The sequence below is a fragment of the Sulfitobacter aquimarinus genome, from assembly GCF_040149565.1.
In the GTDB taxonomy this organism is placed as follows: Bacteria; Pseudomonadota; Alphaproteobacteria; order Rhodobacterales; family Rhodobacteraceae; genus Sulfitobacter; species Sulfitobacter aquimarinus.
In genome coordinates this window covers 333104-386938 of record NZ_JBEFLO010000001.1, presented here as the reverse complement: position 1 = coordinate 386938, position 53835 = coordinate 333104, and the positions used below count along the sequence as shown (strand labels likewise).

The following is a 53835-nucleotide window of genomic DNA, read 5'->3' as shown; positions in this document are numbered from 1 at the left end:
GGCTTGGACCGCGCAGCCCGGTTCGTGCTGGTGGGTGCAGTCGCGAAAGCGGCAATCAGGGGCCAGTTCGGCCACTTCGGCAAACAGCACGTCGAGACCGGTCGCGACATCCCCCAGATGCAGCGTACGCATGCCTGGCGTGTCGATCACCCAGCCGCCCGCAGGGGTCTCGTGTAGCGAGCGCGAGGTGGTGGTGTGGCGGCCTTTGGCGTCATCCTCGCGGATGCCGCCCGTTAGCTGTGCGTCCTCACCTGATTTACCTGCAAGCGTGTTGAGCAGGGTCGATTTGCCAACCCCTGATGAGCCAACCAAAGCCACCGTCTGCCCCCGCCCGCACCAAGGGGCCAGTGCCGCGGCGGTGCTGGTGTCTTTTGCGTTTACAAAGACGGCCTCAAGATCGCGTTGAAGGGCCATCGCACGAGACTGGTAGGAGGCGGCGTCGGGGGTCTGGTCGGCTTTGGTCAGCACAATCAGCGGGGTTGTCTCTGCCCCGTTGGCGAGGGCGAGGTATCTCTCAAGCCGTGCGGGGTTAAAGTCGTCATTGCACGAGGTCACGATAAACAGCGTGTCCACATTGGCGGCGATCAGTTGCCGTATGTCTGTGCCAGCGGTTTTGCGCTGCAGCAGGGAGTGACGCTCTAACCTGCGCAGTACCGCGCGGTCTGTTGGATTTACCAGCACCCAATCGCCCACGGCAAAATCCGACGTGGTGGTTTTTGGTGGTATCCGCAGGCGGGTATTTCCCGATTGCGACAGGGCAGTCAGCCGCGCACGGTGCACGCCAGAGATGCGCATCGGGATCGCGTCTTGTTCGTCCTGCGTGCGCTGGGCGTCGAGCGCATCTGTCCAGCCGAGAGCGGACAGGGAGATGGTTTTGGGATCAGCGGTTTTCACGAGGGTATGGAATGGCTTTGTGCGGCTTGGGATGCAAGTGTTTTTGTGCGCGAGCTATGGTGTGTGGTTGCAGTGTAGGACTGGGGCCAGCCCCAGACCCCGGAGGATTTATGGCCAGAGGAAATAGGATTAGCGGTCTGGATGGGCGGCCTGGAAAGCGGGGTTTTGAGTGCAGCTGTGTTCAACTGCTTTGATGCGCGTGCAGGCGGCATAGTCGGCGCCCCAGCGGTTGGCGTTGTAGATTTGTGGCATCAGGACGAGGTCGGGCAGGCCGGGCGTGTCGCCGCAACAATAGGGCGCTTGCGGGTAGGCGGAGAGCATTTCCTCAAAGGCGGCCATGCGGGGGGTGATGAAGTGACGCATCCAGTTGGTGCGGGCGGGCTCTTGACCGTTTGTGGCAAAGCCTGCGACCGAGGGGTTGCAGACCGGATGCAGATCAACTGCAATGGCGTGGGCCAGCGCGGTTTGTTTGGCACGGGCGATCGGGTCTTTTGGCAGCAGGTTCAGGTCGCGGGTCGTATCGAGGTAGTCGAGGATGGCCAGTGATTGCGTCAAGCGGTGGCCGTCGATGTCTAGCACGGGCACAAAGCCTTGGGGGTTTCGCGCCAGATGCGCAGCGCTTGTGTGGTCTTTGGCCAGCAGATCGACGGTTTTGATCTGATAGTCGATGCCTGCGAGGTTGAGGGCGATGCGCACGCGGTAGCTGGCCGAGGATTTGGGATAGTCCCAGAGGATTGTCTGGCTCATTTTGCTGCCGTCAAGGCTGCGCGCAGGATGTCGCGGTCGCCGATGTGGTTGGCGAGTGTCAGGATCAGCTTTGCATTGAAGGCATCGCTTTGCTCTTTGGAGAGGCCCTCGTGGGCGCGTAAAAGCTCGTCGTAGAAACCATCGGGATCGGGGATGTTGGGGGTGAGGGTCAGCATCAGATGTCCTTTCCGATTGCGGTGCGCAGGGCGGATTTGACGGCGTCGGCGTCAAAGGCGGGCCAGCGGGCGACGATATGTTGGTCGGGGCGGATGAGGTAGACGGCGGCGGGCGCTGTGCCGAGGTAGCGGGCAGCGAGCATCTCTGAGGGGGATGCTAGCGTGAGTGCGGTTGCTGTGATGCCGTCCGTTTGCACATCGGTTGCATCGCAGCCCAGCGCCATGAGGGTAAATCCGCCGCCCAGATGATCGAGTACAAAGCCGTCTGCGTGGGGCGCGTCGGGGCAGGGCATGCCGGGGCGGGTGGCTGCGGGGCCGTCAAGGGCGTCCTCGCCAAAGAGCGCGAAGCCTGCGTAGTTGCACGGCACCGACAGGCGGCCCGAATTGACCAGCGGGCGCGCAAAGGCGTGTTTGCCAGCCAGCTCCAGCACTGCGTTGCGGAAGGTTTTCGAGACCTCGGATTTGGGGGTCATAAAGTCCGTGGCCCGCGAGGAGCTAAGGATATTCTCGTCTGCGCCATGTTCGCGCTCGGTCGCGTAGGTGTCGAGCAGGCTGTCGTCCGCGATGCCTTTGAGCACCAGATCAAGCTTCCATGCGAGGTTATCGGCGTCCTGCACCCCCGAATTTGCGCCGCGTGCGCCAAAGGGCGAGACCTGATGCGCGCTGTCGCCTGCAAAGATCACGGGGCCGTGGCGGAACTTCTCCATGCGTCGGCATTGGAAGGTGTAGATGGATGTCCACTCCAGCTCGTACTCCGGCACGTGACCCGCTTGGGAGGCGAGCATGGCATCGACGCGGGCGCGGATGCGGTCGGGGTCCAGCTCGCGCTGGCGGTCGATGTCCCAGCCAAGTTGAAAGTCGATGCGCCAGATGTCGTCGGGCTGCTTGTGCAGCAGGGCGGATTGGCCTGCGCCTTTGAAGGGCGGCTCGAACCAGAACCACCGCTCGGTCGGGAAATCGGCCTTCATATGCACATCGGCGATCAGGAAGTTATCCTCGAACACGCGGCCATCGAAGGTGAGGCCCATCATGTCACGCAGGGGGGATCGCGCCCCGTCGCAGGCGATGAGGTAGTCGGCCTCAAGCTGGTAGGGGCCGTCGGGAGTTTCGACCGTCAGGGTGCTGTGGGTGGCGTGGGTTTCCAAGGCGGTGACACAGTTGCGGCCGCGCAGCTCAATCGGTGCGCCGCTGGCTTGGGCCGCGTGGATGGCATCGACGAGGAATTTTTCGAAATAGGGTTGTTGCAGGTTGATGAAGGCGGGGTTGCGGTGGCCCGCTTCGGGTTGCAAGTTGAAATCAAAGAGCTTTGTGTCGTCATGGAAGACTTTGCCCACGTTCCAGACCACACCTTTGTCGACCATCGGCTGGCTGGCCCCCAGACGGTTGGCAATGTCGAGCGTGCGTTTGGCGAAACAGATCGCCTTGGAGCCCAGCCCCGCGCCGTCATGATCATCCAGCACCAGCGCAGGCGTGCCCTTTTGCCCCAGATCAAGGGCAAGCGCGAGGCCCACGGGGCCGCCGCCGACGATCACGACAGGATGGCGCACGGGGGCCGCGTCTTGCGCGTCTACCTTTGCGTAAGGATAGAGCTGGAAGGCTGTTTTATAGCGTGTGGCGACCATGATCTATTCTCCTCGTCCTCGATTAGCTCGAAAGTGCCCGAAGGCTGCGCGGCTGTTGCCACCCCGATGGGCAGGCGGTTTCATTTCCAAAAAGACCCAGAGACAGGCCCCAGATTTCAACGCTGACCCCAACAGAAAAGCAAACAAACGCGATGGCAAATGCCTTCATCGCTCTTCTGCCGCGCCGCTTGTCTTCGCTTGATTGCGGAACCTGCAAGCTTTGCGCCCAATCAAGCGGACCTGTCCGTTTCCTGCGCATGCGCGCCGCCTGAGCGGTGAGACCGGCCCCAACAAGCAAAGCAAGTCCAAAGCCGATCCCCGATAGCCCATAGAGCGCGCATCCGGTGGTGAGCGGCAGCTCCATCAGCCCTGCAACGCCGCCCACATCTCCAGATCACGTTCGGCGGTCCAGATGCGGGGGTGGGCGATGCCGCGGGCTTCGTCATAGGCGCGGGCGACGTTAAAGGGCAGGCAATGCTCATAAATCGCGTAGTCGGCGAACTTGGGGTCACATTCGGCGCGCACGGCGTCCCATGCTTGCTTGAGCGTGCCGCCTTGGGCTGCGACGCGCGCCGCGGGGGCGTATGTGGAGTTCACAAAGTCGCGCGTGCTCTCGATCGCGCGGTGCACGGCCTCTTTGCCGATCAATGCGCCGCCGCGACCCGGCGCAATGGAGTTCACGTCATAGGCGGCAATCGCGTCCAGCGTGTTGCCCCAATCGGCAAAATGGCCGTCGCCGCAATAGCACGCCGAGTGGTCTTCGACGATGTCGCCAGTGAACATCACATTCTCGTCCGGAACATGGATCACGATATCGCCTGCCGTATGCGCACGGCCAAGGTGCATCAGGTCCACGCGGCGGTTGCCCAGATGCACGGTCATACGGTCGTTAAAGGTGGTTGTGGGGTAAGTCAGGCCGGGGATGCTCTCGTGGCCCTCGAACAGACGGGGGAAGCGTTGGAATTCGCTGTCCCAATCCTCTTGGCCGCGCTCCATCACCATGCCGCGGGCAGCTTCGCCCATGATGATCTGGTCGGCGCCGTAGGCCGATGCACCCAGAACGCGCACGGCGTGGTAATGGGTCAGGACCACATGGGTAATCGGCTTGTCGGTGACTTCGCGCACCTTTTCGATCACCTTGTTGGCAAGGCGCGGGGTTGCCTGCGCTTCAACGATCATCACGCTGTCGTCGCCGATGATCACGCCAGAGTTCGGGTCGCCTTCGGCCGTAAAGGCCCACAGATCGCGGCCGATCTCGTCAAAGGTGATTTTTTTTTCGGTCATGTCGCCTTGGGAGGCAAATGCTTTGGCCATTTTAGGATCCTTAGAAGGGAGTTATGGAAATTTCACGGCGGGTTTGATGGTGCCCGTGCAGGTGCCGAAACCGATGAGATAGCCATCGCCGCGTGCGGCACCGTGCAGGGTGAGCGTGTCACCGTCTTCGATAAAGCTGCGGGTCTGGCCGCCCCCGATGTCCAGCGGCTCCTTGCCGCCCCATGACAGCTCCAACAGGCTGCCGCGCTGGTGCTTTTCCGCGCCCGAAATCGTACCCGAGCCCAGCAAATCACCCGGTGTCATCGCGCAGCCAGAACTGGCGTGATGGGCCAATTGTTGCGGGGCCGAGTAATACATCTCGTTATAGTTCGTTTCGCAGATGGTTGCCGTTTCGCCGCCCTCGGGCTGGATCGTAACCGACAGGTCGATGTCATAGAGCATCGGCTTCGGCTCGGCCAAATAGGGCAGCAGGTCCTTCTCCCGCGCAGGCGTCGAGGTGCGGAAAGGCTCCAACGCGGCGCGGGTGACAATCCACGGGCTGATCGAGGTGGCAAAGGCTTTGGCCTGAAACGGGCCAAGCGGCTGGTACTCCCACGCCTGAATGTCACGCGCTGACCAGTCGTTGAGCAAGACATAGCCAAAGATCATCTCGTCCGCTTGCGCCACGCTGACGGGATGCCCCAGCTCGGATGTTGTGCCGACAATCGCGCCCATCTCCAGCTCGATATCGAGGCGTTTGCATGGACCAAAGGACGGCATATCGGCGTCTGGCGCTTTGGTCTGGCCATTGGGACGGACGATGTCGGTGCCCGACACCACCACGGATGAGGCGCGGCCGTTGTACCCGATAGGGATGTGCAGCCAATTGGGCGGCAGCGCGTTTTCGGCACCGCGGAACATGGTGCCGACATTGGTGGCGTGATGGCGGCCTGCGTAAAAGTCGGTGTATTCGGCCACGACCATCGGCAGCTCCATCCGAGCGTCGGTCATTGGGACAAGAAAGGGGGCAACGGTTGCTTGCTCGGAAGAACCCTCCGCCAGCAGTTGCGTCAGACGGTCCCGCAGGGCGGCCCAAGCCTCCGGCCCCAGTTCCATCACATCGTTCCAGTAGGGCACGTCGAACACCGGCTCTTCGGCCAACTCGATCAGGCCCGCTTCCTCGGCGGCGTACATATCAAGGATCATGTCGCCAATCGCCACACCGCAGCGCGGCTCGAGGCTGTTGGTGGTGAATACGCCATAGGGCAGGTTGTTGAGCGGGAATTGGCTGTCGGCGCTGTTGGCGCTTTCGACCCATGATCTGAGCAGTGTCATTTGGTGTCCTTAAGTCATATCGCGGCAAAACCGCTTTGAAAATTCAATCGCAGCCGCCGCCACCGTCTGCCGACCCGTCGGTGCTTGATGCTCCCGCGCTGCCGCCTTTGGGTTTGGTAATGGTATGATAGCCCGAGCGGAAGCGCGCGGGCTTGTAGTAGTCCCAAAGCATGCCCGCAATGCAGGCGATGATGAAGGCGATGATTGCGAGGATCATCATCAAAAGATCCATCACTTCTTCCCCGGCGTGCCGTCGAATTTCTTCTCCAGATCAACCCAGCAGTCGATGTAGTCATCCTGCAACGGCGCTTCCTTAGCGGCAAAGGCGGTCAGATGCTGGGGAAAGCGGGTCTCGAACATAAAGCTCATGGTGTTCTCCAGCTTTTCCGCCTTCAGGTCCGCATTGGACGCGCCCTCGAATGCGTTTTTGTCGGGGCCGTGGGGCAGCATCATGTTGTGCAGGCTCATGCCGCCGGGGATGAAGCCCTTCGGCTTGGCGTCATAGATGCCGAATATATTGCCCATCAGCTCGGACATGACGTTCTTATGGTACCACGGCGGGCGGAAGGTATCCTCGGCCACCATCCAGCGGTCGCGGAACAGCACAAAGTCGATGTTGGCGGTGCCCTCGACGCCTGAATCAGCGGTCAGCACGGTGAAAATAGACGGGTCGGGGTGGTCGAACAGCACCGCCCCGACGGGGCAATAGGTGCGCAGATCGTATTTGCAGGGCGCATAGTTGCCATGCCACGCCACCACGTCCAGCGGGCTATGGCCGATCTTGGTTTCATGGAATTGCCCCGCCCATTTCACCGTCACGGTCGAGGGCGCATCGCGGTCCTCAAACGCCGCGACGGGGGTTTTGAAATCACGCGGGTTGGCCATGCAGTTGGCCCCGATAGGGCCGCGCCCCGGCAGGTGGAATTTTTGCCCGTAGTTTTCGCAGACAAACCCACGGCAGGGGCCTTCCAGCACCTCGACGCGGTAAACCAGCCCGCGTGGGATGATCGCGATTTCTTGCGGCTCGATGTCGATCACGCCCAGCTCGGTCGCGAAACGCAAGCGGCCCTCTTGGGGCACCACCAGCAGTTCGGAATCGGCCGAGTAGAAATAGGCGTCTCGCATCGAGTCGGTGACCAGATAGATATGGCTCGCCATGCCGACCTGTGTGTTCACATCGCCCGCCGTGGTCATCGTGCGCATCCCCGTCAGCCACGTCAGCCCCGCGTCCGAGTGCGGCACAGGATCCCAACGGTACTGCCCGAGCGAGACAACATCAGGGTCGATATGCGGTGCGGATTTCCAATAGGGCAGGTCGATCTTTTGAAAGCGGTGTGTGTGTTTCACCGAAGGCCGAATGCGGTAGCACCACGTGCGTTCGTTCTGGTGGCTGGGCGCGGTAAAGGCGGTTCCGCTCAACTGTTCGCCGTAAAGGCCATAGTTCACTTTTTGCGGGGAGTTCATGCCCTGCGGTAACGCACCGGGCAAAGCCTCTGTTTCAAAGTCATTGCCAAAGCCGGGCATGTAGCCCGCTGTTGTGCCGACGGCGCTGGCCGCTGTTTGCAGGCCGTGGGGTGGTCGTTCTTTGGTCACGTCGTTCTCCCGTCAACTACGTATGGCTTTTCGGATATTAGTTTGATTTGTAACTAACAAGTGCTAAGTTCTACGGCATGAGTACAAATGATTTCGATTTACGACAGTTCCTGCCTTATGTTTTGAACCGCGCCGCAGAGGTGACGAGCATCGGCTTTCAGAAACACTATCGCGAAAAATACGGCATGCTGCGGACCGAATGGCGGGTGCTGTTTCATTTAGGGCGATATGGCGAAATGACCGCAAAAGAGATTTGCGCCCGCGCAGGTTTACATAAAACAAAGGTCAGCCGTGCGGTCGGCGCGCTTGAGCAAAAGCGTTTTCTGAAACGCAGCACACAAGAGCAGGATCGCAGGCTTGAGACACTATCACTCAGCCCGCAGGGTCAGACGGTTTACGCTGATCTGAGCGCGGCGGCTCGTACATATGACGATGCGCTGGCCGCGCAGTTCACGCAGGAAGAGCGTGACGTGCTGGACCGCTGCCTGGCGCGGCTGGCGGGGGGGTAAGCAGGCCGAAGGATGCTCGCGGCCTGCCTAGTGTTCTTAAGTTAGTCGGACATCTTCATGCCGGAATGATCCATGCCGTTGTGGGTGTCGGATGTGCGCTCCTCAATCGAGAACTGCACATCGACGGTGCCTGCGTTCTCGAACACCAGCGTCGCATCGACTTTCTCGCCCAGTTCAAAGCGGTCCTCTCCGAGGCCCATGAACATCACATGCAGACCGCCGGGTATCAGGGTCACAGTGTCGCCTGCGGGGATTGGCACGCCGTCCTGCTTGGTCATCCGCGCAACGCCGTTTGCGTCTGTCTCCGACAGGTGCAGCTCAACCCGTGGCACGCTGGGGGTGCGGACCTCTAGCAGGGTGTCGTCTGTGTCGCCGGTGTTGGTGATGGCCATATAGCCGCCGCCGACTTTGACGCTGGGCGCGGTTTCAAACGCGCGGGGGTGGTCGATTTGCAGCGCGCCTACGGTGTATTCATGCGCCGACACGGTGGCCGCGGACAAAAGGATTGCGGCTGTAGCGGAAAGGATAAATTTCATCTGTGTATTCCATTTGAATGCGCGCCCTCAGGCTGCGCGAGTTGACAGGTCAGGTAAAGTGGTCGCTGTCAGGCAAATGGGGGTGCGCGGGCAGGCGGGCGGTTGGCATATGTCCCGACCCGAGGCAAACTGACCAGAGCAGGCACAGCCCGCACGTCACGCAGACTTGGCGTCAGTGTCCAATCGGGCATCGGCGCGGGCAGATTGGCGGCTTCGACGATACGGCAGCTTTCGCACCCGCCGCTGGGATGCAGAGGGCTGTCGCCGCACAGATCCGACAACTCACCGCCAAGGCTTAGAAATTGGGCCAACTCCTCGGACACCGGTGCCGCGCCCGTGCGATGTGCAAAAGGCAGGCTCAGCAATGCGATCGCCGACAGCGATAGCAGAAGATTACGCAAGAAGGTGTGCAGCGGTTGGGTCATCTGCCGCGACGGATACACCGACAAACCCGTCTGCGCCAGACCAAAGGATTGCGACAAAATGCCGAAGGCCGGATGCAAAATGCCCCGATGCGGTACGGCATCGGGGCAAAGCAGGCCTTAGGCGTCTTGGGGTGCCAGCGTCCCGATGGTGATGTCGAAGGTGCGTTCCTTGCCGCGCCGCAAGACCGTGATTGTGGCACTGTCTTCGGGGTTTTTGGCAGCAACGGCGCGGGTCAGATCGCGCAGCGTGGTGATCTCGGCCTCGTCAAAGCGCAACACGATGTCGCCTTTGCGCAGGCCACCCTCAGCGGCGGGGCTGCCTTTGCTGACGGACTCGATCACGGCGCCTGTAGCAGTGTCATAGCCCAGCACTTGGGCGACCTCGTCGCTCATCGGTTTGATGCTGACGCCCAGCCAGCCGCGTGTCACGGTGCCGTCGTCGGACAGGTCCGCGACCACTTCACGCACCAGATCGGATGGCACGGCAAAGCCGATCCCCACAGATCCGCCGCCCGGGGAAATAATCGCCGTGTTCACGCCAATCACCTCGCCCTCGTTGTTAAACAGCGGTCCACCCGAATTGCCGCGATTGATCGCGGCATCGGTCTGGATGAACTCGTCATAGGGGCCCGAGTTGATGTCACGTGCCTTGGCCGAGATGATCCCGCTGGTCACGGTTGAGCTGAGGCCAAAGGGGTTGCCCACGGCCACAACCTCGTCACCGACGCGCATCGTCTCGGACGTGCCGAAGCTGACATAGGGCAGATCGACCTCGGCCTTGATCGACAGCAGGGCGATGTCGGTGGCAGGATCACTGCCCACCACTTGCGCGTCGAATTTGCGACCATCGGCCAGTGTAACCTGCACCACTTGTGCACCGTCAACGACATGGTGATTGGTCACGATCTGCCCTTCGTCCGAGATGATGAACCCCGATCCCAAACCGCCCTGAGGGCGTGCTTGGGGGTTTTGCTGCTCGAACCGGCGGCGCAGGGCTTCGGGCATGTTGTCGGGCAGGGCATCCGCCGTGCGCTGCTTGCCTGTCACTTCGATGAAGACAACGGCGGGGGCCACGTCCTCGACCAGATCGCCGTAGCCGCCCGCAGGGACGGCAAAGGCCGCCATAGGGGCCAGCGCCATAGCGGTGCCAAGCATTAGCGTGCGGTGTTTGGGGTAAAGAGATGTCATTGTTGTATCCTCATGCATCTTGGTGTGTCTGGCATAGAAATGGGGGAGCCAGATTACAGGTCAGCCGTGCGGGCGTATACAAAACTGTAATACTGCGCGGGATGTAGTGCGCGGCTGGATGCCCTATATGAATGCTATGAAGATACTTGTGATCGAAGATGACGCCACCACAGGCACCTATATCGCGCGCGGTTTGCGCGAAGAAGGGCATGTGGTTGATCTGGTAGAGACAGGCGACAAGGGGCTGGTTGCGGCGACCACGGGCGCGCATGACGTGCTGATCGTGGACCGTATGTTGCCGCAGGTCGACGGGCTGACGCTGGTCAAGACCTTGCGCGGGGCGGGGAAGACAACCCCTGTGCTGTTCCTGACGGCCATGGGCTCGGTCGAGGACAGGATCGGCGGGCTGAACGCGGGGGGCGATGACTATCTGGTGAAGCCCTTTGCTTTTGGCGAATTGTCGGCGCGGGTGGCTGCCCTTGGTCGCCGTCCGCAAGCGGTTGAACAGGAGACGGTGCTGGAGGCCGGCGATTTGACGCTGGACCTGCTGACCCGCAAGGTCGTGCGGGCGGGGGAGGAGTTGGACCTGTTGCCGCGTGAATTCGCGCTGTTGGAGTTCCTGTTGCGCCGCAAGGGGCGGGTGCAGACCCGTACGATGCTGTTGGAAGGCGTGTGGGATTTATCCTTTGACCCCATGACCAATGTGGTCGAAACGCATATCAGCCGTCTGCGCGCCAAAGTAGACAAGCCGTTCGAGACTGACCTGATTAAGACCGTGCGCGGCGCGGGTTACAGGATTGATGGATGAGAGCGCTTTGGCGCTCGATGCCGCTGCGGCTGGCGCTGGTGTTGGTGGTGCTGTTCGGCACGGTCAGCTTGCTGAGCCTCGGGGCCAGCTATGCCGTGACTCGCGCCGCGTTTGAACAATCCATCCGCGATGATCTGGCCCAAGACCTCGCCGGCTTTCGCGCCGCTCCTTCGGCCCGCGCTGTGGCGCTGTTGGTGCAGGCGGAATCGGCAGGCACGAACCCGAACCGACTGGTGCTGAGCTATGTCGCCCGCAACGGCCAGATTTACGGCAACGGGGCGATTGCCCGCGACGACGAGGGGTTTCACATTATCTCGCTCGAAAATGGCGGCACGGCGTTGAACGGCGAATATCTGGCGCTGAATGCGCGGCTGTATGGCGGGCGACTGACCATTGCCCGCAGCCGCGCCGAGGTAGAGGCGCTGCGCCCCGTGTTCGTGAATATCTTGTGGATTTCACTGCTGCCCACGGTGCTGATTGCGCTGTCTGGCGGGTTGATCCTTGCCCGCCGCTCGCAGCGGCACGTGGAGGTGATCCGCAGCGCGTTGGACCGCTTCACAGGCGGTGATATGACAGCGCGCGTGGTCACGGGGCGGCGGTGGTCGGATGATTTGCTGCGCATCGGCGACGCGGTGAATGATATGGCAGGGGCGCAGGAACGCTCGGTCACGGCGTTGCGGCAGGTCTCGTCTGACATTGCCCATGATTTGAAGACGCCCGTGCAGCGCGTCTCGCTTCGGTTGGAGGCGCTGGCCGATGTGGTTCCCGAAGGGGAAGCGGCGGTTCTGGTGGCACAATCGCGGGACGAGGTGGCAGGGATTTCGGCGGTGTTTACCTCCTTGTTGCAACTGGCACAGGTTGAGAACGGCGCGTTGCGGGCGGCCTTCACTCCCGTCGATTTGGCACAGCTTTGCCGCACCATGGTCGAGGTCTACGAGCCCGCCGCCGCAACCCGCGCACAGCAGTTGCAGTATGATGGGCCCGAGACCTTGACCGTTCAGGGTGAAAAGAACCTGCTGGGCCAGATGATTGCCAATCTGATCGAGAACGCGCAGCGGCACACGCCTGACGGATCGCGGATCGGGGTTTCGTTGCATGAAGACGCGGATGGCCCCGTGCTTTGCGTCACGGACAATGGTGCAGGGATTCCGCCAGAGGAGCGTGCCCGCGTAACGCAACGTCTATACCGCTTGGATCGCAGCCGTCATACGCCCGGCAACGGCCTGGGGCTGAGCCTTGTTGACGGTGTAGCGCGGCTGCACGGCGCGGATTTGCGGTTTGACGACGCAAAGCCGGGCCTGAAGGTGTGCGTGACGTTCCCCGCCAGCTAGCGTGATGTGATGTTGCAAGTCGGGCGTTGGCGCGACAGTCTGGGCCGGATATTTCTGACCGGAGACTGCTGCCATGCGCGCCATGCAATTGACCACCTATGATACGCCGCTGGCGCTTTGCGAGATTGACATGCCGCGTCCGAAAGCGGGCGAGATCGTGATCGAGGTCGCGGCCTGCGGGTTGAACTTTGGTGATACGCTGTTGATCAAGGGCAGCTATCAGGAAAAGCCTGACCTGCCAGTGACGTTGGGCATGGAGATGGCGGGTACGGTGCAGGCCGTCGGCGCGGGTGTGAGCGGCTTTGACGTGGGTATGCGGGTGGCGGCTTATAATGGCAGCGGCGGCTTGGCGGAATATGCGGCCGTGCCTGCCTCGTTCTGTGTGCCGATCCCTGATATGATGCCCTTTGAAGATGCTGCGGCATTTTTGATCACCTATGGTACCAGCCATCTGGCCCTGCACGACAAGGCGCGTCTGCAAAAGGGCGAGCGGTTGTTGGTCTTGGGGGCTTCGGGCGGCGTTGGCCTGACGGCGGTTGAACTGGGGCACCTGATGGGCGCCGAAGTTATCGCATGTGCGCGCGGTGCCGCCAAGCTGGAGATTTGCCGTCAGATGGGGGCCGATCATCTGATTGATTCCGACACGCAGGACATTCGTGACACAGTAAAGGCGCTGGGCGGGGCGGATGTTTTGTATGATCCCATCGGCGGGGCGCAGTTTAAAGCGGGCATGCGGGCGTGTAACGCAGGCGCGCGGCTGTTGCCTTTGGGGTTTGCCAGCGGGGAGGTGCCGCAGGTGCCCGCCAATATTCTGTTGGTGAAGAATATGAGCGTTCTGGGCCTGTATATCGGGGGGTATGCCAAGCTGAACCCGAAGGCTTTGACCGACAGCTTTACCACTTTGTTGGAGTGGTATGAGGGTGGCAAGATCAAGCCGCATGTGAGCAACGTGCTGCCGCTTGAGGCGGTGAACGACGGTCTTGATTTGTTGCGGCGGCGGGAGGCCACGGGCAAGGTTGTGATTGATCTGCGCGGGTAAGGGGCCAGCCCCCTTGGCCCTTCGGGCCAATTCCCCCGAAGGATATGGGGCCAGAAAAAATATTGGTTCGTGAAAGTAGAGGTTAGTGGCGTCTTGCGACGGGGCGGGGCGTGACGCGTTTGGCTTTGGCGCGTTCGCGGAAAAAGACAAACAGGCCCGAAGCAATGATGAGTGTCATGCCCGTCCAGACCTCCCATGTGGGGAGATCGCTGAAGATGAAAAGCCCCCAGAAGACGGCGAGCGGCAGGCCGATATACTCAAACGGGGCCACGGTGGCCGCATCCGCAAGGCGGTAGGCCTGACTGAGGCTGTAACCGATCAGCGCGCCGTTCACGCCGAGGCCCAGCAGGACAAGGCGGTCTTCGGGGGCGGGCCAGACCCATGCGCGCAGCAGGAACTGGAGCGAGGGGTTCGTGGTGTTTGTGGCGAACTGGCCGTCACCTGCGATCAGATAGAAGGTGATCGAAACGATCAGAAACGTCCCCTGAATATAGATGGCCAGAACGGATGCGGGGGCTTTCGCACCCAGCTTGCGGGTCATCACCTGATTGAGCGCGTAGGTAAGTGCCGCGAGCACGGGCAGCATGAGCACGATGCGCGATACGGCGAGGTCTGCCGACGTCTCCCACGGGCGTTGCATCACGATCACGCCGATAAAGCCTACGATAACCGCGCCAAGGCGCAGTGGGCCTACTTTTTCGCCGAGAATGGGGATCGACAACAGGGTGATGAACAGCGGTGCCGCGAAGAAAAGCGCGGTTGCATCCGCGAGCGGCATCACAGCAAGGGCCAGAAAATAAGACATATTGGCGATGACCACCAACACGCCGCGCAAAACGTGCAGGCCGGTGTTTTCGGTGCGCAACGCGGGCAGCCCGCCCTCGAAACGCAGAAAAACGAGGCTGAGCGACAGGCCGATGAACGAGCGGAAAAAGACGATCTGGTGCAGGGGGTAGCCTGCCGAGAGTTGCTTTATCAGCGCGTCGTTGAGGGAGATGCACAAGACGCCGAACAGCACGAATGCGATAGCGGGGCCTGCGCGGTTTGCGGCGGTATCCATACTATAGGCTTATCAAGCCCGTTGCGGCTGTCCAGAAAAATACATAGCCTTGGCGCAATCAGTTTTCAGGAGTGCCCTACCCATGCAAATGTCAGATACCCGCCAGATCGCCGCCAGCCCCGCGCAGGTCTATGCCGCGTTGCTGGACCCGCAGGTGTTGAAAGCTTGCGTGCCTGGCGCGACCGAGGTCGAGGGATCAGCCGCTGACGGGTACGTGGCGACTGTGGTTCAAAAGGTCGGGCCGGTGAAGGCGACCTTTAAGGGCGAAGTCAGCATGAGCGATATGGTGCAGGACACCTCGATGCGGATTGACGGTGCGGGCAAGGGCGGTGCCGCCGGTTTTGCCAAGGGCGGTGCGAATGTGCGCTTGGAGGCGACGGAGGGCGGCTGCGCGCTGAGCTATGATGTCGACGCCAAAGTGGGCGGCAAGCTGGCGCAACTGGGCAGTCGGATCATTGACGGTTTTGCCAAAAAGATGGCCGAGCAGTTCTTTGACAACCTGCAAACAGCGCTTGAAGGTCCCGCAGAGCCAAATGACGAGGCAGAGCCCGAGGAAAAGAAGGGCTGGTTCGGGCGCAAAAAGTCCTGAGCCGCGCACCCTTGTTGCGGGCGTGCAATCCGGTCTAGATAACGGGATGCACTTGTCTGGAGATTGCTATGCCTGCCGTCGTTGATGTATCTGCCCTGCGCAAAGCCTATGGCAACGGGTTCGAGGCGCTGAAATCTGTGGATTTGCAGATTGAAGAGGGCGAGATTCTGGCCCTGCTTGGCCCGAACGGGGCAGGCAAGACCACGCTGATCTCGACGATTTGCGGGATCACGACGGCGACCTCCGGGTCGGTGCGCGTGGGCGGGCACGACACGATCACCGATTTTCGTGCCGCACGGGCGATGATCGGTCTGGTCCCGCAAGAGATCAATCTGGAACCGTTCGAGCGGGTGCAGAACACTGTGAAATTCTCACGCGGGTTGTTCGGCAAAACCGCAAACCCCGCGTTGATCGAGAAAATCCTGCGCCAGCTGTCGCTGTGGGACAAGCGTGACAACCAGATCCGCGAATTGTCGGGCGGGATGAAGCGCCGCGTGCTGATCGCCAAGGCGCTCAGCCACGAGCCGCGTGTGCTGTTTCTGGATGAGCCCACCGCAGGCGTGGATGTCGAGTTGCGCCGCGATATGTGGGAGATTGTGGCGGACCTGAAACGCGATGGCGTGACGATTATCCTGACCACTCATTACATCGAGGAAGCCGAGGCCATCGCCGACCGGATCGGGGTGATCGCGGAGGGTAAGATCCTGCTGGTTGAGGATAAAGACAAACTGATGGCGCGGATGGGCCGCAAGGAATTCGAAGTGCAGCTGACCCAACCTATTGCGGAAATTCCTGCCAGCCTTGTCTCGGACGCGCTGCGGCTGAGCGATGATGGCACCGCGCTGATCTATACCTATGACACCCGCGCCGAGCGGACGGGCATCACCAAACTGCTGGCCGATGTAGCCGCAGCAGGGTTGGTTTTGCGCGATGTGGTGACACGGCAATCCAGCCTTGAAGATATTTTTGTAGGGCTTGTCCAGACAGGAGACGCGCCATGAACTGGACCGCTGTGAAATCCATCTATGTGTTCGAGATGACGCGGTTTTTCCGCACCATCACGCAAAGCTTTATCTCGCCTGTACTGTCCACCTCGCTTTACTTTGTGGTGTTTGGGGCGGCCATCGGCAGCCGTATCCAAGAGGTCGAAGGCGTGAGCTATGGCGCGTTCATCGTGCCGGGGCTGATCATGCTGAGCGTGATCACGCAGTCGATCTCGAACGCGAGCTTCGGCATCTATTTTCCCAAATTCATCGGCACCATATTCGAGCTGCTGTCGGCGCCTGTGAACTTCCTTGAGATCGTCATGGGCTATGTTGGGGCGGCGGCGACGAAGGCCCTGTTTATCGGGGTGATTATCCTTGCCACAGCCTATCTGTTTGTGGATTTCGAGATACAGCATCCGTTTGCGATGGTCGGATTTCTGATCCTGACCTGTATCAGTTTTGCGCTGATGGGGTTCATCATCGGCATCTGGGCGGGCAATTTCGAGCAATTGCAACTGGTGCCGCTGCTGATCATCACGCCTTTGGTTTTCTTGGGTGGATCGTTCTACTCGATCTCGATGTTGCCACCTGTGTGGCAGGTGATTTCCCACTTTAATCCGGTGGTTTACCTTATCTCGGGGTTCCGGTGGTCGTTCTTTGGGACGGCGGACGTGCCCATTGGCCTTAGCCTCTTTGCCATTGCCGGGTTTACTGCGCTTTGCATGGGCGTGATCTGGTGGATTTTCAAAACCGGATGGCGCATCCGGCAATAATATCCTGCACCGCCTTGTTGCGGCGGCTGCGCGGCTCTACATGTGTGTCTATGAAACAATGGCTTCCTTTTCTGAAAAGCGATCCGACTGTGGCGGTGATCCGGCTGTCGGGGATGATCGGTACGCAGGGGCGCGGTGCGCTCAATGACGCAAGCCTTGCGCCTGTCATTGAAAAAGCGTTTTCCAAGGGCAAACCTGTTGCCGTCGCGCTGGAGGTAAACTCGCCCGGTGGCAGCCCTGTGCAATCTTCGTTGATTGGGGCGCGTATCAGGCGGCTGGCTGAGGAAAAGAACATTCCCGTTATCGCCTTTGTCGAGGATGTCGCGGCCTCGGGTGGCTATTGGCTGGCTGCGGCGGCGGATGAGATTTACGCGGATACATCCTCGGTTGTGGGGTCGATTGGCGTGATCTCGGCGGGCTTTGGCCTGCATGAACTGATGGCGAAAAACGGGGTAGAGCGGCGGGTGTATACGGCCGGAAACTCCAAATCCATGCTGGACCCGTTTCGCCCCGAAAAGGCCGAGGATGTCGCACGGCTCAAAGAGCTGCTCGAAGACATTCATGTGAATTTCAAAGAACATGTAACCACGCGCCGTGCGGGTAAGCTGACGCAGGAACGTGATCTGTTCACGGGCGAAATCTGGTTGGCACGCAAAGCAATCGACGTCGGGCTGATCGACGGCATTGGCCACATCAAACCACATCTGCAAGAGCGGTTTGGCGCAAAGGTCAAGCTGCGCCGCTACGGCGTAAAGAAGGGTTTACTGAGCCGTTTTGGTGCGCAAATCATGGGCGACGCTCTGCATAGCGTAGAAGAACGCGCGCAATTCGCACGGTTCGGGCTGTAATATGATCTTCAAAATTGTTGCGTTATTTTTGGTGTTTATGGGTGTGCTCGGGTGGTTTGGTAAAATGCACTGGATTGGCGGCAAGACATTGACCCAAAAGAAATGCCGCAGCTGCGGAAGGTTCCGCATTGGCAAAGGCCCCTGCGGCTGTGAGGGGAAACGCGGATGATGACGGCGTGGTTGTTGTCGGGCCTTGGCCTGCTGATTTTGTTGCTGGCGGGGGATGCGCTGGTCAAAGGCGCGGTGAACCTGAGCCTGCGGATTGGCATCCCCGCCTTGATCGTCAGCCTGACGATTGTGGCTTTCGGCACCTCCGCGCCCGAGCTTCTGATCTCGATCAAGGCGGTGCTGGACGACGTGCCCGGAATTGCATTGGGCAATGTTGTCGGTTCGAATACGGCTAATATTCTGTTGGTGTTGGGGGTGCCCGCGCTGTTGGCGACGATGCACACCTCGGAATGTCAGACGCGTAAATCATTTAACCACATGATCGCGGCGACCTTGTTGTTCATCGCACTTGCGTATCGCGGTGTGTTCGACTGGATTGCGTCATTGGCCTTGCTGGCCGCGCTGGCTGCCATGCTGTTTGACGCCGCACGTGATGCGATGCGGCACCAAAGGGCGGATGCCGCATGTGGCGCTGATGATGAGCTGGAGGGCGTAGACCCTGATATGGCCGGCTGGCAGATCGGTGTTTTTCTGGTTCTCGGCCTTGTCGGTTTGCCACTTGGTGCGTCTTTGCTGGTTGATAATGCGACGATCATCGCCAAGGAATTCGGCGTGAGCGACACGGTCATCGGCCTGACATTGGTCGCCATTGGCACGTCCCTGCCAGAGCTGGCGACGACCGTCATGGCAGCCTTGCGCAAGCAGGCGGACGTGGTTTTAGGCTCGGTCATCGGGTCGAATATGTTCAACTTGCTTGCAATCATCGGGGTGGCGGGCCTTGTTGGTCCGATCGCAGTGGACCCTGAATTCTTGCGATTTGACCTGTGGGTCATGCTGGGGGCGTCGCTTTTGTTGATCCCGTTTGTCTATTTTGGAAAAGACATCACGCGCATCTGGGGAATTGCCCTGACCGCACTATATGCCACATATCTGATTGTGGTATTGGCGGGCTAAACATCATGAAACGAGCATTGGTTACCGGCGCAGGGCAGCGGTTGGGACGTGCTATGGCGCTTTATCTCGGGTCGCGGGGCTTTGATATAGCGGTGCATTATGCCAGTTCCCGCGAGGGCGCGGAGCAGGTCGTGGCCGAGTTGGAGGCGATGGGCCGACGCGCCGTTGCGGTGCAGGCCGATCTGCTGGAACTGGACGCGATGGAGCAGTTGCTGCCCAACGCGGTGGAGGCGCTGGGCGGGCAGGTCACCTGTCTGGTCAATAACGCCTCGATTTTTGAATACGACACGATTGAAACCGCCACCGCGCAAAGCTGGGACAGGCATATTAATTCGAACCTGCGCGCACCTTTTGTGCTGACCCAAGCAATGGCAACGCAGGGGCTAGAGCCAACAACAGACACTGCAGGAGAGCCGGTGGCCAGCGGTCTGGTCGTCAATATGCTGGACCAGCGGGTGCGCAAACTGACGCCAGAGTTTATGACCTATACGCTCGCTAAAATGGGGCTATGGGCGTTGACCCAGACCACGGCGCAGGCGCTGGCGCCTGCCATCCGCGTCAATGCCATCGGGCCGGGGCCAACCCTGCAAGGCAGCCGCCAGTCGCAGGCGCATTTTGACGGGCAACGGGCTGCAACCGTGTTAGGACGGGGGGCAAACCCGTCGGACATCACTGCCGCTTTGAGCTATTTTCTGGACGCTCCAGCGGTCACTGGCCAGCTGTTGTGTGTGGACGGCGGACAGCATTTGGGGTGGCAAACGCCTGACGTTCTGGGGGTGGAGTAGGGGTGCAGCGGCAAAAGTTCTGCACGGGTAGGATGAATGTGCACAATTGTGCTTAAAATCAATTCGTTAACATATTCATTTTGCAGCATAATTAATTTTACTGCTTTAAATCAATGCCTTGCTGAACTGCCTAAAAATTATACAAATTAACGAAACGCTTATAAAGTAAGAAAAATATCCGACCATCCGAAACTTATAGGCAGAGTTATCCACAGATAACGTGGACATGTTTTTGGTTGATGCCACTGGTAAAACATGTGGAGGAGTAAGAGGGAATCAAACGCAGATGCCGCAAGGGGATGAAATGGTGCCAACCGGCCACGAGGTGATCCAAGGGTATCTGAAAACTCTGGATGGATCGCCCGGCGTCTACCGTATGCTGGATGTCGAAAGCCGCGTTTTATACGTGGGCAAGGCGCGCAATCTGCGTGCGCGGGTCAGCAACTACGCGCGTCCCTCTGGCCACAGCGGGCGCATTGCGCGGATGATCGACAACACCGCTTCGATGATGTTCCTGACCACGCGGACCGAGACAGAGGCGCTGCTGTTGGAGCAGAACCTGATCAAGCAACTCAAGCCCAAGTTCAACGTGCTGCTACGCGACGACAAGAGCTTTCCCAACATCCTTGTGACCTCTGGCCACGACTATCCACAGATCAAGAAACATCGCGGCGCGAAAAAAGAGAAGGGGGCATATTACGGCCCCTTTGCCAGCGCGGGCGCGGTGAACCGAACGCTCAATCAATTGCAGCGGGTGTTTTTGTTGCGCGATTGTTCAAACTCGCAATTCGAGAACCGCACCCGGCCTTGTTTGCAACACCAGATCAAGCGATGCTCGGCGCCGTGCGTGGGCAAGATCAGCGCCGAGGACTATGCCCAGACGGTGGCCGATGCGCAGAAGTTTCTATCGGGCAAAAGCACGGGCATCCAGACGCGGCTGGCGGCCGAGATGGCCCAGGCCTCGGAAGAGATGGAGTTCGAGCGTGCGGCGGCATTGCGCGACCGCATCAAGGCGCTGACACAGGTACAGACGGCCCAAGGCATCAACCCGAAGGGCGTGGAGGAGGCCGATATCATCGGGCTTCACATGGCCGACGGGCAGGCTTGTGTGCAGGTGTTCTTTATCCGCTCGGGGCAGAACTGGGGTAACCACGACTACTACCCGCGCCTCAGCGAGGATGTCGAAGCGGCGGAGGTATTGGAGGCCTTCCTAGGGCAATTTTATGATCAACGTGACCCGCCGCGCCAGTTGATCCTGAGCCATGCTTTGGAAAACCCCGAGCTGATGGCCGAAGCGCTTGGCAGCAAAATCAACCGCAAGGTCGAGCTGCTGGTCCCCCAACGTGGCGAGAAGGCCGAGCTGGTCGAAGGGGCGCTTCGCAACGCCCGCGAAAGCCTTGCGCGCAAGATGGCGGAAAGCGCGACCCAGACCAAACTGCTGCGCGGTTTGGCCGAGGCGTTCGAGTTGCCCAAAACGCCTGAACGGATCGAAATTTACGACAACAGTCACATTCAGGGGGCCTTTGCCGTGGGGGCGATGGTTGTTGCGGGCCCTGAAGGGATGGTCAAAAGCCAATACCGCAAGTTCAACATCCGCGGAGATGCGCTGACCCCCGGGGATGACTTTGGGATGATGAAAGAGGTGCTTTCGCGCCGCTTCAAACGCTTGATTAAGGAAGACCCCAACCGCGTTGAGGGGCATTGGCCCGACCTTCTGCTGATTGACGGCGGTGCGGGACAGGTGAGTGCCGTGCGCGAGATTATGCGTGAGTTCGGGGTTGAGGATATTCCCATGGTCGGTGTCGCCAAAGGCGAGGACCGCGATGCGGGCAAGGAAGAATTCTACCGAACTGGCAAGCCAGTGAAAGCGCTGCGGCACAATGATCCTGTGTTGTATTTCATCCAGCGGATGCGCGACGAGGCGCACCGCTTTGCCATCGGGACGCACCGTGCAAAGCGGGCCAAAGCGGTTGGCGCCACACCTTTGGACGATGTGCCGGGTGTGGGTGCTGCGCGCAAACGGGCGCTGTTGGCGCATTTCGGCTCGGCCAAGGCGGTTGGACGGGCAAATTTGCATGACCTCAAGGCGGTTGAAGGGGTCTCGGATGCGTTGGCGGACACGATCTATGCCTACTTTCACGAGAAGGGGTGATTCTGTGTGAAAGTTTCCCACGTGTGGTGGGGGCGGGTTTTGAGTTTAAAGGCAAAATAAAGAAGCGGATTGCGGCGTGGGCTCTGCTGAAGGGGGCTTCGTGCTTTTACGTGATTGTGGGGCAGTGTAGGGTGATGACATGAAATGGAATGTGCCGAATATCCTGACGGTTTTGCGTCTGCTTGCTGCCCCCGCTTTGGCAGTGATGTTTTTGTATTTCACGCGGCCCTATGCGGATTGGTTTGCGTTGATGTTGTTTGTGTCGGCAGCGATTACGGACTGGTTTGACGGCTATCTGGCGCGGTCTTGGGGGCAAGAGACGAAGTTGGGCGCGATGCTGGATCCGATTGCGGACAAGGCGATGGTGGTGATCGCGTTGATGGTGATCGTCGGCTTTTCAAGCTGGTCGCCGTGGTTGGTTTTGCCTGCGACTGTGATTCTGTTTCGCGAAGTCTTTGTTTCCGGTTTGCGGGAATATCTGGGCGATACGGCGGGCACGTTGAAGGTGACCCAGCTGGCGAAATGGAAGACGGCCCTGCAGATGACGGCAATTGCCGTGCTGTTCAGCCAAGGCGTGTTCGAGCATTATCTGGGTGCGAATATCTATGGCATGGATGATGCGATGGTGCAGGCCATCCTGACAGGCGCCGAGGAAGACGTTTTGGGCCTTGGCTGGAAGGTTGTCGCGATGGAGTGGTCGGGCCGCATTGGTCTGTGGCTGTTGTGGTTGGCCGCAGGGCTGACTGCGGTGACGGGTTGGGATTATCTGATGAAGGCGATGCCCTATCTCAAGGAGGGGCGCTGATGGACGTTTTGTATTTTGCATGGGTGCGCGAACGCATCGGGATCGCACGTGAGAAGGTTGAGACGCAGGCCGCTACTGTGAGCGATCTGGTCGCAGAGTTGCGCGGGCGGGAAGAGCGGTATGCCGCTGCGTTTGAGGATGTCAGCGCGCTGCGCGTGGCGCTGGATCAGGAGTTGGCGGATTTTGACGCCGCTTTGGACGGCGTCCGCGAGGTTGCCTTCTTTCCGCCGATGACGGGCGGCTGACGTGAAGGTTCTTGTTCAGGCGGAGCGATTTGATCTGGGGGCGCAGAACGCGGCATTCGCGGCCGGTCATCGTGATATGGGAGCGATTGTGACCTTCACGGGCATCGTAAGGGACCTTCCCGACGATCCACTTGTTGCCATGGAGATCGAGCATTACCCAGCCATGACCGAAAAAGCGATTGCCGCCATGGCGCAGGAGGCGACAGAGCGGTTCAATCTGGGCGATGTGCTTGTGATCCACCGCTATGGCCGGTTGGAGCCTGGTGAGATGATAATGATGGTTGCCACCGCCGCACGGCATCGCCGTGACGCATTCGAGGCGGCGACATATCTGATGGATTATCTGAAATCGCGTGCGCCGTTCTGGAAGCGCGAGATTACAGCAAAAGGGGCCGCATGGGTTGCGTCCACAGACGAGGACGAGGCGGCGCTGAGCCGCTGGTAGCCTTAGCCCGCGCGCTGGCTTTCGATATAGGCGCGCATTTCTTCCGCCTCGTGGCGCGCATCGCGCAACCCGTCCATTGCGGCACGCAGCTCTGCCTCTGTTTGGGACAGCTGGTTGGTCAGTTCTGCCTCGCGTTGTTGCAGGTAGGTGATCGCCTGATCGCGGGTTTCTTCGGCCTCGTGCAATTCTTGGCTCATCCGGTCAAGCTGGGCAACGTCGTCGGCAGCCACACGGGTAAAGCGGTGCAGCAGCCAATTGGCGAACCACCCCATGCAAAACGCAACAAAGAGAATGATGGCAGTCGCGAGGACAAATTCAAATCGGCTCATTCGGTGGCGCTTTCTTCGGTCGGCGTGTCTGTTGCTGTATCACCTGTTTGTGCGGTGTTTTCCAGCGTTGTTTCATCGGGTGTTGCAACTGTCTCGGGGCGGATCAGGCGGAACTCGATCCGGCGGTTGGCTTCGCGGCCTGCTTCGGTGTCGTTGCTGGCAACTGGGCTGTCCTCGCCATAGCCTTTGGCCTGAAACGAGCGGGTGCTAACGCGGCGGGCGCGCAGCTCGTTCAGGACTGATTCAGCGCGGCTTTGGCTAAGGGCGAGGTTCATTTCCTCGCGGCCCTGACTGTCGGTGTAGCCCTGGATTTCAAGGCGCAGGTCGCCGCAGCGTTTGATGACGGCTGCGATTTCATCCATTGTGCCAAGGGCCGAGGCGTCGATCGTAGCTGAGCCCGGTTCAAAGTTGATCTTGCCTGCTTGCACGATCGTGCCAATTTCGGCCTCGCATTCATCGGGGGTGGGTAGGCCAAGAACGGGGTCGAGCTTTTTCTGGTAGGTCACGTTCACGTCGAAGGCAGCGCCTTCGCCCAGCTTGCCAGCCAGAAGCGATGCGATTTCGGTCGAGGCGTCAGGGTTGCCCGTATTACCCGTCAGGTCGAGCGCTTCTGGCGTGACGGTAACGGCGCCATTGCTGAGCTGGCCCAAAGCTTCGAGGCCGGCCAGCACGCGGGTGGGCCAATCCAGCGGCAGATCGTCAACCACGCGGGTGGCCGTATAAACACTGTCCGAGCCGAATCGCGCTTTTGCAAAGCTGGTGGCCAGTTCGCGCAGCGCAGGGTCGTTCACGCGGCCGCGCAATTGCACCTGGCCTTCGGGGCTTAGGGTGGCACTGAATTCGGGCGGGCCCGCATCGGGGTCTTGGGTGGCGGGCAGCTTGGCCTGCAAAGCAAAGACAGAGGGGAGGGCGTTTTCAAGCTCTCCCACAACTGTGTCGAATTCCGATCGGTTGGTCCCTGCGGCGGCCAGCAGCGTGATGTCGGCGTCGGCAATTGTGAACGACGCACCGCTGCCCAGTTTGGTCAGCGCCGAGATCGAGGCCGTGACTGCATCGGCCCAACGCGGGGTAGGCACACCCAGACCAACGGTACAGCGTGGATCATCCGCGCCTGCCGCCTTGGCGGCTGCCACGATCCGCGCCGCCGCGGCGTCTGTATCGGCCGAGCACGCGTCAAAGCTGGCGCCTTCGTCGGTGATCTGAAAGCGGGTCGTGAAGGGGGTAATCACAGGCCGTGGGGCAGCAATGTCGAGGGTCAGTTCGATCTGGTCCGGCGACATCTTTTGCAGGTTCTTTTCCAACCGCGCTTTTTCGATCGCGCTGTCGGTGATTGCCGTGATCGCCACGCGCTGCGCGTCGACGGATACTTTGGCGCGGGGCAGGCTGCTCATCGCGTCCAGCGCGAATTCAATCGCGTTTTCCCAACCCTCTGGTGCGGGATAGTCGGCGGTTTCCAACAGGTCCGTCACGCCTGTGCTGCCCGCAAGGCTATTAAAGCGGGTGACAACATTTTCGCGGTCGGTGCTGGTGGGGATCAAGCCGATTACGGACAACCCGCTGTCATTGCGCAAAATCTCCATCGAAAATTTGGGCGCGGCGAGTGCTTCTTGGGCAGCGACGCCCATGTCGTCGATCACGCGGGCCGCATCCACGACGGAGCCTGCGGTTGTTAGCGCAGAGAAACGCACCGCCTCGGTCGGGGCTGTGCCGGACAACGCGACCTGAAGGCCGTTGGCCTCTACCTCGGCCCATGTCATGCCCTTTTCATCCAGCGCGTCACGCACGCTGATTTCAGAGCTGTCTTCGATCAGGCTGACCGAAAAATTCGCCGCAACCAGTGCGATAACAGCGGCGGCAGCGAAGGTCAGGAAAATAGTAAGCAGGGACGAGAGGCGCATAGGCACTTTCAAAACAGAACAATAACTAGGCAAAGTGATACGCTGGCCGCGCCACAGGTGCAATCACACGAGTAGCGCAATGGCAAAAAACAGGAGCGGAATGATGCCAGTATCGCGGTTGACGCGAAACAATTGCAACATTTTCCCCGAATTGTGAATGTCGAGGCCGCGCAGCTGCCATGCCATATGCCATCCCATCGCCCATGGCCCTGCCAATGCAATCACCAATGCCAAAGCCGATCCACTGGGCAGTCCGCTGAAAACAACGGCAATTCCCATCAAGCCGACCGTCGCCATCAAGAAACGGCGCAGCCACTTGCCCGTGTTCTCTCCGAACAGGCGTGCGGTTGATTTCACCCCGATCAGGGCATCGTCTTCAGTGTCCTGATGCGCATAGATGGTGTCATAAAACAGGGTCCACGCAATACCGGCAAGGTAAAGGACAACCGCAGGCGCATCCAACCGCCCCGTATGCGCCGTCCACGCCAGCAAGGCCCCCCAGTTAAACGCAAGCCCCAAGAACATCTGCGGCCACCATGTAAAGCGTTTGGCAAAGGGATAAATCGCGACAGGGATCAACGCCAGCACGCCCAGACGTATTGCCGCAGCGTTGAAACTGAGCAGGATAGCGAAAGAAACAAGCGCTTGAACCACCATCCAGATGGTGGCCCCCGTCACAGTGACCTGACCCGCAGGCAGAGGCCGCGAGCGGGTTCTTGCAACCTGCGCGTCGATCTTGCGGTCAGAGATATCGTTCCACGTACAGCCCGCGCCGCGCATCAAAAACGCGCCAATGGCACAGCCGACAAATATCCACAGATCAAACCACGCGGCCTGTCCATCATACAGCATCGCCAGCGACAGCCCCCACCAACACGGCAGCAACAACAACCATGTGCCGATCGGCCTGTCGGCGCGGCTGAGCCTCAGGTAAGGGCGCGTCGCGGCGGGTGCATAAAGGTCGACCCAGTTGCGGGAATAGGCGTCGGCAACACTTCCATCTGCGGCTGGCTCTGGTGGTGGGGCGTTGTCTTGCATATATCCAACCCTATGGATGCGAAAATCAGACTATATGTAGATCACCCATTGGGGGCGGGGCAATCGGTTCCTTTGGACCGCGGGCAGGCACATTACCTTTTCGGGGTGATGCGGCAGTCCGTCGGCGGGGCCGTGTTGCTGTTTAATGGCCGTGAGGGCGAATGGCGGGCGACGATTGCGCAAGCGAACAAGCGGGCGGGGGTTCTGGAATGCGATGTCCAGACCAAGCCTTTGCAGCTGCCTCCCGATCTGTGGCTGTGCTTTGCCCCGATCAAAAAGGCCCGCACGGATTTTATCGTCGAAAAAGCAGCCGAGATGGGCGCCGCGCGGATCGTGCCGATGCAGACCGAGTTCACAAACTCAGGAAGGATACAGCGTGACCGCCTGGCCGCCCATGCCGTTGAAGCCGCCGAACAATGCGGCGGCACGTTTGTGCCCGAGGTGGCCGAGATGCAGCGCTTTGGCTCTATCATGGACGGGTGGGACCCTGCGCGGCGGATCATGTTCTGTGACGAGGCGCTAAGCACCTCGCGCGCTGCGCCGCTCCTCGCTGGGGCTACGGGACCGTGGGCGATATTTGTGGGGCCGGAGGGCGGGTTCTCGGAACGTGAGCGCAACAAGCTGCGCGGGCTGGATCATGCGACCGCTGTCTCGCTGGGGCCGCGCATTTTGCGGGCGGATACGGCTGTCGTGGCAGCGATGACCCTGTGGCAGCAGGCCCTGGGGGATTGGGGATGAGTTCGCGCACCGCGAACAACACAGTGAGGGCCGCAGATGTTCTTTAGACCCGAAGCAAAGGCCGCCCTGTGGCGGTGGCGCGAGGTATTGGTGGCCGCAGGGCTGGCAGTGCTGGGCCTGTGGTGGATCATGGGGCCGGGGCGGTTGCTGGCCTTGCCGGGCTGGGCGCTGGTGCTGGTGGCTGTGGCACTTGCGTTGGTTGGCGTGCAACGCGGGCGCTTTCGCGGCGCTTCAGATGGCGCGGGCGCTGTGCAGGTGGACGAAGGGCAGATCGCCTATTTCGGCCCGCTGACAGGTGGCGTTGTGGCGTTGCGGGCGCTAGAGCGTCTGAGCCTCGATCGCAGTGCCAGGCCCGCGCATTGGCGGCTGGATGCCCCCGACCAGACGCCCGTGCTGATCCCTGTGAACGCCGCAGGGTCGGACGCGCTGTTCGATGCTTTTGCCACGTTGCCGGGTTTGCGGACCCAACGGATGTTGGCAGAATTGCAGGGGGGCAAAGCGCACGTCGTCGTGATTTGGGAGCGCAAGCCCTTGCGTCCTGCCCATGCGGTGCTGCATTGACGCTGTGACGAATCTCCGCAAAGCTGCGGGAACCACATATGCGGTTTGACCCGCGCCAAAAACGGAGTGCCACTCATGTCCATCCCCCAGTCCGGCGGCGGCCCGATCGAAAGTTTTGATCAACTGGCACAATACCTTAGCGACGGCTGCAAACCCAAAGAAGACTGGCGCATCGGCACCGAGCACGAGAAATTCGGCTATTGCAAAGACACGCACAAGCCGCTCCCCTATGAGGGCGAGCGTTCGATCCGTGTTATGCTGGAAGGGCTGCGTGACCGCCACGGTTGGGCCCCTGTAGAAGAGGGCGGCAAACTGATCGGGCTGGAAAAAGACGGGGCCAATGTCTCGCTTGAGCCGGGCGGCCAGCTGGAGCTGTCGGGCGCTCCCGTCGAGACCATCCACGAGACATGCGATGAGGTGAATGTACACCTGCGCGAAGTCAAGGATGTCGCCGACGAGATTGGCGTAGGCTTTATCGGTCTGGGGGCCGCGCCTGAGTGGACGCACGAGCAGATGGATCTGATGCCCAAGGGCCGCTACAAGCTGATGAACGACTATATGACCAAGGTCGGCACCATGGGCCGCGTGATGATGCGCCGGACCTGTACGGTGCAGGTGAACCTTGATTTCGGCTCCGAGGCGGACATGGTGCAGAAAATGCGCGTGGCCGTGGCGTTGCAGCCTGTGGCCACAGCCTTGTTCGCGAACTCCCCGTTCTTTGAGGGGCAACTGAACGGCCACAAATCATGGCGCAGCCGTGTGTGGCGCGATCTGGATGCCTCGCGCACGGGCATGATCCCGTTCGTGTTTGACGAAGGGTTCGGGTTCGAGTCTTGGGTGAATTACGCGCTCGATGTGCCGATGTATTTCGTCTACCGCGATGGCAAATACATCGACGCGCTGGGCCTGTCGTTCCGCGACTTTATGCAGGGCAAACTGTCTGCCCTGCCCGGTGAGACCCCGACGCTCAGCGATTGGGCGGATCACCTGACCACCGCCTTCCCCGAAGCGCGGATGAAAAAGTTCATCGAAATGCGCGGTGCCGATGGTGGCCCGTGGCGCCGTCTATGTGCGTTGCCTGCCTTCTGGGTCGGACTAATGTACGACCAATCCGCGCTGGATGGCGCGTGGGATATGGTCAAAGGCTGGGACGCAGAGACACGCGAGGCGCTGCGCGTCGCGGCCTCTGTGGACGGGCTGGCGGCAGAGGTGAACGGCATCAAGATGCACGATCTGGCCCGCGAGGCTGTCGCCTTGTCCGAGGCGGGTTTGAAAGCCCGCGGCCGCAGCGGTGCAGGCGGCATGGTCCCCGACGAGACGCATTTCCTGAACGCGCTGAAGGAAAGCATCGAGACAGGCAAAACCCCCGCCGACGAATTGCTTGATTGCTATAACGGCGAATGGGCTGGTGATCTGAGCCGGATCTACGCCGACTATTCTTACTAAAACCCGCGTTGGTTCCCGCCTCGGCAGCTCAGGCTGACGGGGCGGATTTCAGGACTTTGCTGCGGTAGTAATCCGAAATCTCGGCCTTGCGCTGGGCTTGTTGCGCGGGCGTGGGCGTCTTGTCCTTGTCGAAAAGCAACGCATAGCCCTGCATCGCCCGCTTGTGCCGATCCTCGGTCAGCGGCTTGCCGCTGGGGTCGACCACAGGTCGGGCGGCGGGGGAGCCGTGAATGGTGGTGCTGTTCTGGCTGGGCATGGCATGCAGGATCAGCAGCGCGATAGCACCAAGAGGCACAAAGGAAAGGATCACCCAAAAGCCCGAAAACCCTGAATCGTGCAGCCGGCGGATGGCGAGGCTGAAGTACGGGATCGCCATGACGATAAAGAACCAAGGGCTCAGCAGATTAAAAGGGCTGAGGCTGAAGATTGCTTGCTCGCCTTGGTCTTGTGCGAACGCCACGATGGTGCGCAGGTCCAGCAGGGCAAAGATGATACTGCCGATGATATAGAGAAGAAAAAACCACCAGTATTCGCTGCGGCCGGCGCGGCCCTTAAAGGTAAAGGTTTTTGCAAAGACTGTACTGATCGCGTTTACCGGTCCCATATCGCATCCATTCGTTCTATTCGCGGTTGAGCATGAAGGCGCGGTGTGGCTGCAAAACGGGCAGAATGGGGCAAAAGCGTGGTTTACATAAAAAGGGGCCGTGGATACGGCCCCTCTTAGTTTTGATGTTTGGCAGGTTAATCGAGCGGCCCGTCCGCGACCGCTTTGGCCGCAGCACTGTCCAGCATCAGGGCGCGCAAGGTGCCGACCGCTTGGGTAAAGCCAAGGCCAAGGCACAGGGCAGCAAACCCCAGCGCGCCCAGAAATCCCGCCAGCGGAGCCTGCGCCAGCAGCGGCAGCGCCGCCCCGATCAGGATCACGCCCCCCGCACCGATGGCCGCAAATCCGGTTGCGATGGTCACCGCTGCTGCGCGGGCAGTGGCGCGGCTTTGCGGGCATTGGCCCAGCATATCCCCGATCCGCAGGATCATGGTGGCAAGGGCTGCAAGCGCACCAAAGCCCAGTGCGATGTAGAGAATGGCAAGAATAGTCATAGTGTGTTCCTTTCTAGGAAGCTGAAGGTAAACTCAGAACGGGCGCGGTTTTGCGAAAAAGTCGCGCCGCAGGTTGGCGTAGAGGCGGCCAAAGCAGTAGGCCCACGCCGGCCCGAAGATCATGCCAAAGCCGCTGAGCCAAAGGCCCGCGCCAAACAGGTCTCCGTCTCCGCTGATCGCGGCGAAAACGAGGACGGCGAGCATGGCAACAGCCATCGCTTTGAACGCAAGCAACGCCAGATCATCGGGATCGCCATCGTGATAGCGCAGGTGCCACAGCAACAGCGGCGTGCCGATAATCAGGTAGACCGGACCGCCCAGAACAAGGGCGAAAACAGGGATAAACAAGAACCAAAAGCTCATCGCGGTAAACAGAATGGGCGCGCCGATCAGTGCTGCAAAGAACGCAACGGGGTCGATGATATAGTGCGCGGGGTAGGGCACAGGCGGCGGGGTCGGTACATAGGTCATGACGGCTCCTTTCAGGCTTTGTCAAAACGCAGGTAGATCAGGGCGAAGACAGCGGCGAGCGGCGGTGCACCGATCACGCCAAAGCCGATCGCTATGGCAGCGCCCAACAGGCCGCCCGCATTCCAGGTCGCCAGCGACACCAGCGCACCCAAGGGCAGTAGCCACAACAAAGAGCAAATCGCGAGCACGACAATCCCGCCCACGGTTGGCGCGTTGCGTTTCAGGTCACGCAGCAGGGTCGGCGTCCCGATGACGAAGTACAAAACCACGCCGATAACAGACAGCCCGTTCACCGCACCGATCCCGTTGGTTGCGGCCTGCGTGCCAGACAGGGCATTATTGACGAAGACCACAGCGACCAAAAGCAGATAAACGATCACAGGTGCGCCAAACAGCGCCACGCCAAAGCCTATGCCATGGATGTCTCTCTTTTCGGTAAATTCTAATTTTTCTGTCATAGCAGAAAATCCTTTTCAAAATTTTTAGCTGTCTTTGCCCTTCGGCAAGAAGCGGGCGATGCGGCCGCCGAGTTTGATCGCGGCCATCTGCACCGAGCGAGGCAGGCGCATGACATCGGTGTACCAGTTGTCAAACAGCTGCATCGTGTCCAGCGTTTCCTTGATCCGCGCCTGAACGGCGGGGGGGGTGGCGTCTGTTTCCGCCTCGCGTTGCACCTCTTCGAGGGCGCGCAGGGTGGGCAGATATTCACGCTCGCGGCGACTCTCGATCACGGTGGTGACCAGATCGAACATATCCCGCACCGAAGTAAAGTGATCGCGCCGATCGCCAAGCTTGCGTTGCGATTTCACCATGCCAAGGCTTTGCAACTCTTTCAGACCATTCGACACGTTCGAGCGGGCGAGGTTCAGCAGATCGCAAATCTCGTCCGCGCTGAGCGGGTCAGGGGCGATGTGCAGCAGCGCATGGATTTGCGCGACCGAGCGGTTAGTGCCCCATTTCGCACCCATGTCCCCCCAGTGGAGGATAAAGTTCTGCATGGCAGGGGTCAGGTGCATCGGGGCGACTCATTCTTTAAATTCTGTATGGACAGAAATATCAGAAGCTGCCTGATGTGCAAGTTATTTCTGTAATGGCAGAAATTTGGCTAATTCCGACGGTTCAGATTGAGGCGGAAAACACCTGACGATATCCGCATCTGTTGCAGGCTTTGCCCGCCCGCGATGTCATAGGTCAGCCGGATTTTCGCGTTGGAGATCTTGAGCGGGCTCAGGTGCCCGGGCCCTTGCACCACGGTATAGCGCATGTCGCAGATGCGCTGCGCATCTGACAGAGCCTCACCTGACGGGGTCAGCTGCACGACACGGCGACCGTCGTAGAATGCAGTTGCCGTGGGACATCCTTGCGCGTTGACCAGCCCGCCAATCGCCCGCACAGGGTCGGTGACGATTTGCGAAACTTTTGTAGGGTCGGACAGGGCCGTCCGCTCGTCCGTCGGGGTGATCTGCACAGAAGCGGGGCGGCCTGCGGACAGGGTAACCTCAACCAGCCGCGTCTTGCGCGATGATCGGCTGTCGCCCGTAAACACGCCACCCGCCGAGGTGCCTTTGAATGTGCCGTTGAAGACCCCCATCGGGGTGCTTGCCAGATCAGAGGTCAACGTTTGCGTGCCGCCCTGCTTTGACAAATCAAGCGTACCAAGCACCTTGCCTCCCAGAACAACGTCAAAGGTCTGCGCCGCAGCAGGCGCGGTAAGCAAAGCGGCACAAAAGGCCAGTGCAGTTTTCACTTCTTTTCACCAATCTTTGGCTCGTCGCCTGTGCGGATGCGTCTGATATTGCCACGGTGCCGCCAGATGACGATCCCGCTCAGCACGATGCACAGCAGATAGGCGGTGCCATAGCCCATCAACAAAACCGCCATGCTGGAGGCTGCCGCACTCAGCAAGCCGCCGACAGATGACATGCGCGATACCGCCGCGCCCAACAGCCACAGCGCACAGCATACGATGCCCACAGGCCATGCGAGCGCCAGCACAATGCCCAGAAATGTCGCGACCCCTTTGCCGCCGTTGAATTTCAACCAGACAGGATAGCAATGCCCGATCATCGCCGCCAAAGCCGCGACTTGGGCTGCGTCCTCGCCCGCCGTGGCGCGCGCGATCAGCAGCACAATCGCGCCCTTGGCCGCATCCAGAACCAGCGTCGCGGCGGCGGCAGGCTTGGACCCTGTGCGCAGGACATTCGTGGCCCCGATGTTGCCCGACCCGATGTCGCGCAGATTGCCCAGCCCCATCACACGCGCCATCACCATCCCGAACGGGACCGACCCCGCAAGATAGCCGATCACGGCCCAAAGCATTAAAACGTTCAGCGTATTCTCGATCAGCGGCATCAGGTCTGTCCCAGTCTAGTTTTCGTAAACGCAGGCACCAGCCACATACGTTGCCAGCACCTTACCCTGCATCCGCACCCCATCAAACGGGGTGTTGCGCGATTTCGAAGCAAGTGTTGCACGGTCCATGACAAAAGGCGCATTGGGGTCAAACAGCACCAGATCCGCAGGCGCGCCTGCCTCCAACCGCCCAGAGGGTAGGCCAAGGCGCTGCGCAGGGTTCAGCGACATGGCGCGCCACAGCTCGGGCAGGGTGATCATCTCGGCGTGCCATAACCGCAACGCGGCGGGCAGCAACGTCTCTAACCCGACAGCCCCAGAGGCCGCTTCTTCAAACGGCAATCGTTTGCTTTCTTCGTCCTGCGGGGTGTGCATAGAGCACACAATGTCGATCAGGCCGGAGGCCACAGCCTCCACCATGGCCAAGCGGTCTTCTTCGTCGCGCAACGGCGGCTTGAGCTTGAAGAACGTGCGGTAGTTGGCCACGTCCAGCGCGTTCAGCGTCAGGTGGTGGATGCCGATGCCCGCCGTGATGTCCAACCCGTTGGCCTTGGCCCGCTGCAACGCGGGCAGGGCGCGGGCAGTGGTGATTTGATCGGCGTGGTATTTGGCCCCTGTCATCTCGATCAGCGCAATGTCGCGGTCCAGCCCCATCCGCTCGGCCATGGGCGACACGGCAGGCAGCCCCCGCAGCGAGGCGAATTTGCCCGAGGTCGCGGCGGCCCCCTTGCTCAGGATCGGCTCTTGCGGGTGGGCGATGACCAACGCGCCAAGGCTGCGGGCATAGGTGAGGGCACGGGAGAAGACTTTGGTATCAGTGACCACATGGTCGCAATCGGTGAAGGCCACGGCGCCTGCATCCATCAGAAACCCGATTTCGGTCATCTCGCGGCCAGCGCGGTTTTTTGTGAGCGCGGCCATCGGCATTACGTGTACGGGGGCGGCCTCGTTTGCGCGGCGGGTGACGAACTCCAACGTTTCGGGGCTGTCGATGGCGGGATCGGTATCGGGCCGCGTGATCATCGTGGTCACACCGCCCCTCGCCGCCGCCATCCCGGCCGAGCGGTAGCTTTCTTTATGCCGCTCACCCGGCTCGCACACCTTCACGCCCAGATCGACGATGCCGGGGGCAAGGTATTTACCGCCGCAGTCGATGATCTGGCCTTTGGGATTGGCGATGCCGCCCTGCACAACCGCGCTGATCTGGCCGTCCTCAACGCTGACCGAGCCTGCAAATTCGGTCTGGCTGTCGGGGTCAATCAGCGCGGCGTTGATGAAATGAAGCGTCATGATTTGTCTTTCTGGATTTGCCGCATCAGGTCTAGCACATGTTCGGCGTCGTCAATGCGCGTGAATTGCGGGCTGCGCAACGGGAAAGGGTGCCGTTTGCTGCGGCGTGGCGGGCCAAAGGTCAGGGTGTGGCCGTCGTGCAGTTTGATTTTGGTCCGTGGTGTGATCCGCTTTTTCACCATTTGCCGATCGGCCCACGGATAGAACGTGCCGATGATGGCGCGGCTGTTGGTGAGGGTATAATAGCTATAGCGTCGTGCGACGGTGTCGCGCAGGACCGCATAGAGCGCAAGGCCCGCGCCCGCCCCGAAATGGATCAGCCCGATCATCCAGAACAACCCGCCCGCCATCGCGGCCATGGCGATCCAGATCATTGCAAAGGCGCTGAAGCCCAGCCCGAAAACCATTGGAAGAATATCCGCTTGCGCCATGGCAAAGCCGCGTGCGGGCCTGCCGTGCCAGAGGATCTCCTCACCCTCGTCGAGGATATCTTTCCACGGATCGCTCAAGGTGTCAGCCGGTTACGGGCGGCAAGGATTTGCGCGGCAATATCAGGGGCATCCGCCACATACGCGATGCGCACGCGCAGGCCGCCCTTGAGAAAGACAACCACGCCCCCGCCAAAACGGGTGCGGACATCAAGAATGTCGGCCAGCGGTATCCGCGCCTCGCCTTCGGGGCCGTGATGCATCAGCGCGTCACTGCGCAGATACCAGCGGTTCTGCCGTGCGGTGCGCCAGCGGGCGGGATCGTCAAAGCCGATGTTATAGGCCAGCGCCAGCACAGGCCCCACGTAAAGCACCTGCCAAAACCCGGTCGCCGCACCAATCACCCACCCCACAGCCGCCATCGCAGCAAGGGTCATCGCCCCCACAATCACGCAGCGGCGCAGATAGACGCGCAGGCTTGGCGTCCAAGCGGCGAGCGCGTCGCTCATCCTGCCATCCAGACCATGCCGCCAGCCACGGCAAAGGCAACCAGCAGCGCGATCATCGCGATGCGGCCTGACATTTTGGGGTCGGGTTTGGGTTCTTGCATTACATTATCCACCATATCAAAAAGGCTATCACGAGCGCACCAACCACCGTAAGCGCGCTGCCCACGCGGCTGCGGTTTGGGGCGGTCGGGCTGTCCGACGTGCCGCTATAGGGTTTCGCGGCATCGCTTGGGATGGGCCGTGCGGCGTGCGCGGGTTTCGGCTCGGCATACGTGCCGACAAGCGTCAGATCTGCGTGGGGCTGTAGGGTGACGGTCGCGGCCTCCGCGATGGTCGAGAACAGCAGCAGCACATAGCCATCCAGCCCCTCCAGCCGCAAATGATCGGACCGCAGCGCGTCCGGCGCAATGTCATAGCCGTCCGCCAGATAGCGCGACAGGCCGACGCCCGTTAGATCGGACAGGGCGAAAAGCTCGATCATATCCGGCTTCACTTCATGGGCCAGAAGATCGGAGGCAAGGGCCGCTTTGGGCTGTTGTTTCAACTGGCGTGCCACCGTCGAAATCGGGCGCGAAATCGCAAAGACGCGGATAACGCCGCTTTCGTGATGCGGGATTGTGATCGCATTTGTCATAGGGCGGTCCGGTTCAGGTGGCCGAGCAACGTGTCGGCATCGTCAATATAGTCAAATCCGAATTTGATTTCTTTGTCCGTGTTATAGGACAGAAAACTGACGCTTTGCGGCAAGGTTGGTTTCACGATCGGCGCGACAAATGCTGTGCGCGGATGCGCCTTCACCCGTGTTCGGGTGGCACTGACATCAAAGAACAATGCCCGCTTGTCCGTCAGCGCGTATCTCGCCGAGGCATAGGTCCGCAGCTGTTGCACCGTGGCCCGCAACGGGATCAGCACCAGTACCGCAGGGATCAACAAAAGCCATATGTCATTGCCGCTGCCAAGGGTCGTAAGGATAAACGCAGCAGCGGCCAGCAGCCCGATTGCCGCCATCGGAGCCGAGCCATAGAGCCGCCAGTTACGCCAATGCAGCCGTGGCTTGGGCTTGCCCGTCCAAAGCAGCTTTTCGTCCTGCTCCAACACGTTATGCCAGAAGTCTGATGTGCTCATGCGCGGCTGTCGGCCAGATTTTGCGCCAGAAGGTCCATCGCGGCCATGCGCACGGCCACGCCCATTTCGACCTGATCCTGAATGACGCTGCGGTTGATGTCATCAGCCAATGTGCCGTCAATCTCGACCCCGCGGTTCATCGGGCCGGGGTGCATGACAATGGCGTCTGGCTTGGCGTGGGATAACTTCTCCGCATCCAGCCCGTATCGGTGGTAATACTCGCGTTCGCTGGGGATAAACCCGCCATCCATGCGCTCTTTCTGCAATCTTAGCATCATCACGACATCAACGTCTTTCAGGCCTTCTTCCATATTGTCAAAGACCTCGGCCCCGAATTCACCAATGCCCGATGGCATCAACGTGGGCGGCGCGATCAGGCGGATGCGGTTCTCCATCTTGCCGAGCAGGATGATGTTGGAACGGGCCACGCGGCTGTGCGCAATATCGCCGCAAATCGCAATGGACAAACGGTGCAGACGCCCCTTTGCGCGGCGAATGGTAAGCGCATCCAGCAAGGCTTGGGTCGGGTGTTCGTGCCGCCCGTCGCCCGCGTTGAGCACCGCGCAATTCACCTTTTCGGCCAGCAAATCCACAGCACCTGATTGCGGGTGCCGCACGACCAACAGATCGGGGTGCATCGCGTTCAGAGTCATGGCCGTATCAATCAGCGTCTCACCCTTTTTGATGGATGACGCCTGCATCGCCATGTTCATCACATCTGCGCCCAGCCGCTTGCCCGCGATCTCGAAACTCGCCTGCGTGCGGGTCGAATTCTCGAAAAACATGTTGATCTGCGTCAACCCTTTGAGCGCAGTTCCGTGTTTGTCGGGCTTGCGGTTTTGGTCCGCATAGCTGTCGGCGCGGTCCAGAAGGGTTGTGATTTCAGTGGGGTGCAGCGGCTCGATGCCAAGCAGGTGGCGGTGGGCAAAACTCATGTGGTGAAACCTTACGCTGTTTGGCCCGTTATAGGGGGGCGGCCGCTGCGCGGCAAGAAGGCGTAAGGGGCATTTTGATCCTGCGACAGGGCGCGTAAAGTGGCACAATGGAATCAGTGGATTATCATACGGCCCACGCGTTGTTGGAGTGGCAGATAGAGCTGGGCGCGGATGAGTGCATCGGTGATGCGCCCGTCGACCGCTATGCCTTGCCCGAGCAATTGGCCAAGCCCGCCAAGCAACCCGAGGCCAAACCGCATCTGACCCGTGGCCCCGTGGCCGAGGTCAAGCGCGACGCCGTGGCAGAAGCGCGCACCGCCGCCAACAGCGCGGATAGTGTTGAGGCATTGCGGGCCACAATGGCCGCGTTCGAGCTGTGCGATCTGAAACGCGGCGCACGAAAAATGGTGTTTTCAGACGGCGTAGTCGGCGCACCTGTGATGATTATCGGCGAGGTGCCGGACCGCGATGAAGACCGTCAGGGCAAGCCGTTTGTCGGCGCTGCGGGGCAGTTGCTGGATCGGATGTTTGCCGCGATAGGGATGGGGCGGGGGCAGGCGGCTGCGCCGATCTACCTCACCAGTGTTTTGCCGTGGCGCACCCCGAACCGTGATCCAAAACCCGACGAGATCGCGATGATGAAACCGTTTCTGGAACGTCACATCGCCTTGGCCAACCCAAAGGTGTTGGTGATCATGGGCAATGGCGCCTGTCAGTCGTTGCTGGGCAAAACCGGCGTCTCGCGGTTGCGGGGCAAGTGGGCGCAGGCTGTGGATAAACCTGCGCTGCCGATGATGCACCCCGCCTCACTGTTGAAGAATCCCGCAGCAAAGCGAGAGGCTTGGGCTGATCTGTTAAGCTTGAAAGCGGCTGTGGATAAATGATTGATCTTGTGGTTCTCGTGGCCTTTGTGCCGGCGGCCTTGGCGCTGAATGCGACGCCGGGACCAGATATGATGCTGTGCCTTGCGCAGGGCATGCGTTCGGGGCGGGCCTCTGCCTGGGCGGCCAGCGCGGGGGTCAGTTTGGGGTCTTTGATCCATGTAACCATCGCAGGGCTGGGATTGGGCGCGGTGATTGCCGCGTTTCCTTGGGCTTTTGAGGTAATCCGCTGGATCGGCGTGGCCTATTTGCTGTTACTTGCGGTTCAGGCCTTTCGCAGCACGGGTGCCCGCGCAACGGGCACAGGGATGCGTCCGCGCAGGGCGTTCGTCGCGGGGCTTCTGACGAATTTGAGCAACTTTAAAGTGATCTGGTTCGTCCTTGCGTTTATCCCTCAGTTCGTTGTGCCAGAGGCAGGCCCCGTATTCGCGCAATTTCTGGCCTTTGGCGGGATGATCGCGCTGGGCGGCTTTATCATAAACGGTCTGGTCGGCAGCTTTGCGGGCACTTTGGGGGCCAAACTGGTGAAATCCAGCAAGGTTTTGGGCTATGTCACGGGCAGCATTTATGGCGCATTGGCCGCACGGCTTGCGGTGATGGAGTAGGAAATGAGCAAGATGGACGAGACAAGAGCCTTCATCGCGGTGAACATCGCCGTGCTGACCGTCTCTGACAGCCGCACATTGGCCGAGGACCGCTCGGGCGATGTGTTGGTCGGGCGTCTGGAAGCAGCAGGTCATACGCTGGCCGAGCGCAAGATTTTGCCCGATGAACGCGACCAGATTGCGGAGCAGTTGCGGGCGTGGTGCGCTGATCCGGCCATTGATGTGGTGCTGTCCACGGGGGGTACGGGCCTGACGGGCCGCGATGTGAGCGTCGAGGCCCACCGCGATGTTTATGAAAAGGAAATTGACGCTTTCGGTACGGTCTTTACCATTGTCTCGATGCAAAAGATCGGGACAAGCGCCGTGCAATCGCGGGCCACGGGCGGTGTTGCGAACGGCACCTATCTGTTTGCGCTGCCCGGCAGTCCCGGCGCGTGCAAGGATGCCTGGGACGAAATCCTGGTGAAACAGTTGGATTATCGCCACCGTCCCTGCAACTTTGTTGAGATCCTGCCACGGCTGGACGAACATCACCGCAGAAAATGAGCGACAAGTAAAATAAATTCATGAAATAGTGACGGAAATTCGCATCCCAAGCGTATATCCTTTGTTGGCAATGGTGTGTGCGGCCCTAAAGTAAGGGCAGGTGACTGGATACGGATAGAAAATGCGCTTTCTAAGACAAAGTATGATCGGCCTGTTTATGGCGGCGATAGCGCTGGGTATGCTGGTATGGGCGGTGCAGATGATTGGCGGCGCGGTGCAGACGCGCATGGCGGATCAATCGGTGGCCCCGCCTGCGCGTGAACGTGTGTTTACCGTCAATGTGGTCGCGGCGCAGGCCACAACCGAAACCCCTGTTCTGCAAAGCTTTGGTGAGGTGGCAAGCCGACGTACGCTTGAATTGCGCGCCCCCGAAAATGGCCGCGTCATGGAGCTTGCCGAAGGGTTTGAAGAGGGCGGCACGGTACGTGCGGGTGATGTGCTGGTGCGGTTCGACCCTGCCGATACGCAATCCGCGTTTGAGCGCAGCCAAAGCGATCTGGCCGATGCCCAAGCCGAAGCCCGCGATGCTGCACGCGGTCTGACCCTTGCAGGCGACGAAGTCGCCGCCGCACAAGAGCAGGCCGATCTGAGGATCCGCGCCGCGCAGCGCCAGCGTGATCTGGCCACCCGCGGTGTGGGGACAGCCGCCGCTACAGAAACGGCCGAGCTTGCGGCCTCGGCTGCGCGGCAGGCGGTACTGGCACGGCGGCAGGCATTGGCGCAAGCCGAAGCACGGGTCGATCTGGCCGCGACCCGCACAGCCCGTGCTGAAATCGCATTGGCCGAGGCACAGCGTCGGTTGGATGACACCGTCATCACCGCGCCCTTTGACGGCAGGCTCAGCGCCACCGCCGTGGTCGAGGGCCGTCTTGTCGCCGCGAACGAGCGGTTGGCAGAGTTGATTGACCCTGACGATCTGGAAGTGTCGTTCCGCCTGTCCACCGCGCAATTTGCGCGGTTGTTGGACGCGGACGGCGCGATTGTCAAAGCGCAGGTATCCGTCATTCTGGACGTGGCCGGTATTGATATTGCCGTACAGGGGCGCATCACCCGTACCTCTGCGGCGACGGGTGAGGGGCAGACGGGACGTCTGGTATTTGCGGCACTTGACCGCGCGGCGGGGTTCAAGCCCGGTGATTTTGTGACCGTAGAAGTGCAAGAACCCGCGCTGAGCGATGTCATCCGCCTGCCAGCGTCGGCCGTGGATGCGACGGGCGGTGTGTTGCTGCTGGATGCCGAAAACCGGCTGGAGGCCGGGACCGTCACGATCCTGCGTCGTCAGGGTGATGCGGTTCTGGTGCGCGGGGACATTGCGGGCCGCGAAGTGGTCGAGGCACGCTCGCCCCTGTTGGGGGCTGGAATCTCGGTCAAACCATTGCGCAAAGGGGCCACGGCACAGACGCCCGAAGAACCTGAAATGCTTGAGCTGAGCGAGGAGCGTCGCGCCAAGTTGGTTGCTTTTGTGGAGGCCAACAAACGGATGCCCAAAGAGGCAAAAGCGCGGGTGCTGTCGCAGCTCGCCAAACCCCAAGTCTCGGCACGCACGGTGGCGCGGATCGAGAGTCGGATGGGGGGCTAGACCATGGCGCGTGCAATCCCGAAGTCGGCAGGCGGCATCCTGTCCTATTTCACGCGCCACAAAACGCTTGCGAACCTGTTGCTGGTCTTGCTTGTGCTGGCGGGGCTAAGTGCCGCGCCCAACATGCGGGCGCAGTTCTTTCCCGATGTGATTCTTGATAATGTGGGTGTCACCACCGTTTGGGAAGGCGCAGGCGCCGAAGACGTAGACGAGGCGATCAGCCAGGTGCTTGAGACAGCATTGCTGGCGGTTGAAGGGGTTGAAAGCTCGGACAGCACCTCCCGCGAGGGACGCAGCCTGATCGGGTTGGAGTTTGAGCCGAATTGGGACATGGCCCGCGCCGCAGCCGATGTGCAGACGGCAGTTGATGCGATCACGACCCTTCCCGAAGAGGCCGAGGACCCCACGGTGCGGCGCGGCGCATGGCGCGACCGTGTCACGGATGTTGTGATTACCGGCAAAGTCGGGCCGGAGCAGTTGGCGCGGTTTGCCGATGAATTCGTCACCCGCCTGTTCGCGGCGGGCGTGACCCGCACCACCATTCGCGGTATCGCTTCTCCACAGACATTGGTTGAGGTGCCCTCGGCCAAGCTCATTGCTTATGACGTGACCATGGCGCAGATCGCGGCGGCGATTGCGGCAGAGGTAGATGCCGATCCGGCGGGTGATGTGGACGGGGCAAATGCCCGCGTGCGCACCGGCACGGCCAAACGCACGCCCGAGCAGATCGCCGGGATTACGCTGCGGTCCAACCCTGACGGGTCCAAGCTGTTAATCGGCGATGTGGCGATTGTGCGGGCGCAGACTGTGGACCGCGACATGGGCTTTTTTGTCGGTGACGATCCTGCGATGACGGTGCGGGTGGATCGGTCGGACCGTGGCGACGCGATTGGTATTCAGGAAGACGTGGAGAAGGTCGCCGCCGAGCTGCAAGCCAGCCTGCCGTCCAGCGTCACGGTCGAGCTGATCCGCACGCGGGCCGCAGCGATCTCGGGACGGCTTGATCTTTTGGTGGATAACGGGCTGATGGGGCTGGGCCTTGTTGTCGCGCTGTTGTTTCTGTTTCTGAATGCGCGCACGGCCTTCTGGGTTGCGGCGGGGATACCTGTGGCGATGGGGGCGGCGATTGCGCTGATGTATGCGGGCGGGTTGACGATCAACATGATCTCGCTGTTTGGGTTGATCATCACGCTGGGTATTGTTGTGGATGACGCGATTGTGGTGGGCGAACACGCCGACCACCGCTACCGCCTTGGCGGGATGAGCGCGGCAGAGGCCGCCGAGGGTGCCGCGCAGCGCATGGCGATGCCCGTGTTTGCCGCCACGCTGACCACGCTGATCGCCTTTTTCGGGCTGGTCGCTGTGGGCGGGCGGTTTGGCGACCTGATCCGCGATATTCCGTTTACCGTTATCGCCGTGTTGCTGGCGTCACTGGTTGAGTGTTTCCTGATCCTGCCGCACCACATGAAATCGGCGCTGGAGGGGGCGCAGAACCGCGCCAGATTCTCGGTCGGAAAGCTGGTTGTGGGGGGCATTGTTTCTGCGCTGGTTGTCAGCGCGTTGCTTTGTGCGGTGATCTTTGCGGGCACTTACGCGGTATTGCGCCTCGGCGGGGCCGAGACAGAGTTTTCCTACGAGGGGTATCTGGCCTTTGCAGGCGCGGTGCCATTTGTGATTGCGGCGTTGTTGATCGGTGTCATGGCGGCGCGGCGCGGCGCTTTGCGGCGTGCGGTAACGCTGATGGGGACGCACGGGATTGATACGCCGTCCTACGTTATCAACGACGGCTTTGTCTGGGTCCGCGAGAGGCTGTTCCGCCCCTTCATGGCGGGTGTGATCGCGGCACGCTATGTCGTATTGGCGGGCGTCTTGGCGGTGCTGGCCAGTCAGGTTGCGGTGTTCATCCGTGGTGATGTGCAATGGCGGTTCTTTAACGCGCCCGAGCGTGGATCGGTCACGGGTAATTTCATCATGGCCGAAGGTGCCACCCGCAGCGATACCCTTGCCATGATGCGCGAGATGCAGCGCGCCACGGACGCTGTGGCAAAACGGCTGGAGGGGGAGCACGGGACCAATCCGCTGGATTACGTGATGGCGCAAGTCGGCGGCAACGGCGGGCGCGGTCTGTCTGCGGCGGATGGCAAGGACGGTGATCTGCTGGGCGGTATCTCGATCGAGCTGATCGACGCCGATCTGCGCCCCTATTCCAGCTTTGCCTTTGTCGCACAGCTGCAAGACGAGGTAATCAACCACCCGCTGGTTGAGACGGTGAGCTTTCGCGGCTGGCGGTCCGGCCCCGGTGGCGATGCACTGGATGTGCAGTTCTACGGGGCGGGGACGCAAACGCTCAAAGATGCGTCCGAGGCCTTGCAACGTGCCTTGTTGCAATACCCCGAAGTCAGCGCGGTCGAGGATAATCTGGCTTATGACAAGGAAGAGCTGATCCTTGATCTGACGCCGCAGGGCTTGGCGCTGGGGTTCACGATTGACCAGCTAGGCCGCGTGCTGCGCAACCGTCTTGGCGGGATCGAGGCGGCGAGTTACCCCGACGGGCCGCGCTCGGCCACGATACGGGTTGAGCTGCCCGAGGGCGAGCTGACGGCGGATTTTCTGGACCGCACGCAGCTGCGCACGGCGGCGGGGGATTACGTGGCGCTGGGCGATATCGTCAGCGTGCAGCAGCGCACAGGCTTTAGCACGGTGCGGCGGGAAAACGGGATCAGGTTGATCTCGGTCACAGGCGATATCTCCGAAGACGACCCCGCCCGCGCCGCCGAGATCGGCAAGGCACTGGCCGAAGATATCCTGCCGCGCATCGCGTCCGAGCAGCAGGTCGAGTACCGTCTGGCAGGGCTGAGCGAGCAGGAAGACCAGTTTCTCAACGATGCGATGACGGGGCTGATCCTGTGTCTGGCGGGAATCTTTCTGGTGCTGGCTTGGGTCTTTGGCAGCTGGACGCGGCCTTTGGTCGTGATGGCGATCATTCCTTTCGGGTTGGTGGGCACGATCTATGGGCATAACGTGTGGGATGTGCCGTTGAGCATGTTTACGGTTGTGGGCCTGTTGGGGATGACGGGGATTATCATCAACGATTCTATCGTCTTGGTCACAACGATCGACGAATACGCGGCAGAGCGGGGGCTGATCCCGTCGATCATCGACGGCGCGGCGGATCGGCTGCGGCCTGTGATGCTGACCACGCTGACGACCGTTCTGGGCATGGCGCCTTTGTTGTTCGAGCGCAGCCAGCAGGCGCAATTCTTGAAACCCACCATTATTACGCTGGTCTACGGGCTGGGGTTCGGGATGTTGCTGGTGCTTTTGGTGGTGCCCGCGTTGGTCGCGGCGCAACACGACGTGGCGCGCCAGATTGCCGCTATGCGGCGCGGGTTGCGTGCGCCTGCGCGGGGGCTGCAACTGGGGCTGGTGGCGCTTTGGGCGCTCATCCTTGCGTGGGGGGCTGTGACGTTGGGATATGCGGCGTGGCATGGGGCATTGCCTGCCGCGATCACGGACGTTGTGCCGCAGGTGTCGGAGATGCCTGTTATGTCGGCAGCGTTCTTGTTGTTTGCGTTTGGCGCTGGGGTGGCAGCACTATCGGGGTATTTGGCGGGAGCTGTTGCCTTTGCAGTCCGCAGATCGGCGCGCGGCTGACTTGGCCCTTGCGCGGGGGGCAGCCCCCTTGACCCTGTTAGGATCAATTCCCCCGTAGGATTTAGGGCGAGAAAACATAGGGGTTTGGCGCTAGCCTGGCGTGCAGCCGCGCAGGTCGACCGTATGGTTGCTGCCCACGACCGTAAAGCGCATCTCTGACCGGTTGAGCGCAAGTGCGCCGGGTGTTGTCGGGACCATTTCGGCCTGTGCTGTCAAGGTGTTACCGCTTCGGCGGCTTGAGGCTTCGGACATCCAGACATCGCTGCGGCCTGCTTCGATCACGACGTGTTCGGATGCGCCTGTCGATGGCAAGGTGAGGGTGGCGGTGATGGACAGCCCGTCTGTTGTGGGGGTCAGGGCGCAGGTGGTTGTTGCGGCGCCTGCCTCACCTGCGGTGTAGGGGCGTTCGGCCAGGGCGGCAGCGATGGCGGGGGTGGGGGTTGTGCTTTGGGGGTCAACGGTGCCTTTGAGTGTGAGCCGTTGGGGCACGCAGATGTCTTTGCACACGCCGATGTCCATTTGCAGGTTGATCTTTACGGGCCGGTTCGGGCGTTTTGCATCTATCATCAGGGGCAGCGTGACCTCGTTCGCGTAACCGACCGAGCGCATACCGCTTTGCACGAATACTTTTGGGGCGGGCCAGCGGATGGAGACGTCTTGCAGATTGCGCGAGCCGCTCCAGTCGAACTGTGGTGGGATGCCGGCATCGCCGGGCACGCGCCAATATGTTTTCCACCCCTTTTCTAGCGTAAGCCGGATTGCGCTGACTTTGGTGCCATCGGCCTGCTGCCACCCCGAAAGTAGCTCGGCCGTGACTGGCGCGGTGAACGGATCGCCAGCGTGGGCGGTTGTCGCAGCGGCAAACATCGCTGTCGCGCAGAGGATGTGTTTTATCATGGGCCTTATGTGGCCTGCCGTTCGGGTTTTGCCAAGTCACAAGTCAGTCAGCCATGTTTCGCTGATCGGGCTTGCAGGTCTGTGCGGCCAAGGCCAGAGTATGTGTCTAGTCGGAAGGAGGGCGCTGTGATGGATCTGACGGGGCAGCTTTTGATTGCGATGCCTGGCATGGGAGATCCGCGCTTTGACCGTTCTGTTGTGCTGATCTGCACCTATTCGGACGAGGGGGCGATGGGCATCATTTTGAACAAGCCTGTGCCGGATATGCGCCTGCGCGAGGTGTTGGACCGTATGGATATGGACGCCGCAGGCGGGCCGCTGGATGCGCCTGTGCATATCGGCGGGCCTGTCCAGACAGAGCGCGGCTTTGTCCTGCATACCGACAAGACGCGATTGCCCGATAAAACCATGCTGATCCCCGGTGGCTATGTCATGAGCGTGACGCAAGATGTGTTGCACGATATCGGGGCGGCGCGGGGCCCTGATCCGTTTCTCTTTGCGCTGGGTTATTCCGGATGGGGGCCCGCGCAGTTGGATGGGGAGATTGCGGCTAATGGCTGGCTGACCGCGCCGGCAAGCCATGATTTGGTTTTTGGCACGCAGGCCGCGCAGCTGTGGGAGGCGGCGCTGCGCAGTATCGGGATTGATCCGGTTAGCCTGTCGGGGGCGGCTGGTCGCGCGTAGCGGCGGCGCGGGCAAGTCTGTCGTTTATGGCTGCGCCAAGCCCGTGATGCGGAATCGGGGCGACAGCAATAGGCTGGCCCGTCGCGTCGAGCTTGTGCAGATGATCGAAAAGATTTGCTGCCGCCTTGGCCAAATCGCTGGTGGGTGAAAGGTTGAGTGTGCCGTCAATAGGGCCAAAGCCCAGCAAAACCTCGTCCTCCTGCGCTTGGGCCGCATTCAGACGGACGCTGCTGCGCGGGGCATAGTGTGATGACAGCTGACCTGGCGCTGTGATTTCGTTGCTGTCGGGCGTTTGGAGGGGGCGGCCAAGGGCTGCCTCGACGGCTTCGGACGGCACGCCGCCTGCACGCAGGAGGACAGGCGCGTCATTTTGCCAACCAACGATGGTGCTTTCAACGCCGACAGTGCAGGGCCCGCCGTCGAGGACCGCTGCAATTTTGCCGCTGAGCCCTGCCATGACGTGATCCGCCGTTGTCGGGCTAATCCGTCCCGATGGGTTGGCGGAGGGGGCAGCCACCGGCGCGTCAAATGCCCGCAGCAAGGCGCCTGCCGCAACTCCTGCTGGCACGCGCAAGCCTACGGTTTGCAGGCCCGCAGTGACCAGAGACGACAGGCCGTGACCGTCGCGCAAAGGCAGCACCAGCGTCAGCGGGCCGGGCCAGAAGGCATCTGCCAAAATCTGTGCATCGGCGCTCCACCAGACCAGATTTTGTGCAGTCGCCGCATCTGCCAGATGCACGATAAGCGGGTTGAAAGCGGGTCTGCCCTTTGCTGCATAGATCGCAGCCACCGCTGTGCCGTTGCGGGCATCTGCGCCCAATCCATAGACCGTTTCGGTCGGGAAGGCGACGGTTTGGCCTGCGTCCAAAAAGGCAGCAGCCCGGGCAATGCCTGCGTCTGTGGCTTGCAGGTGTCGGGTGGACTGTGTCATGGCCTGCTCCTGTAGATATTGCAATGACGCCGCGTTCTGGTTGCGCAAACGTAAGGTCGTCTGCACCATTGAAAGGGTGGCTATGCGTGGCCAGACCCATATGTATGAGAGGCTCTTATGACGTATCGTGCGCCGGTTGAAGACTACAATTTCCTGTTCGAGCATGTTGTGGCGTTGGATAAGGTGCGCGGAACGGACCGCTTTGCCGAGGCGACGCAGGACGTGACCGCCGCGATCCTGACCGAGGCGGGCAAGCTGTGCGAAGAGGTCTTGGCCCCGCTGCAACGCAATGGTGATCTGTATCCCGCGCATCTGGAGAACGGCGTTGTGCGGTGCTCGGACGGGTTTGCGGAGGGCTACCGTGCAATCGCCGAAGGCGGCTGGGTCGGCATGTCGGCGGACCCCGAGTATGGCGGAATGGGCCTGCCCATGGCGCTGACCGCCGCAGTGAGCGAGATGATGAGCGGCGCGTGTTTGTCACTGCAACTGGCTCCGATGTTGACCCAAGGCCAGATCGAGGCGCTTGAGCATCACGCGAGTGACGCGCTCAAAGAGATTTACCTGCCCAAGCTGGCAAGCGGTGAATGGACCGGCACGATGAACCTGACAGAGCCGCAGGCGGGCTCGGACGTGGGCGCGCTCACGACCAAGGCGGTGGACAATGGCGACGGCACTTATGCGGTGACAGGGCAGAAGATTTACATCTCGTGGGGGGATCATGATCTGGGCGGGAACGTCTGCCATCTGGTGCTGGCGCGGCTGCCCGATGCGCCAGCGGGCGTAAAGGGGATCAGCCTGTTCCTGGTGCCCAAGCTGCTGCCCGATGCGGATGGCAATGCGGGCAAGCGCAACGGTGTCAGCGTTGTCAGTCTTGAGCATAAGATGGGGCTGCACGGCTCTCCTACCTGTGTGATGCAATATGACGGGGCCACAGGCTGGCTGGTCGGTAAAGAGCAACGCGGCATGGATGCGATGTTCACGATGATGAACAATGCGCGGCTGTGTGTGGGCAAGCAGGGGATCGGCGTGGCCGAAGCGGCGTACCAGCACGCGCTGGCTTATGCGCAGGATCGCAAACAGGGCAAGACAAGCGCGCCAGCGGTCAAGGATAGCATCCTTGGCCATGCGGATGTGCGCCGGATGCTGACCACAATGAAAGCCGATATTTTCGCCGCCCGCGCCATCGCGGCCAGCAATGCGGTGGCGATTGATATGGCCAACGCCACAGGCACGCAGGCGTGGATTGCGCGGGCTGCGCTGCTGACGCCGATTACCAAAGCCTTTGGCACCGATACGGGTATCGCTGTGGCCGACATGGGCCTTCAGGTGCATGGCGGTATGGGTTTTGTCGAGGAAACAGGCGCCGCGCAATTCTGCCGCGATGTCCGCGTGACGGCGATCTATGAAGGCACCAACGGCATTCAGGCGATGGACCTTGTGGCCCGCAAGATGATGGACGGCGGCGAGGCCGCGATGGCTCTGCTCGACGAGATCGAAGAGGATGTGGAGGCCGCCCGCGCTGTCTTCCCCCGTCTGGCCGCCGATGTCTGGAACGCGTCCGAGAGCATGCGCGAGGCGACCGAATGGCTGGTGGCGCAGAACGACCTACAGGAACGCTTTGCCGGTGCGGTGCCTTACCTGCACGCCTTTGCGCGGGTGCTGGGTGCACATCTGCATCTGATGGCGGCCTTGGCCGACCGTGGCGGTGCGCGTGAGAAACTGGCGCGTTTCTACATCCAGCGGATGCTGCCCGAACACACGGCGATGCTGGCCCATGCGCAGGCAGGGGCTGAAGACCTCTATGCGCTGACAGCCGAAGAACTTGCACAATAAAGGCGACTAGATAATGGCCGATACTCCCCCCCAAGGCTTGCGTTACCCGTGGGATACCCCGCCTAGCGGATCGGAAGCGATCGAGGTCGCCCCCGGTGTGCTGTGGCTGCGTTTGCCGCTGCCGATGAAGCTGGACCACGTCAACGTCTACGCGCTGGACGAGGGCGACAGCTGGACCATCATCGACACGGGCTTTGCGTCGAAAAAGACCAAAGCGATCTGGACCGAGATCATGGCAGGCCCCCTGGGCGGTAAACCTGTCAGCCGCGTTGTCGTAACCCACCACCACCCCGACCACATCGGCCTCGCCGGTTGGTTCCAATCCGAACACGGGGCCGAGCTGGCGACGACCCGCACCGCATGGCTGACGGCGCGGATGCTGACGCTGGATGTGCAGGAAACCCCGCCCGAGGAAAGCCTTGCCTTCTACCGCACGGCAGGCATGACGCCCGAGATTTACGCCAAACGTGCCGCCGACCGCCCGTTCAACTTTGCCGACATCGTGGCCCCGCTGCCGCTGGGCTTCAGGCGGCTGAAACAGGACGACACGATCGCAATGGGCGGGCGCACTTGGGACATCCACATGGGCAACGGCCACGCGCCCGAACACGCCACCTTCTGGAGCCGTGACGACAATCTGGTGATTTCAGGCGATCAGATCCTCTCGTCGATCAGCCCGAATGTTGGCGTCTACCCGACCGAGCCTATGGCCGACCCTATTGGCGAATGGCTGGAGGCCTGCGAACGTCTCGCGCCTCTGGCGCGGGCCGATCATCTGGTGCTGGGCGGTCACAAGCTGCCCTTTACGGGTCTGCCCAAACGGATGGAACAGCTGATCGAGAATCACCACAGCGCGCTGAAACGGCTTGCCGCTTATATCGACACGCCCAAATCCGCAGGCGAGGTTTTCTCACCCCTGTTCAAAAGAGCGATAGGTGAGGGGGAATATGGCCTCGCACTGGTTGAAGCCTTCGCGCATTTGAGCCACCTTCACCAAACAGGGCTGGCCACGCGCACATTGCGCGAGGACGGCGCGTGGCTGTATCAAAGTAAAGGGTAGCACATGGGCGATCAGATCAAGACAACGGCAGAAGCCGCCGAGGCAGGCGCGCTGCCGCGTGCGCATGAGGTTCACACAGACCCCGACGCACCCAACGCCAAAGATCAGGCCGTGCCGAAACGCGTCAGCGACAAACCCGTCGCGCAGAAAACGCCCGCGCAATGGGCCTATGAACGCACGGTGCTTTACCTCAAGAAATTCGAGGAAGGTCTGGACGAGGACCACGAGGTTGCCATGGGCTTTGCGGGCACGGATGCAGGTGTGCTCAAGATCGAAGGAATGGGCTATTTCGACCCTGACATCGTGACGTTTTACGGCGCCGACCCTACGGGAGCCAAAATGCAACTGGTCCAGCACGTCAGCCAACTCAGCGTGGTGCTGCGCGCCCTGCCAAAGCCGCGCGAGGCCAGCGCGCCCAACCGCATCGGTTTCAAGTTGATCGAGGACCTAGAGCAGGGCGACGCATAACTGCGGCATCTTAGGTAGATTTCCCGAATCCAGCGTGACACAACGCGCAAAATACCGTAACTGCTGCGCGATACGTAGCCAAACAGACAAAAGGGGCATCCCATGGCAGAACATGAGCATGGCAGCATGGACACCAAAGTCCACGAAAAGACATTTAACGGGTTTGTTACTTTCGTCACGCGTGCGACTATCGTAATCATCGGTATCCTTTTGTTTATGGCGGTTTTCGCCCGCTAGTCAGGCGTTATCGGTATGATCAAACCTCTTCTTGCACTGTCGCTGGCCGCTGCCGTTCTTGCCGGCTGCTCCGAGAAGGGGAAAGAATCGCCCGCCGCCGAGATCGAGCAGGCGATTTACCAAAACAGCGGACCGCCGCGTCTGACGTTGATCACCATGATCAACAACCGCTCGGGCGCGGGGGCACATTCGGCGCTGTTGGTGGAAAGCACGCAATCGGTTTTGTTCGACCCCGCAGGCTCGTTCGAGCATGAGGACCTGCCCGAACGCGGTGATGTCCTGTACGGCATGACGCCTGCGTGGATCGAGCGATATATCTCGGCCCATGCGCGGATGGAGTTCCACGTGGTGCGCCAGGAGATTGCGGTGACACCTGCCCAAGCGGCCCGTGCGCTGCAACTGGTACAGGCCAATGGTCCGGTGCCAAGCGCGTTCTGCGCGAATGCGACATCGGGATTGTTGCGGCAAATTCCGGGCTTTCAGGGGATCAAGCAGGGGTTTTACCCGCTTAAACTGATGGCCCAGATCGAAGCGTTGCCAAATGTGAAAACCACCAAACATTTTGAAGATGACGCGGGCAATGTGCGCGACGGCGTCGCCAATCTATCCCAGTAGATACAGCAACCCATAGAGCGTTCCCGCCCCGCTAAAGATCGCCATCAACACATTCTTTGTGAACAATCCGACGGTCAGCGTGACCGCTGCTGCCGCAACGCGGGGCAAATCAAACGCGCCGTCTGTGGCCGCGGGCCATATCACCTGGGGGGCCACAAGTGCGGGCAGGATCGCCACCGCAGTATAGCGCAAGTGCCGCAACAGCCAGTCGGGCATGGCGCGGTTGCCGACCAACCCCGTGAACATAAACCGCATACCAAAACTGCCCAAGCCCAGCACGATGATGACGGTCCACAGTGTGCCTGTCTCAATCATGTCGGTCTCCCCCGCCGTTCAAGCCAAAGCTCTGTCTGCGCGCCTGCCATCATGCCCGCGATACCTGCGATGATCAGCCCCAGCGAGTAGGGCACACCAGCCGCCGCAATGGCGACGACAACGGCAACCAAAGCGGCCACCACGTGCGCCGCGGTGCGGAACATGGGCGCGATCATGGCCAAAAAGGTGATGGGAATCGCAAAATCCAGCGCCCAACTGTCTGGCACCTGTGCGCCCAATACGGCACCCACCAACGTAAACAGATACCACAGCGGCACGATCGGCGTGACCGCACCCAGAAAATAACTGACCCTCTCGGGCACCGTCATCTGCGGCTCTGCCTCGAACTTCGACACGCCCACCACATAGGATTGGTCGACGGTCATATAGGCGCAAAGCGCCCGCTGCCACAGCGGGGCGGCGCCGATGTAGGGGGTCAGCGAGGCCGAATACATCGCCATCCGCAGGTTCACCGCCAACGCCGAGATCAGCACAACAACCGTCGGCGCATTTTCCTGCATCAGTTGCAGCGCGGTGAATTGCGCGGCTCCTGCGATCACCACAACCGAAAACGCGAGAGTTTCAAACACGCTCAGCCCTGCTTCGGTTGCAAGCACGCCGAACAGGGTGGAAAACGGGATGATGACCAAAATGAACGGGCTACTGTCGATGACCCCTTGGCGGTATGCTGATTTGCGGCTGGTAGAGGTCATGCGTTGCCCTTAGATTACATAACATGCGTAGCGTGTTGCTGTGGGGGGTGCAATTGGCTGAACTTGATGATTTGTCCGACTATCTGATTGCGCCTGATCCGGCCGCACACAGGCTGACGCGTGCGGTGACAGGCACGGACCATACGGGCGCCGTGCAGCAGATCAATGTGGTCGAAGAGCGGCCGCTGACGATCTATCTGAACAGTCAGGAAATCGTGACCGCGATGACCATCGGCGATTATCCTGATTATCTGGCGCTGGGCTTTCTGCGCAATCAGGGCATGCTGGGCGCGGAGGATCAGATCACAGGCGTCGATTATGACGAAGAGCTTGAGGTTGTTGTTGTCCGCACGGCAACCGAGACGGATTTCGAGGACAAGATGCGCCGCAAGACCCGCACCAGCGGCTGCGCGGTTGGCACCGTCTTTGGCGATATGATGGAGGGGCTGGAGGGCGTTACACTGCCGCAAACGCCTGTGCGTACCTCATGGCTTTATGCGCTGTCGGCCAGGATCAACCGCACGCCAAGCCTGTATTTGCAAGCGGGCGCGATCCATGGCACGGTGCTGTGCTGCGCCGATAGGCCGTTGGTGTATATGGAGGATGTGGGCCGCCACAATGCCGTCGATAAAATCGCGGGCTGGATGTTGGCCGAAGGTGTCGATGCCTCTGACAAAATTCTTTATACCACTGGCAGGCTGACCTCTGAAATGGTGATCAAAACGGCGATGATGGGGATTCCTGTGCTGGCCTCGCGCTCCGGTTTTACGGCCTGGGGGGTAGAGATTGCGCAGCAGCTTGGCCTCACGCTGATCGGGCGGATGAAAGGGCGGCGGTTCATGTGCCTCGCGGGCGAGGACCGTTTGCTGCGCGATGCAGACCCCGCCAGCGTCGCGGATGAGCCGAAACGAAGCGGCAGAAAGGCAGCCCCATGACCACGCAAAGCTGGAAGTTGACTGTGCGTGCCAATGCCGCAGAAACATTCGAGGCGATGACCCTTGCAGGTAGTGTTATGATGCAGGGCAAAGGGCGCGTGTTGCAGATTGTGCATGCTGTCTTTGTCGGGCTCTTTGCGCCGTTGGGGGCCACGATGTTTGTCTGGGTTATGGTTCAGATGTTTGGCGGCCCAAAGTTGGGTGCGCTGCCCGTGGCGGCCCTTCCCCTGACGCTGATAGCGTTTGGCTTCATGTCTATGTGGTTGCTGAAGCGGGTCTATTTCGTCGTGGCGGAATGGACGGTTGCATCAAAATTCGGTCGGATGCAGCAGGTCACAATCGACGCGCAGGGCATCGTGCAGGAGAGTGGCCATAGCCGTTGGCACAGCGGCTGGGC

The 53835-nt window shown here is 60.8% G+C and carries 63 protein-coding genes (2 of these 63 only partly in view); 30 read left to right on the top strand and 33 right to left on the bottom strand.

Annotated features, from left to right (window positions below):
* The 9 genes from rsgA to hmgA form a co-directional block, all read right to left on the bottom strand.
* Positions 1–894, bottom strand: the 5' portion of a protein-coding gene (gene rsgA / locus ABMC88_RS01970; RefSeq protein ID WP_349575151.1) for a ribosome small subunit-dependent GTPase A. It extends 138 nt beyond the left edge of the window; the window shows 894 of its 1032 coding nt (coding positions 1–894); its start codon is at positions 892–894; the stop codon falls past the left edge of the window.
* A 129-nt stretch (positions 895–1023) separates the two neighbouring features.
* Positions 1024–1641 carry a maleylacetoacetate isomerase gene (maiA, locus tag ABMC88_RS01965; protein WP_349575150.1) on the bottom strand — a complete coding sequence of 206 codons (618 nt, stop codon included), beginning with the start codon at positions 1639–1641 and terminating at the stop codon, positions 1024–1026.
* Entirely contained in the window at positions 1638–1817 is a 180-nt protein-coding gene (locus ABMC88_RS01960) for a DUF2783 domain-containing protein (RefSeq protein WP_349575149.1), read from the bottom strand. Before ABMC88_RS01960 ends, maiA begins: the two co-directional genes overlap by 4 nt.
* Complete coding sequence (locus ABMC88_RS01955) at positions 1817–3439, bottom strand: FAD-dependent oxidoreductase (RefSeq protein WP_349575148.1); 1623 nt, start codon at positions 3437–3439, stop codon at positions 1817–1819. Before ABMC88_RS01955 ends, ABMC88_RS01960 begins: the two co-directional genes overlap by 1 nt.
* 22 nt (positions 3440–3461) lie before the next feature.
* Positions 3462–3803: a hypothetical protein gene (locus tag ABMC88_RS01950; protein WP_349575147.1), complete on the bottom strand. Its 342-nt coding sequence runs from the start codon at positions 3801–3803 to the stop codon at positions 3462–3464.
* Entirely contained in the window at positions 3803–4753 is a 951-nt protein-coding gene (locus ABMC88_RS01945; protein ID WP_349575146.1) for an MBL fold metallo-hydrolase, read from the bottom strand. Before ABMC88_RS01945 ends, ABMC88_RS01950 begins: the two co-directional genes overlap by 1 nt.
* Positions 4754–4774: 21 nt before the next feature.
* A complete protein-coding gene (gene fahA / locus ABMC88_RS01940) occupies positions 4775–6028 on the bottom strand; it encodes a fumarylacetoacetase (protein WP_349575145.1) in 1254 nt (417 codons plus the stop codon).
* 43 nt (positions 6029–6071) lie between these two features.
* Positions 6072–6260 (bottom strand): hypothetical protein, encoded by a 189-nt coding sequence (locus ABMC88_RS01935; protein WP_349575144.1) that lies wholly within the window; start codon positions 6258–6260, stop codon positions 6072–6074.
* Complete coding sequence (hmgA, locus tag ABMC88_RS01930) at positions 6260–7552, bottom strand: homogentisate 1,2-dioxygenase (RefSeq protein ID WP_349575558.1); 1293 nt, start codon at positions 7550–7552, stop codon at positions 6260–6262. The genes ABMC88_RS01935 and hmgA overlap by 1 nt, the downstream gene beginning before the upstream one ends.
* 146 nt (positions 7553–7698) lie before the next feature.
* Between hmgA and ABMC88_RS01925 the strand changes: the two genes are divergently transcribed.
* Complete coding sequence (locus ABMC88_RS01925; RefSeq protein WP_349575143.1) at positions 7699–8130, top strand: MarR family winged helix-turn-helix transcriptional regulator; 432 nt, start codon at positions 7699–7701, stop codon at positions 8128–8130.
* A 41-nt stretch (positions 8131–8171) separates the two neighbouring features.
* On the opposite strand, the gene ABMC88_RS01920 is transcribed toward ABMC88_RS01925, so the two are convergent.
* From ABMC88_RS01920 to ABMC88_RS01910, 3 genes are all read right to left on the bottom strand, one after another.
* On the bottom strand, positions 8172–8666 hold the full coding sequence (locus ABMC88_RS01920) for a copper chaperone PCu(A)C (RefSeq protein ID WP_349575142.1): 495 nt from the start codon (positions 8664–8666) through the stop codon (positions 8172–8174).
* A gap of 68 nt (positions 8667–8734) precedes the next feature.
* Positions 8735–9067 carry a hypothetical protein gene (locus ABMC88_RS01915; protein WP_349575141.1) on the bottom strand — a complete coding sequence of 111 codons (333 nt, stop codon included), beginning with the start codon at positions 9065–9067 and terminating at the stop codon, positions 8735–8737.
* A 141-nt stretch (positions 9068–9208) separates the two neighbouring features.
* On the bottom strand, positions 9209–10279 hold the full coding sequence (locus ABMC88_RS01910) for a S1C family serine protease (protein WP_349575140.1): 1071 nt from the start codon (positions 10277–10279) through the stop codon (positions 9209–9211).
* 136 nt (positions 10280–10415) lie between these two features.
* Between ABMC88_RS01910 and ABMC88_RS01905 the strand changes: the two genes are divergently transcribed.
* The 3 genes from ABMC88_RS01905 to ABMC88_RS01895 all read left to right on the top strand — a co-directional run bounded on the left by ABMC88_RS01905 (position 10416) and on the right by ABMC88_RS01895 (position 13457).
* A complete protein-coding gene (locus ABMC88_RS01905) occupies positions 10416–11087 on the top strand; it encodes a winged helix-turn-helix domain-containing protein (RefSeq protein ID WP_349575557.1) in 672 nt (223 codons plus the stop codon).
* Complete coding sequence (locus ABMC88_RS01900) at positions 11084–12418, top strand: sensor histidine kinase (protein WP_349575139.1); 1335 nt, start codon at positions 11084–11086, stop codon at positions 12416–12418. The genes ABMC88_RS01905 and ABMC88_RS01900 overlap by 4 nt, the downstream gene beginning before the upstream one ends.
* Positions 12419–12491: 73 nt before the next feature.
* A complete protein-coding gene (locus ABMC88_RS01895) occupies positions 12492–13457 on the top strand; it encodes an NADPH:quinone oxidoreductase family protein (RefSeq protein ID WP_349575138.1) in 966 nt (321 codons plus the stop codon).
* A gap of 82 nt (positions 13458–13539) precedes the next feature.
* Here the strand turns inward: ABMC88_RS01895 and ABMC88_RS01890 are convergent, their stop codons facing one another.
* The gene (locus tag ABMC88_RS01890; protein ID WP_349575137.1) at positions 13540–14517 is read right to left on the bottom strand and encodes a DMT family transporter; all 978 of its coding nucleotides are present in this window, start codon (positions 14515–14517) and stop codon (positions 13540–13542) included.
* Positions 14518–14599: 82 nt separating this feature from the next.
* Between ABMC88_RS01890 and ABMC88_RS01885 the strand changes: the two genes are divergently transcribed.
* From ABMC88_RS01885 to ABMC88_RS01840, 10 genes are all read left to right on the top strand, one after another.
* On the top strand, positions 14600–15106 hold the full coding sequence (locus ABMC88_RS01885; RefSeq protein ID WP_349575136.1) for an SRPBCC family protein: 507 nt from the start codon (positions 14600–14602) through the stop codon (positions 15104–15106).
* A 68-nt stretch (positions 15107–15174) separates the two neighbouring features.
* Positions 15175–16107 carry an ABC transporter ATP-binding protein gene (locus ABMC88_RS01880; RefSeq protein ID WP_349575135.1) on the top strand — a complete coding sequence of 311 codons (933 nt, stop codon included), beginning with the start codon at positions 15175–15177 and terminating at the stop codon, positions 16105–16107.
* Positions 16104–16865: an ABC transporter permease gene (locus ABMC88_RS01875; protein ID WP_349575134.1), complete on the top strand. Its 762-nt coding sequence runs from the start codon at positions 16104–16106 to the stop codon at positions 16863–16865. Before ABMC88_RS01880 ends, ABMC88_RS01875 begins: the two co-directional genes overlap by 4 nt.
* Before the next feature lie 50 nt (positions 16866–16915).
* The gene (locus ABMC88_RS01870; RefSeq protein ID WP_349575133.1) at positions 16916–17713 is read left to right on the top strand and encodes a S49 family peptidase; all 798 of its coding nucleotides are present in this window, start codon (positions 16916–16918) and stop codon (positions 17711–17713) included.
* A 168-nt stretch (positions 17714–17881) separates the two neighbouring features.
* Positions 17882–18835, top strand: a complete 954-nt coding sequence (locus ABMC88_RS01865; protein ID WP_349575556.1) for a calcium/sodium antiporter — start codon at positions 17882–17884, stop codon at positions 18833–18835.
* A 5-nt stretch (positions 18836–18840) separates the two neighbouring features.
* A complete protein-coding gene (locus ABMC88_RS01860; protein ID WP_349575132.1) occupies positions 18841–19620 on the top strand; it encodes an SDR family oxidoreductase in 780 nt (259 codons plus the stop codon).
* Positions 19621–19924: 304 nt separating this feature from the next.
* Positions 19925–21772 carry an excinuclease ABC subunit UvrC gene (gene uvrC, locus ABMC88_RS01855; protein ID WP_349575131.1) on the top strand — a complete coding sequence of 616 codons (1848 nt, stop codon included), beginning with the start codon at positions 19925–19927 and terminating at the stop codon, positions 21770–21772.
* Between the two features lie 139 nt (positions 21773–21911).
* Positions 21912–22577 (top strand): CDP-diacylglycerol--glycerol-3-phosphate 3-phosphatidyltransferase, encoded by a 666-nt coding sequence (gene pgsA / locus ABMC88_RS01850; RefSeq protein ID WP_349575130.1) that lies wholly within the window; start codon positions 21912–21914, stop codon positions 22575–22577.
* Entirely contained in the window at positions 22577–22822 is a 246-nt protein-coding gene (moaD, locus tag ABMC88_RS01845) for a molybdopterin converting factor subunit 1 (RefSeq protein WP_349575129.1), read from the top strand. Before pgsA ends, moaD begins: the two co-directional genes overlap by 1 nt.
* A 1-nt stretch (position 22823) precedes the next feature.
* Positions 22824–23267: a molybdenum cofactor biosynthesis protein MoaE gene (locus tag ABMC88_RS01840; RefSeq protein WP_349575128.1), complete on the top strand. Its 444-nt coding sequence runs from the start codon at positions 22824–22826 to the stop codon at positions 23265–23267.
* 2 nt (positions 23268–23269) lie between these two features.
* Here ABMC88_RS01840 and ABMC88_RS01835 read toward each other — a convergent pair whose 3' ends face one another.
* The 3 genes from ABMC88_RS01835 to ubiA form a co-directional block, all read right to left on the bottom strand.
* The gene (locus ABMC88_RS01835) at positions 23270–23596 is read right to left on the bottom strand and encodes a hypothetical protein (RefSeq protein WP_349575127.1); all 327 of its coding nucleotides are present in this window, start codon (positions 23594–23596) and stop codon (positions 23270–23272) included.
* Positions 23593–25494, bottom strand: a complete 1902-nt coding sequence (locus ABMC88_RS01830; protein WP_349575126.1) for an OmpA family protein — start codon at positions 25492–25494, stop codon at positions 23593–23595. Before ABMC88_RS01830 ends, ABMC88_RS01835 begins: the two co-directional genes overlap by 4 nt.
* 63 nt (positions 25495–25557) lie before the next feature.
* On the bottom strand, positions 25558–26532 hold the full coding sequence (gene ubiA, locus ABMC88_RS01825) for a 4-hydroxybenzoate octaprenyltransferase (RefSeq protein ID WP_349575125.1): 975 nt from the start codon (positions 26530–26532) through the stop codon (positions 25558–25560).
* Between the two features lie 12 nt (positions 26533–26544).
* Between ubiA and ABMC88_RS01820 the strand changes: the two genes are divergently transcribed.
* The 3 genes from ABMC88_RS01820 (at position 26545) to ABMC88_RS01810 (ending at position 29277) form a co-directional block, all read left to right on the top strand.
* Positions 26545–27270 (top strand): 16S rRNA (uracil(1498)-N(3))-methyltransferase, encoded by a 726-nt coding sequence (locus tag ABMC88_RS01820; RefSeq protein ID WP_349575555.1) that lies wholly within the window; start codon positions 26545–26547, stop codon positions 27268–27270.
* A 36-nt stretch (positions 27271–27306) separates the two neighbouring features.
* A complete protein-coding gene (locus tag ABMC88_RS01815; protein ID WP_349575124.1) occupies positions 27307–27831 on the top strand; it encodes a hypothetical protein in 525 nt (174 codons plus the stop codon).
* 75 nt (positions 27832–27906) lie between these two features.
* Complete coding sequence (locus tag ABMC88_RS01810; protein WP_349575123.1) at positions 27907–29277, top strand: glutamate--cysteine ligase; 1371 nt, start codon at positions 27907–27909, stop codon at positions 29275–29277.
* A gap of 28 nt (positions 29278–29305) precedes the next feature.
* Here ABMC88_RS01810 and ABMC88_RS01805 read toward each other — a convergent pair whose 3' ends face one another.
* The 13 genes from ABMC88_RS01805 to ABMC88_RS01745 all read right to left on the bottom strand — a co-directional run bounded on the left by ABMC88_RS01805 (position 29306) and on the right by ABMC88_RS01745 (position 37485).
* Positions 29306–29881, bottom strand: a complete 576-nt coding sequence (locus ABMC88_RS01805; RefSeq protein ID WP_349575122.1) for a DUF805 domain-containing protein — start codon at positions 29879–29881, stop codon at positions 29306–29308.
* Between the two features lie 137 nt (positions 29882–30018).
* Positions 30019–30375 carry a hypothetical protein gene (locus tag ABMC88_RS01800; RefSeq protein ID WP_349575121.1) on the bottom strand — a complete coding sequence of 119 codons (357 nt, stop codon included), beginning with the start codon at positions 30373–30375 and terminating at the stop codon, positions 30019–30021.
* A 33-nt stretch (positions 30376–30408) separates the two neighbouring features.
* Positions 30409–30846 carry a hypothetical protein gene (locus ABMC88_RS01795; protein WP_349575120.1) on the bottom strand — a complete coding sequence of 146 codons (438 nt, stop codon included), beginning with the start codon at positions 30844–30846 and terminating at the stop codon, positions 30409–30411.
* Positions 30847–30857: 11 nt separating this feature from the next.
* Positions 30858–31304, bottom strand: a complete 447-nt coding sequence (locus ABMC88_RS01790; RefSeq protein WP_349575119.1) for a hypothetical protein — start codon at positions 31302–31304, stop codon at positions 30858–30860.
* A 24-nt stretch (positions 31305–31328) separates the two neighbouring features.
* Positions 31329–31862, bottom strand: coding sequence for a GbsR/MarR family transcriptional regulator (locus tag ABMC88_RS01785; RefSeq protein WP_349575118.1), 534 nt, complete (start codon positions 31860–31862; stop codon positions 31329–31331).
* 89 nt (positions 31863–31951) lie between these two features.
* Positions 31952–32593 (bottom strand): hypothetical protein, encoded by a 642-nt coding sequence (locus ABMC88_RS01780; protein WP_349575117.1) that lies wholly within the window; start codon positions 32591–32593, stop codon positions 31952–31954.
* Positions 32590–33198: a glycerol-3-phosphate 1-O-acyltransferase PlsY gene (plsY, locus tag ABMC88_RS01775; protein WP_349575116.1), complete on the bottom strand. Its 609-nt coding sequence runs from the start codon at positions 33196–33198 to the stop codon at positions 32590–32592. The genes ABMC88_RS01780 and plsY overlap by 4 nt, the downstream gene beginning before the upstream one ends.
* 15 nt (positions 33199–33213) lie before the next feature.
* A complete protein-coding gene (gene pyrC / locus ABMC88_RS01770) occupies positions 33214–34488 on the bottom strand; it encodes a dihydroorotase (protein WP_349575115.1) in 1275 nt (424 codons plus the stop codon).
* Positions 34485–34997: an aspartate carbamoyltransferase catalytic subunit gene (locus tag ABMC88_RS01765; RefSeq protein ID WP_349575114.1), complete on the bottom strand. Its 513-nt coding sequence runs from the start codon at positions 34995–34997 to the stop codon at positions 34485–34487. Before ABMC88_RS01765 ends, pyrC begins: the two co-directional genes overlap by 4 nt.
* On the bottom strand, positions 34994–35425 hold the full coding sequence (locus tag ABMC88_RS01760; protein WP_349575113.1) for a hypothetical protein: 432 nt from the start codon (positions 35423–35425) through the stop codon (positions 34994–34996). Before ABMC88_RS01760 ends, ABMC88_RS01765 begins: the two co-directional genes overlap by 4 nt.
* Positions 35426–35525: 100 nt before the next feature.
* On the bottom strand, positions 35526–36059 hold the full coding sequence (locus ABMC88_RS01755; protein WP_349575112.1) for a hypothetical protein: 534 nt from the start codon (positions 36057–36059) through the stop codon (positions 35526–35528).
* Positions 36056–36550 (bottom strand): hypothetical protein, encoded by a 495-nt coding sequence (locus tag ABMC88_RS01750; protein ID WP_349575111.1) that lies wholly within the window; start codon positions 36548–36550, stop codon positions 36056–36058. The genes ABMC88_RS01755 and ABMC88_RS01750 overlap by 4 nt, the downstream gene beginning before the upstream one ends.
* Entirely contained in the window at positions 36547–37485 is a 939-nt protein-coding gene (locus tag ABMC88_RS01745) for an aspartate carbamoyltransferase catalytic subunit (protein WP_349575110.1), read from the bottom strand. Before ABMC88_RS01745 ends, ABMC88_RS01750 begins: the two co-directional genes overlap by 4 nt.
* 107 nt (positions 37486–37592) lie before the next feature.
* Here ABMC88_RS01745 and ABMC88_RS01740 point away from each other — a divergent pair, with 107 nt between their 5' ends.
* The 5 genes from ABMC88_RS01740 (at position 37593) to ABMC88_RS01720 (ending at position 44750) form a co-directional block, all read left to right on the top strand.
* On the top strand, positions 37593–38369 hold the full coding sequence (locus ABMC88_RS01740) for a uracil-DNA glycosylase (protein WP_349575109.1): 777 nt from the start codon (positions 37593–37595) through the stop codon (positions 38367–38369).
* Positions 38366–38971 (top strand): LysE family translocator, encoded by a 606-nt coding sequence (locus ABMC88_RS01735; protein ID WP_349575108.1) that lies wholly within the window; start codon positions 38366–38368, stop codon positions 38969–38971. Before ABMC88_RS01740 ends, ABMC88_RS01735 begins: the two co-directional genes overlap by 4 nt.
* Positions 38972–38974: 3 nt before the next feature.
* Positions 38975–39517 carry a molybdenum cofactor biosynthesis protein B gene (moaB, locus tag ABMC88_RS01730; protein ID WP_349575107.1) on the top strand — a complete coding sequence of 181 codons (543 nt, stop codon included), beginning with the start codon at positions 38975–38977 and terminating at the stop codon, positions 39515–39517.
* Between the two features lie 121 nt (positions 39518–39638).
* Positions 39639–41096 (top strand): efflux RND transporter periplasmic adaptor subunit, encoded by a 1458-nt coding sequence (locus ABMC88_RS01725; protein ID WP_349575106.1) that lies wholly within the window; start codon positions 39639–39641, stop codon positions 41094–41096.
* A gap of 3 nt (positions 41097–41099) precedes the next feature.
* Positions 41100–44750 carry an efflux RND transporter permease subunit gene (locus ABMC88_RS01720; RefSeq protein WP_349575105.1) on the top strand — a complete coding sequence of 1217 codons (3651 nt, stop codon included), beginning with the start codon at positions 41100–41102 and terminating at the stop codon, positions 44748–44750.
* Between the two features lie 90 nt (positions 44751–44840).
* Here the strand turns inward: ABMC88_RS01720 and ABMC88_RS01715 are convergent, their stop codons facing one another.
* The gene (locus tag ABMC88_RS01715; RefSeq protein ID WP_349575104.1) at positions 44841–45647 is read right to left on the bottom strand and encodes a protein-disulfide reductase DsbD domain-containing protein; all 807 of its coding nucleotides are present in this window, start codon (positions 45645–45647) and stop codon (positions 44841–44843) included.
* Positions 45648–45776: 129 nt separating this feature from the next.
* Here ABMC88_RS01715 and ABMC88_RS01710 point away from each other — a divergent pair, with 129 nt between their 5' ends.
* Positions 45777–46331 carry a YqgE/AlgH family protein gene (locus ABMC88_RS01710; RefSeq protein ID WP_349575554.1) on the top strand — a complete coding sequence of 185 codons (555 nt, stop codon included), beginning with the start codon at positions 45777–45779 and terminating at the stop codon, positions 46329–46331.
* Here the strand turns inward: ABMC88_RS01710 and ABMC88_RS01705 are convergent.
* Positions 46300–47262 (bottom strand): L-threonylcarbamoyladenylate synthase, encoded by a 963-nt coding sequence (locus ABMC88_RS01705; RefSeq protein WP_349575103.1) that lies wholly within the window; start codon positions 47260–47262, stop codon positions 46300–46302. The genes ABMC88_RS01710 and ABMC88_RS01705 overlap by 32 nt on opposite strands.
* A 117-nt stretch (positions 47263–47379) precedes the next feature.
* Here ABMC88_RS01705 and ABMC88_RS01700 point away from each other — a divergent pair, with 117 nt between their 5' ends.
* The 5 genes from ABMC88_RS01700 to ABMC88_RS01680 all read left to right on the top strand — a co-directional run bounded on the left by ABMC88_RS01700 (position 47380) and on the right by ABMC88_RS01680 (position 51475).
* The gene (locus ABMC88_RS01700) at positions 47380–49095 is read left to right on the top strand and encodes an acyl-CoA dehydrogenase (RefSeq protein WP_349575102.1); all 1716 of its coding nucleotides are present in this window, start codon (positions 47380–47382) and stop codon (positions 49093–49095) included.
* Positions 49096–49108: 13 nt separating this feature from the next.
* Positions 49109–50155, top strand: a complete 1047-nt coding sequence (locus ABMC88_RS01695; RefSeq protein ID WP_349575101.1) for an MBL fold metallo-hydrolase — start codon at positions 49109–49111, stop codon at positions 50153–50155.
* A gap of 3 nt (positions 50156–50158) precedes the next feature.
* Positions 50159–50623, top strand: a complete 465-nt coding sequence (locus ABMC88_RS01690) for a DUF6173 family protein (protein WP_349575100.1) — start codon at positions 50159–50161, stop codon at positions 50621–50623.
* Positions 50624–50725: 102 nt separating this feature from the next.
* Positions 50726–50860: an aa3-type cytochrome c oxidase subunit IV gene (locus ABMC88_RS01685; protein ID WP_349575099.1), complete on the top strand. Its 135-nt coding sequence runs from the start codon at positions 50726–50728 to the stop codon at positions 50858–50860.
* Between the two features lie 15 nt (positions 50861–50875).
* The gene (locus ABMC88_RS01680; RefSeq protein ID WP_349575098.1) at positions 50876–51475 is read left to right on the top strand and encodes a hypothetical protein; all 600 of its coding nucleotides are present in this window, start codon (positions 50876–50878) and stop codon (positions 51473–51475) included.
* Here the strand turns inward: ABMC88_RS01680 and ABMC88_RS01675 are convergent.
* On the bottom strand, positions 51464–51790 hold the full coding sequence (locus ABMC88_RS01675) for an AzlD domain-containing protein (protein ID WP_349575097.1): 327 nt from the start codon (positions 51788–51790) through the stop codon (positions 51464–51466). The two genes, ABMC88_RS01680 and ABMC88_RS01675, sit on opposite strands and share 12 nt — an antisense overlap.
* Positions 51787–52503 carry an AzlC family ABC transporter permease gene (locus ABMC88_RS01670; RefSeq protein WP_349575096.1) on the bottom strand — a complete coding sequence of 239 codons (717 nt, stop codon included), beginning with the start codon at positions 52501–52503 and terminating at the stop codon, positions 51787–51789. Before ABMC88_RS01670 ends, ABMC88_RS01675 begins: the two co-directional genes overlap by 4 nt.
* Positions 52504–52526: 23 nt before the next feature.
* Between ABMC88_RS01670 and ABMC88_RS01665 the strand changes: the two genes are divergently transcribed.
* Both ABMC88_RS01665 and ABMC88_RS01660 read left to right on the top strand, forming a co-directional pair.
* Positions 52527–53438 carry a formate dehydrogenase accessory sulfurtransferase FdhD gene (locus tag ABMC88_RS01665; RefSeq protein WP_349575095.1) on the top strand — a complete coding sequence of 304 codons (912 nt, stop codon included), beginning with the start codon at positions 52527–52529 and terminating at the stop codon, positions 53436–53438.
* A protein-coding gene (locus tag ABMC88_RS01660; RefSeq protein ID WP_349575094.1) for a hypothetical protein crosses the window boundary here: on the top strand, positions 53435–53835 show its 5' portion. Its footprint extends 151 nt past the window's final position; only the first 401 of its 552 coding nucleotides appear in the window; it begins with the start codon at positions 53435–53437; its stop codon lies off the right edge, out of view. The genes ABMC88_RS01665 and ABMC88_RS01660 overlap by 4 nt, the downstream gene beginning before the upstream one ends.

Bases quoted from the DNA above. Each gene is read 5' to 3' on its own strand.
- maiA (WP_349575150.1), bottom strand. From the start codon at position 1,641: ATGAGCCAGACAATCCTCTGGGACTATCCCAAATCCTCGGCCAGCTAC.
- ABMC88_RS01960 (WP_349575149.1), bottom strand. From the start codon at position 1,817: ATGCTGACCCTCACCCCCAACATCCCCGATCCCGATGGTTTCTACGAC.
- ABMC88_RS01955 (WP_349575148.1), bottom strand. From the start codon at position 3,439: ATGGTCGCCACACGCTATAAAACAGCCTTCCAGCTCTATCCTTACGCA.
- ABMC88_RS01950 (WP_349575147.1), bottom strand. From the start codon at position 3,803: ATGGAGCTGCCGCTCACCACCGGATGCGCGCTCTATGGGCTATCGGGG.
- ABMC88_RS01945 (WP_349575146.1), bottom strand. From the start codon at position 4,753: ATGGCCAAAGCATTTGCCTCCCAAGGCGACATGACCGAAAAAAAAATC.
- fahA (WP_349575145.1), bottom strand. From the start codon at position 6,028: ATGACACTGCTCAGATCATGGGTCGAAAGCGCCAACAGCGCCGACAGC.
- ABMC88_RS01935 (WP_349575144.1), bottom strand. From the start codon at position 6,260: ATGGATCTTTTGATGATGATCCTCGCAATCATCGCCTTCATCATCGCC.
- hmgA (WP_349575558.1), bottom strand. From the start codon at position 7,552: ATGCCCGGCTTTGGCAATGACTTTGAAACAGAGGCTTTGCCCGGTGCG.
- ABMC88_RS01925 (WP_349575143.1), top strand. From the start codon at position 7,699: ATGAGTACAAATGATTTCGATTTACGACAGTTCCTGCCTTATGTTTTG.
- ABMC88_RS01920 (WP_349575142.1), bottom strand. From the start codon at position 8,666: ATGAAATTTATCCTTTCCGCTACAGCCGCAATCCTTTTGTCCGCGGCC.
- ABMC88_RS01910 (WP_349575140.1), bottom strand. From the start codon at position 10,279: ATGACATCTCTTTACCCCAAACACCGCACGCTAATGCTTGGCACCGCT.
- ABMC88_RS01905 (WP_349575557.1), top strand. From the start codon at position 10,416: ATGAAGATACTTGTGATCGAAGATGACGCCACCACAGGCACCTATATC.
- ABMC88_RS01900 (WP_349575139.1), top strand. From the start codon at position 11,084: ATGAGAGCGCTTTGGCGCTCGATGCCGCTGCGGCTGGCGCTGGTGTTG.
- ABMC88_RS01895 (WP_349575138.1), top strand. From the start codon at position 12,492: ATGCGCGCCATGCAATTGACCACCTATGATACGCCGCTGGCGCTTTGC.
- ABMC88_RS01890 (WP_349575137.1), bottom strand. From the start codon at position 14,517: ATGGATACCGCCGCAAACCGCGCAGGCCCCGCTATCGCATTCGTGCTG.
- ABMC88_RS01885 (WP_349575136.1), top strand. From the start codon at position 14,600: ATGCAAATGTCAGATACCCGCCAGATCGCCGCCAGCCCCGCGCAGGTC.
- ABMC88_RS01880 (WP_349575135.1), top strand. From the start codon at position 15,175: ATGCCTGCCGTCGTTGATGTATCTGCCCTGCGCAAAGCCTATGGCAAC.
- ABMC88_RS01875 (WP_349575134.1), top strand. From the start codon at position 16,104: ATGAACTGGACCGCTGTGAAATCCATCTATGTGTTCGAGATGACGCGG.
- ABMC88_RS01870 (WP_349575133.1), top strand. From the start codon at position 16,916: ATGAAACAATGGCTTCCTTTTCTGAAAAGCGATCCGACTGTGGCGGTG.
- ABMC88_RS01865 (WP_349575556.1), top strand. From the start codon at position 17,882: ATGACGGCGTGGTTGTTGTCGGGCCTTGGCCTGCTGATTTTGTTGCTG.
- ABMC88_RS01860 (WP_349575132.1), top strand. From the start codon at position 18,841: ATGAAACGAGCATTGGTTACCGGCGCAGGGCAGCGGTTGGGACGTGCT.
- uvrC (WP_349575131.1), top strand. From the start codon at position 19,925: ATGGTGCCAACCGGCCACGAGGTGATCCAAGGGTATCTGAAAACTCTG.
- pgsA (WP_349575130.1), top strand. From the start codon at position 21,912: ATGAAATGGAATGTGCCGAATATCCTGACGGTTTTGCGTCTGCTTGCT.
- moaD (WP_349575129.1), top strand. From the start codon at position 22,577: ATGGACGTTTTGTATTTTGCATGGGTGCGCGAACGCATCGGGATCGCA.
- ABMC88_RS01835 (WP_349575127.1), bottom strand. From the start codon at position 23,596: ATGAGCCGATTTGAATTTGTCCTCGCGACTGCCATCATTCTCTTTGTT.
- ABMC88_RS01830 (WP_349575126.1), bottom strand. From the start codon at position 25,494: ATGCGCCTCTCGTCCCTGCTTACTATTTTCCTGACCTTCGCTGCCGCC.
- ubiA (WP_349575125.1), bottom strand. From the start codon at position 26,532: ATGCAAGACAACGCCCCACCACCAGAGCCAGCCGCAGATGGAAGTGTT.
- ABMC88_RS01820 (WP_349575555.1), top strand. From the start codon at position 26,545: ATGGATGCGAAAATCAGACTATATGTAGATCACCCATTGGGGGCGGGG.
- ABMC88_RS01815 (WP_349575124.1), top strand. From the start codon at position 27,307: ATGTTCTTTAGACCCGAAGCAAAGGCCGCCCTGTGGCGGTGGCGCGAG.
- ABMC88_RS01810 (WP_349575123.1), top strand. From the start codon at position 27,907: ATGTCCATCCCCCAGTCCGGCGGCGGCCCGATCGAAAGTTTTGATCAA.
- ABMC88_RS01805 (WP_349575122.1), bottom strand. From the start codon at position 29,881: ATGGGACCGGTAAACGCGATCAGTACAGTCTTTGCAAAAACCTTTACC.
- ABMC88_RS01800 (WP_349575121.1), bottom strand. From the start codon at position 30,375: ATGACTATTCTTGCCATTCTCTACATCGCACTGGGCTTTGGTGCGCTT.
- ABMC88_RS01795 (WP_349575120.1), bottom strand. From the start codon at position 30,846: ATGACCTATGTACCGACCCCGCCGCCTGTGCCCTACCCCGCGCACTAT.
- ABMC88_RS01790 (WP_349575119.1), bottom strand. From the start codon at position 31,304: ATGACAGAAAAATTAGAATTTACCGAAAAGAGAGACATCCATGGCATA.
- ABMC88_RS01785 (WP_349575118.1), bottom strand. From the start codon at position 31,862: ATGCACCTGACCCCTGCCATGCAGAACTTTATCCTCCACTGGGGGGAC.
- plsY (WP_349575116.1), bottom strand. From the start codon at position 33,198: ATGCCGCTGATCGAGAATACGCTGAACGTTTTAATGCTTTGGGCCGTG.
- pyrC (WP_349575115.1), bottom strand. From the start codon at position 34,488: ATGACGCTTCATTTCATCAACGCCGCGCTGATTGACCCCGACAGCCAG.
- ABMC88_RS01760 (WP_349575113.1), bottom strand. From the start codon at position 35,425: ATGAGCGACGCGCTCGCCGCTTGGACGCCAAGCCTGCGCGTCTATCTG.
- ABMC88_RS01755 (WP_349575112.1), bottom strand. From the start codon at position 36,059: ATGACAAATGCGATCACAATCCCGCATCACGAAAGCGGCGTTATCCGC.
- ABMC88_RS01750 (WP_349575111.1), bottom strand. From the start codon at position 36,550: ATGAGCACATCAGACTTCTGGCATAACGTGTTGGAGCAGGACGAAAAG.
- ABMC88_RS01745 (WP_349575110.1), bottom strand. From the start codon at position 37,485: ATGAGTTTTGCCCACCGCCACCTGCTTGGCATCGAGCCGCTGCACCCC.
- ABMC88_RS01740 (WP_349575109.1), top strand. From the start codon at position 37,593: ATGGAATCAGTGGATTATCATACGGCCCACGCGTTGTTGGAGTGGCAG.
- ABMC88_RS01735 (WP_349575108.1), top strand. From the start codon at position 38,366: ATGATTGATCTTGTGGTTCTCGTGGCCTTTGTGCCGGCGGCCTTGGCG.
- moaB (WP_349575107.1), top strand. From the start codon at position 38,975: ATGAGCAAGATGGACGAGACAAGAGCCTTCATCGCGGTGAACATCGCC.
- ABMC88_RS01725 (WP_349575106.1), top strand. From the start codon at position 39,639: ATGCGCTTTCTAAGACAAAGTATGATCGGCCTGTTTATGGCGGCGATA.
- ABMC88_RS01720 (WP_349575105.1), top strand. From the start codon at position 41,100: ATGGCGCGTGCAATCCCGAAGTCGGCAGGCGGCATCCTGTCCTATTTC.
- ABMC88_RS01715 (WP_349575104.1), bottom strand. From the start codon at position 45,647: ATGATAAAACACATCCTCTGCGCGACAGCGATGTTTGCCGCTGCGACA.
- ABMC88_RS01710 (WP_349575554.1), top strand. From the start codon at position 45,777: ATGGATCTGACGGGGCAGCTTTTGATTGCGATGCCTGGCATGGGAGAT.
- ABMC88_RS01705 (WP_349575103.1), bottom strand. From the start codon at position 47,262: ATGACACAGTCCACCCGACACCTGCAAGCCACAGACGCAGGCATTGCC.
- ABMC88_RS01700 (WP_349575102.1), top strand. From the start codon at position 47,380: ATGACGTATCGTGCGCCGGTTGAAGACTACAATTTCCTGTTCGAGCAT.
- ABMC88_RS01695 (WP_349575101.1), top strand. From the start codon at position 49,109: ATGGCCGATACTCCCCCCCAAGGCTTGCGTTACCCGTGGGATACCCCG.
- ABMC88_RS01690 (WP_349575100.1), top strand. From the start codon at position 50,159: ATGGGCGATCAGATCAAGACAACGGCAGAAGCCGCCGAGGCAGGCGCG.
- ABMC88_RS01685 (WP_349575099.1), top strand. From the start codon at position 50,726: ATGGCAGAACATGAGCATGGCAGCATGGACACCAAAGTCCACGAAAAG.
- ABMC88_RS01680 (WP_349575098.1), top strand. From the start codon at position 50,876: ATGATCAAACCTCTTCTTGCACTGTCGCTGGCCGCTGCCGTTCTTGCC.
- ABMC88_RS01675 (WP_349575097.1), bottom strand. From the start codon at position 51,790: ATGATTGAGACAGGCACACTGTGGACCGTCATCATCGTGCTGGGCTTG.
- ABMC88_RS01670 (WP_349575096.1), bottom strand. From the start codon at position 52,503: ATGACCTCTACCAGCCGCAAATCAGCATACCGCCAAGGGGTCATCGAC.
- ABMC88_RS01665 (WP_349575095.1), top strand. From the start codon at position 52,527: ATGCGTAGCGTGTTGCTGTGGGGGGTGCAATTGGCTGAACTTGATGAT.